Below are 56,713 nucleotides of genomic sequence, written 5' to 3' on the forward strand. Positions count from 1 at the left end.
CCCTGTCCTCGATCAGAGAGTCTCGTCGCGTGCACTCCGCCTCCACCCTCGCTCAGCCCACGCAGCGGCTGGACTCGCTCACCGGGCTGCGCTGGTGGGCAGCGTTCGCGGTCTTCCTGTACCACATGAATGTGTTCGCACCCCTGCCGGGTTCGGTGCAGTCGGTGCTGCTGAACGGCTATCTCGGCGTGACGTTCTTCTTCGTGCTCTCCGGTTTCGTGCTCACGTGGTCGGCGCGGCCGAACGTGCCCACCTCGACGTTCTACTGGCGTCGCTTCGCACGCATCTGGCCATCGCACATGGTGGCGCTCCTGATCGCGATCCCCGTGTTCTACACGTTGGCGCCGGTTCCGGAGGGGAGCTTTCTGAAGCCGTTCGACCTCGGCATCCTCCTGCTGTCGGTCGTCGTGATCCAGGCCTGGTGGTCCAACCCCGCCATCCTCTTCTCCGGCAACCCGGCCGCGTGGACGCTCACCTGCGAGGCCTTCTTCTATGCGCTGCACCCGTGGATCTCCCGGGTACTGGTGCCGATGGCCAAGCGCGGGGCCCTGCTGCTGGCGGTCGGTGTCGTCGCCTACGCGTTCGTGTACCGCGCGGTGGTCCTGTTCGCCCCGGACCTCGGACTCGCCGCGCTCCCGGTGCCCGTGCAGCGGCTTCCGGAGTTCGTGCTGGGCATGGCGCTCGCATGGGCCATACGCTCCGGCTGGCGACCGCGCATCCACCCGCTCATCGGCGTCGCCGCTCCCGTGGCGGTGATTCTGGCGCACTACGCCTCCGGGCGGTTCATCCCGACCTGGAGCGTGACCCCGGCGATCAGTGGCATGCTCAACGAGCTGTTCACGGTCGCGTGCGGCATCGCGATCGTCTCGCTCGCCGTGCATGCACTGCGCGGCGGACGGCTGTGGTTCGCGTCGAAGTGGCAGGTGCGGCTGGGTGAGTGGTCCTTCGCCTTCTACCTCGTGCACGCGACGTTCATCTACGTGGCGCTGCGCGTCTTCGGCTACCAGCCCGCGTCGTGGAGCAACCTGCTCTGGTTCGCCGCCCTGTTCGTGGTCGACCTGGTGGCCGCATGGGCCCTCCACACGTTCGTCGAGCGCACGCTGGAGAAGCGCATGCGCCGCTGGAAGGACGACCGGGACGCGCGCCGCCGCACGCGAGAGGCGGTCGCGTCAGCCTGAGGCGCGGATCCAGCCGTCGAGCAGGACCGCGGCGCTCCGGCGCCCGGAGTGCACGGCCTCGACGAACACCGGCCCCGCCGCGGCTGCGGCGGCCGCTGCCTCACGGTCGGAGATCAGTCCGGCGACCACCTCGCCGAGGGTGTCCGGCGTGGCCTCGACGATCGGCAGCGGCAGTCCCACCTCCGCCTCGATGGCGCGGCGCACCTCGGGCAGCACGTGTCCGACCACCACGCGACCCGTCGCCATGGCCTCGCAGGCCGCGACTCCGTAGGAGCCGGCGCGGAACTGGTCGAGCACGATGTCGGCGTCGCTCAGCACCTCGGGCATCCGGTCGGCGGCGACGCCGGTCACGAGCTCGTAGTCGATGTCACCGCTCGCGATGAGGGAGGCGAGGGCGGGCTCGATCAGGTGACTGCCCTTCTGCACGACGGAGGTGGAGGAGTGGATCACCCGCACCCGGTCGCGGTCCATGGCGGGGCGCCGCGCCCGGAACCGCGCGGTGTCGACGACCACGGGACACCACGTCGCCCACGGAACATCGTGCAGCAGGTCGGGTGTGGACACGAACGTCGGGCGACGCAGTTCCGTCAGCAGTGCGAGGTTGGCGTCCGCATCGGCCTGCAGCACGGCGGTGCGCGGATCGTCGGGGTACGGCGACCACGGGGTGCGCAGCGCATGGTCGCGGGGGCTGCGGATGTCGGTGCCGTGGCACAGGTACGCGACGGACACCCCCGCCTCCTCCAGCGCCGCGACCTCCGCGCGGACTTGCCGGTCGAACAGGCGGCCGAACAGCGGGCGCTCCGCCTCGATCAGCACGTGCGAGAACCGGCTGACGGCCTCCCACTCGGACTGCTGCCATTCGGTGGACGAGGTGGAGGAGATCGGGACCGGGACGTCCGCGGGGAAGGAGAGCCCGCCGGGCAGGACCTCCTCCATGTTGCGGGCAGCGATCTCCGGGTGCGCCTGCTCCAGCGCGCGCGCCCAGCGATACCCCTGGCCCGAGTAGTTCGTCGGGCCGATGAAGACCCGCACCGCGGCATCCGGCACGTCGGCCACCGGGGCGTCGCCGCCGCCGAGCGCGCGATGCGCCAGCCGACCGATCAGGCCGTCCGGGTCGCGCGCCGCCGAGTCGAGGGCGCGGTTGACCCAGCGGGGCAGTCGGGAGCGGTGCCGGATGATCCAGCCGGCGATCGCGTTCAGCCGCGCGCGCATCTCAGCGTCCGTCCCTCGTCTGGCCGACCGACTCGATCACGTCGACGACGCGGCCGGCGACCGCGGCCATCGAGTGCCGTTCCGCTGTCCAGTCGGCGACGCTCCGCCGCTCCGCCGCGCTCAGCGGGCGGGCCGCGAGGGCCGCCATGGCCACCGCGACCGACTCGGCGGCGTAGCCGCTGACGATGCCGCCGCGCACCTCCAGGTTCGCCTGGTCGAGGTAGGCGCCGGTGGGTCCGTTCGGCGGGCCGGCGAAGATGACGGGGCATCCGGCGGCCATCGACGAGTACGCCTTCGTGGCGAACGCGTACTCGTAGCCGGTGCCGGGGCGCTGGGTGGCGATGGTCGCGACGGCGCGGTGCAGATGCGGGACCAGCTCGCTGCTGGGCATCGTCTCGACGAACTCCACGGAGTCGGCGACCCCGAGCTCGCGGGCCCGCTGCTCCAGGAAGGCGCGCTCGCTGCCGTTGCCGATGAAGCGCAGGGTGTACCCGGGGGTGCTGCGGCTGAACGCGGCGAACCCGTCGACGGCGATATCGGCGCCGTGCCAGTGTGAGTAGGTGCCGGCGTACAGGAACACGGGTTCGGTCGTCGCCTCCGCCTCGGCGTCGGCCGGAGGGAGGAAGGCACCGGTGTCCGCCCCGAACCCGGTCACGACGGCCGGTCGGCCCACGCCGAGCGCGGCGATCCGGTCGAGCACGCCCTGGGAGATCGTGACGATGCGCCGCGCTCCCCGCATCGCGAAACGCTCGGTCGCGCGCAGCACGCGGATCACCAGGCGCGACGAGGTCACCTGCTCCGCGGCATCGGACCAGACGTCGGCGGCGTCGTACACGTAGGGGATGCGCCGCAGCGCGCACACGAGCCGCACCACGAACCCCGTGGTGGGCGGCGGCTCCATGAAGACCACGTCGGGGCGCCGCAGGAACAGCAGCCGGAAGAACAGGGGGACGTCGAAGCTGGCGTACGGGAGGTAGCCGCGCACGTAGCCGCTGCGGTCGCGCAGCACGGGGGCCATGCGCACGTCTTCGACGGGTGCTCCCTCGTCGAGGCCGCGCGGCGGTCGCACGGTGAGCACGGTGACGCGGTGCCCGCGGGCCACCGCCTCGTCGGCGACGGCGCCGAGGAACGACGACGCCGCGGAGGGCTCGGGGCGGTAGATGCGCGAGACGATCGCGAGGCGCATGCTCATGCGGAGAGGAAGTGCGTCATCAGCTGCGCGCGGGAGAAGTCGCCGTTGTGCACGCGTCGGACGAACTCCCTCCCGGTCGCGGCGATCCCGCGGTAGTGGTCCCGTCGCACGGCGATGTCGCGCAGCATGTGTTCGAGCGTGTCCGGTGTGGTCTCCGGGATCGGCAGGGTCATGCCCGCGTGCCCCTCCACCTCACGCCGGGCCTGCTCCGTGACGTGGGCGAGCACCACCCGCCCGGCGGTCATGCTCTCGCACGCCGCGACACCGTAGTCGCCGACCCGGAACTGGTCGAGCACGACGTCGGCGGACGCGACCACGGCCGGCATCTCGTGGTTGGGGACGCGGTCCAGCTGGATGAACTCGATGAGCCCCTCGTCGTGCAGCTTCTGCGCCACGGGGACGATGAGCGGCGTGCCCTTGACGTGCGCGTTGGTGGGCGCGTGGATGACGCGGATGCGCTCGCGCTCCAGGAGCGGCTCGTCGTTGATCCACTGCTCCTGGTCGATCACCACGCCGAGGAAGTGCGCGCGGGGAAGGTCGACGAGCAGGCCGGCGGTCGACACGAACGTGGGCACGTCGAGGTCGGCGATCGCCGCGAGGTTGTCGGCCACGGCCTTCTCCGCGAGGTCGAAGGGCACCCAGTCCTCGCTGTCGACGAACAGCGACCACGGCGTCGACTCCAGGTGGGTCGACGGCAGTCGCACGTCGGTGCCGTGGCCGACGATGCCCACGCGCACACCACGCTCCTGCAGCAGTGCGGTCTGACGGCGCAGGTCGCCGGAGAACATCCCGCCGAGGATGGGGAAGCACGCCTCGATGAGCACGTGCGTGTAGTTCGTCGCGATCGCGTCGAGCATCGAGCGCTGCCATGCGCGGGAGTGTTCGGCGGTGCGCCAGGTCACGGTGTAGTCGGCGGGGTACTGCAGGAGGTTGTTGCCCGCGTGCACGTAGTTGACCGCGGACACCTCGCCCGTCGACTCGGCCGCGCGCGACCACCGGTACCCCTGGCCGGCGTAGTTCACCGGTCCCACCAGCATCCGGATCGGACGGGAGAGGTCGGGCAGCGGCGGCGGGGGCGGGGTCACGCCCTTCGCCCGGTCGACGGTCGACGCGATCGCGTCCTGCACCGGCTTCGGGACGAGCTTCCAGGCGGCTTCAACGCGGGGATGCATCGGTGTCCTCCTCGTGCGGATTAGGGGCGGTGGCATGCAGCCAGGCTTCGTCGAGCACGGCGGCGGAGCGACGGCCGTCGTGGACGGCGCGGACGAACGTGTCGCCGGTGGCGCGGAGGGCGTCGAGGCCGTCGTGTGCGGCGAGCTCGCGCAGGACGCCCTCGATCGTGTCGGGCGTGGCCTCGACGATGGGCGGCTCCAGCCCGGTCTCCTCACGGACGGTCGCGCGCACCCGCTCGCTCAGGTGCCCGACGACGATGCAGCCGGACGCGAGGGCCTCGCACGCCGCCACGCCGTAGGAGCCGATGCGCAGCTGATCGATCACCACGTCGGCCGCGGCGAAGCGGTCGGGCATCTGCGCGGTCGGCACGCCCTGGATCAGATCGAGCTCGATGACCCCCTCCGCCTGCAGCCGCTCGAGCGTGTCGCGGATGAGGTGCGTGCCCTTGATCACGGACACCGACGGGGCGTGGGCGACCCGGAGACGCGCGCCGGGCGTGCGCGCCGTCCGCGGTCGCTCCCAGCGGGCGACGTCGACGGCCACCGGGAGCCACCGTGCGGTGGGGAGGTCTTCGCGCAGGTCGGGGGTGGAGACGAACACGGGGCGTCCGCTGCGCTCCAGGAATGCGATGTTGCGCGCCGCGACCACCTCGTCTCGCGCGGCGTAGATCTCGGGGTCGGCGTAGTGCGACCACGGGTGGTCGCGCATGTGCCGCGACGGCAGCCGCACGTCGGTGCCGTGGGCGAGGTAGGCCACGTCCACGCCGCGCGTGCCGAGCGCTGCCGCCTGCGCGGCCACCGAGCGACCGAGGAGGCGACCGAAGGGTGGCTCCTCCGCCTCGATCAGCACGTGCGTGGCCGTGGTCGCCGCGGCGAACTGGTCACGCTGCCACGCGGTGTCGTTGTGGTAGGTCGGGATCGGCACGAGCAGGTCGGACGGGTAGTCGAAGCCGCCGGGGACCTCGATGGCCATGGTGCGCGCCGAGATGCGCGGCGAGCGGCGCTCCAGGGCCCTGCTCCACGCGAACGCCTGGCCGGAGTAGTTGACCGGCGCGATGAGGACGCGGACGGGTCGGTCGTCGAACGCGGTCGTGCCGACGGCTGCGGGGACGGGCTTCCCGTAGCGGCGGGCGGCGATCCGCCCGAGGGGGCTGGTGGGGGAGTCGGCGATGCGGTCGATCGTGGCGTTGACCCACCGGGGGAGTCTGTTCCGGTTCACGTCGTGCGTGCATTCTCCGGGGGACAGGAACTCATCCCGTCAGTATACCGAGGGGGCGCAACGGCGGTCCGACGGCGGGCGACTATCATGGGCGGGGTTGCCGCGGTCCCGTTCCGGTGGACCGGGACCGAATGGAACGGTGGGATCGATGGCCTCGTCAGAGCCGGGCAAGAAGGGCTTCTCGCTCAAGGACTATGCGGAGACGCTTCACGCCTATCTCGACGACGGGTACGCCGTCACGAGCTTCGACAAGTACCTCGATGCCCCGCAGGAGAAGCACCTCATCCTCCGGCACGACATCGACAACAGCATCGAGCAGGCCATGCGCGTCGCGCGGGTCGACGCGGAGGCCGGGTGCTCGTCGAGCATCTTCCTGCGCGTGCACGCCCGCGGCTACAGCCTGATGAGTCTGCCGTCGCTCATGATGATCCGCGAGATGGAGGAGCTGGGGCACGAGGTCCAGCTGCACCTCGAGGGCGGCATCGGCGAGGTGCTCGGCGGTGACAACTTCGAGTGGGCCGAGCGTCAGCGCACGGTCTTCGAGACGGCGGTCGGCCGACCGGTCGGCGGGTTCAGCCTGCACGAGCCGGCGCGACTGGGCGGATTCGAGTTCGCGGCGGAGCTCCTCGACCGCTGGTCCGACACGGTGCGCTACCACGCCTACGAGCCGCGGTTCATGATGCCGAACATGAAGTATCTGAGCGACAGCAGCGGCAACTGGCGTGAGGGTCACTTCGCCGAGTGGGTCGGCAAGGTGCCCGTGGTGCAGGTGCTCACCCACCCGTTCTGGTGGTTCGAGAAGGTTCCGGCCGAGAACTACTGATCCGGCCGGAACGACGGAGTCCGCAGCCGGCCGCCCCGGCTCAGCGCTTGTTGTCGCCGAGCCGCCGGGCGGGGTTGCCGATGCGGATCTCGTCGTCGGGCACCGACTTCACCGCGACCGCACCGATGCCGAGCAGGGAGTTGCGGCCGAGCGTGACGCCCTGGATGACGGAGGCGTTGGGGCCGATCCAGGCGTCGTCCTCGATCACGACGCTGCCGGAGATCTCCGCGCAGGCCGTGATGATCACGTTGCGGCCGATACGGCAGTTGTGGGCCACGTGCACGTGGTCGTCGATCTTGGTGTGATCGCCGACGCGGGTCGGGGCGATGGTGCCGGAGCAGACCGTGGTGAAGTTGCCGACCTCGACGTGGTCCTCGATGACGACCGAGCCGAGGTGCGGGATGCGGATGTTGTCGCCGTCGGCGTCGCGCTCCATGCCGAAGCCCTCCTCGCCGATCACGGCGTGGCTCTTGATGAGAGCGTGCGCCCCGATGCGGACGTCGTGCCCGATCACCACGTGATCGCGGATCTCGGCGCCGTCGGCGATCACGGCGCCGGCGCGGACGACGGTGTACTCCCCGATATGGGCGCCGGGGTGCACCTCGGCGGTCGGGTCGACGCGGGCGGTCGGTGCGATCCCGGGAACGGGCTTGCGGGCGAAGTGCTCGGCGACGGCCAGGGCGAAGGCGGCACGCGGGTTCTCCACCAGCACCGCCGTCCCCGAGCGGGCGTCGTCGGGGAGGGTCGCGGGGGCGAGGAGCACGGCTCCGGCCTCCAGCGCCTTCGCGGCAGCGGCCGCCGCCGCCACCGGATCGACCACGAACGTCAGGTCTCCCTCGCCGGCCTCGCCGAGCGGGGCGAGACCCGTGACGGAGCGATCCGTGCCGACGAGTTCGCCCGACAGCTGCTGGGCGAGGGCGGAGGCGGTGACGTGGGGCGCGTTCATGCTCCGACCCTACTGCGAACGGCGGGGCGCCCCGGCGGTGCGAGGGGCGGCGGATATGATCGACGCATGGATGAGAAGGCGCTTCTGGAGCTGGTGGCGGAGATCCTCGAGGTCGAGGTGGACGAGGTCGCACTGACCGATGAGCTGGACGCGGTGGGCTGGGACTCGCTCGCGAACATCAGCTTCATCGCGGAGGTCGACGAGGCGATCGGCGTGACGATCGATGCGGACGAGCTCGCGAACGCGAAGACCGTCTCCGACCTGCACGCACTCACCCGTGCCGGTGCCTGAGACCTCCGACTACCTGCACCTCGACGGCCGCGCGGTCGTCGTCACCGGCGCAACCTCGGGCATCGGTCGGCAGACCGCGATCGACCTCTCGCGTCAGGGCGCCCGGGTCGCGCTGATCGGACGCCGCGAGGCCGAGCTGGAGGAGACCCGCGGCCTGCTCGCGGGCGAGGGGCACCTGCTGGCGCCGTTCGACCTGACCGACCACGCGGGCGTCGCGGCGCTGCTGCGCGGGATCGCCGCCGAGTTCGGACCGCTCGACGGCCTGGTGCACGCGGCGGGCGTCCACGTGACCGCTCCGCTGCGGATCGCGACGGCCGATCAGACCTCGGCCGTGTTCGACATCAACGTCACGAGCGCGCTGATGCTCGCCAAGGCGTTCCGTCACCCCAAGGTGCGCGCCGAGTCGTCGAGCATCGTCCTGCTGTCGTCGGCGGTCGGCCTGGTCGGGGAAGCAGGAGTGAGCGCGTACGCGGCGAGCAAGGCCGCCGTCGCATCCCTCGGCAAGTCGCTCGCGCTCGAGCTGGCGCGGGAGGGTGTGCGCGTCAACAGCATCGCCGCCGGGATCGTCGAGACCGCGCTGACCGAACGGCTGCGCGCCTCGGTGGGTGCCGCGGCCTGGGACGAGATCGAGGCGGCGCACCCGCTCGGCCTCGGCACCGTGGAAGACGTGGCGGGGGCGGCGCTGTATCTGCTCTCCCCGGTCTCGCGCTGGGTCACCGGTTCGGTGATGGTGGTGGACGGCGGGTACACCGCGAGGTGACCGCTCCCGGCCCGTAGACTGGGGGCATGGGTGCCCGCATCGCTGCCGTCGACTACTACCTGCCCGAGGCCGTCCTCAGCAATGAGGATCTCTCCCGAGAGTTCCCGGAGTGGAGCGTCGAGAAGATCTCCGGCAAGACCGGGATCGACCGCCGCCACATCTCCGGTCCCGACCAGTTCTCGTCCGACCTGGCCATCGCGGCAGCACGACGTCTGTTCGAGCGCGACGGCATCGACCCCCAGTCGATCGACTACGTGATCCTCTGCACGCAGAGCCCCGACTACTACCTCCCCTCGACCGCCTGCATCGTGCAGGACGCCCTGGGCATCCCGACCTCGGCGGGCGCGACCGACATCACGCTCGGCTGCTCCGGCTACATCTACGCCCTGGGCCTCGCCAAGGGCCTGATCGAGTCGGGCCAGGCGGCGAACGTCCTGGTCGTCACGGCCGACACGTACACGAAGTTCATCAACCCGGCCGACAAGTCCGTGCGCACGATCTTCGGCGACGGCGCGGCAGCGACCCTCGTGACCGCGGACGGCTCCGACACCTCGCTCACCGCCATGACCTACGGCACGGACGGCTCGGGCGGCAAGAGCCTCATCGTCCCGAACGGCGGGCTGCGCGCGGGCGCCGCACTCCAGCCGAAGGCCGACACGGCCGTGCGGGAGCTCGTCGCCTCGGGCTACGACCTGTACATGGACGGCCCCGACATCTTCAACTTCACCCTCCGCGTGGTGCCGGAGACGGTCGAGGAGATCCTCGCCAAGGCGCAGCTGGAGCAGAACGACATCGACCTGTTCGTGTTCCACCAGGCGAACGCCTTCATGCTCGAGCACCTGCGCAAGAAGCTCAAGGTGCCCGCCGAGAAGTTCTTCGTGTCGCTCGCCGAGTCCGGCAACACGGTGTCGTCCACCATCCCGATCGCGCTCGCCGACGCCGAACGCCAGGGCGCCCTGGTGCCCGGCATGCGCGTGATGCTCCTCGGCTTCGGTGTCGGTCTCTCCTGGGGTGGGCTGGTCGCGACGTGGTGAGCGCCTCCGCCCCGCGCCCGACGCTCCTCATCCTGTCCTTCGTGCCGATCGACGGTGACCCGCGCGTCATCAAGCAGGTCCGCCGCTTCGTCGACGAGTACGACGTGACGACGTGCTCGCCCGGCCCGTCGCCGCACCCCGGCGTCACGCACGTCGAGATCCGTGGCGACCTCCCGCCCAAGCAGGACATCGTGACCAGGGTGCGCGACGAGTTCGCGCGGCGGACCGAGTGGTTCCGCCGGATGTACTTCCAGTCGCCCGGTGTGCTCGAGACCATCCACCTGTTGCGCGGGCGGCGTTTCGACGCGGTGATCGCCAACGACGCCGAGACCGTGGGCGTCGCGTGCCGGCTCTTCGGCGCCGACCGCGTGCACGCCGACCTGCACGAGTTCTTCCCGGACATGGGCTTCGAGGACACGCCGCTCGGCCGTCGGCACCAGCGCTACTGGTCGTGGATGACGAAGCACCTGGTGTCGCAGGCGCACTCGTCCACGACGGTCGGCGGCGAGATCGCCAAGCGGTACCACGAGTACGGCCTCCAGCCCGGGGTGGTGACGAACTCGACACACCTGCGCGACCTCCCGTACCGTCCCGTGGGTTCCGCGATCCGGCTCGTGCACAGCGGCAACCCATTCCACGAGCGCAGCCTCGGCGAGATCATGCGCGCGGTGGCGGCGTCCCCGGTCGAGGTCACCTTCGACCTCTACCTCACGTGGCAGCCCGAGAAGACGCGCTCCGAGTTCGTGGCGCTCGCCGAGGAGCTGGGGCCGCGGATCACGGTGCACGACCCCGTGCCGCAGTCCGTGCTCATCGAGACGCTCAACGAGTACGACCTCGGCATCCACATCCTGCAGCCGGTGAGCACCAACAACGTGATGGCACTGCCGAACAAGTTCTTCGACTACGTCCAGGCGCGCCTCGGCATCGTGGTCGGCCCGTCGGTCGAGATGGCGCGCATCGTGCGCGACCATGGCCTCGGCGTCGTCACGGACGGCTTCGACGAGGCATCGATCGCCGCGACCATCGACGCGCTCACCCCCGAGCGCGTCGACGGGTTCAAGCAGGCCGCGATGCGGGCGGCCGATGCGCTCTCCGCGGAGCGGCAGGTCGAGGTGTGGGCGCGGGCCGTGGAGGAGATCGTCGCCGGCTCGGCGGGCCGTGCCTGACCTCGGGGCGCGGGCGTATCGCCTCGCGCAGAAGCTGGTGCCCTCGTCGATCGCGGGGTATGTGCTCCCCGGGCACGTGCGCCAGTTCCGCGAGACCGGTGTCACCGTGGCCAGCGACGCCCCGCGGCGACTGCTCATCGCGCCGGTGAACTCGGCGGGGCAGGGGTATGCGTGGGCGCGGGCGGCCGAGACGCTGCCCGGCGTCGCCGCCGCCAGCGCCATGTTCCGCGGGGGCGACGACGTGTTCGGGTTCCGTGCCGATCACCTCATCCCCGCGACGGCACTGGTCGGCAACGCTCGCTGGCGCCGGGCGCAGCACCACGCGATCCTCCACGGCTTCACGCACGTGCTGATCGAATCCGGGCGGCACCTCTCCGAGCTCGACGGCGACCCGCTGGAGCTGGTGCGAGAGCTGCAGGCGGCGGGGGTCCGCGTGGCGCTCGTGTGGCACGGGAGCGACATCCGTCTCCCGAGTGCGCACGCCGCGCGCGAGCCGGACTCGCCCTTCCACGGTGATCGCTATGCCGGGACAGCCGTGCTCGAGGAGATCGCCGAGCGGCACGCGCGCTTCGCAGAGGCCGCCGGGGTGCCCGTGTTCGTCTCGACTCCGGATCTGCTGCCGTTCGCGCCGGGTGCCACCTGGCTCCCCGTCGTGGTGGATCCGCGATCCTGGGCCGCGGCGGGGGACCGCCCTGCGCTCTCCGGCGACGGGCCACTGCGCGTCGTGCATGCCCCGTCGAGCGCCGGCCTGAAGGGCAGCGACCGCATCGCCGCAGCCGTGCAGCGGCTCGAGGCCGAGGGGCTCATCGAGTACACCGAGGTCAGGGGCGTCCCCGCCGAGCGGATGCCGGAGCTGTACGGCGGCGCCGACGTCGTCCTCGACCAGTTCCTCGCCGGGGCCTACGGCGTCGCGGTCTGCGAGGCGCTGGCGGCCGGTCGCCTGGTGGTCAGCCATGTGTCGGACGACACCCGTGAGGCGGTGCGCGCGGCCAGCGGACACGAGCTGCCCGTGGTGCAGGCCAGGGCAACGGAACTGGAGGGCGTGCTGCGCGAGGTCGCCGCGAATCGCGCGCGCTCTGCGACGCGAGCCGCCGAGGGGCCGGCGTTCGTGCGCGCGGTGCACGACGGGACGATGTCGGCGGAGGCGCTGCGGCCGTTCCTCGACGCGTGAGCCGCCGGGCTCCGTAGAGTAGATGCTCGTGAAGATCGTCAGCGTCGTCGGCGCGCGCCCCCAGTTCGTCAAGCTCGCCCCGATCCACCATGCCGCCCGCGCGGCCGGGGTGGAGCACGTGATCGTGCACACCGGACAGCACTACGACCCGCTGCTGTCTGACGTGTTCTTCGAGGATCTGGGGATCGGCGCCCCCGACGTGCACCTCGGCGTGGGCAGCGGCTCGCACGGCGTGCAGACCGGTGCGATGCTGGGCGCCCTCGACGCGGTGTTCGACGAGCACCGCCCCGACTGGGTGCTGGTGTACGGCGACACGAACTCGACGGTGGCGGCGGCGCTGAGCGCGGTCAAACTGCACATCCCGGTGGCGCACCTGGAGGCGGGGCTGCGCAGCTTCAACCGTCGCATGCCGGAGGAGCACAACCGCGTGCTGACCGACCATGCCGCCGACCTTCTTCTCGCACCGACGCAGGTCGCCGTCGACCACCTCACGCGCGAAGGGCTGGCCGAGCGCACCGTGCTGGTGGGCGATGTGATGACCGATGTGCTGTTCGACGTGCGCGACCGTGTCGCCCGGCGTGCCGCCGACGAGGGGGAGCGCCTGGACGCCGCCGAGGGGGAGTACTACCTGGCGACGATCCACCGCGCCGAGAACACCGACGACCCGGCGCGGCTGCGGCAGGTGGTCGAGGCCCTGGCGGGGCTCGACCGTCCCGTCGTGCTGCTGGCCCACCCGCGCGTGGTGGCCAAGGCGGCCGCGCACGGCATCGACCTCGACCGCGGCTCGCTCACCTCCCGCCCGCCGCTCGCCTACCCCGACCTGATCGCGGCCGCGGCGGCGAGTGCCGGTGTGGTGACCGACTCGGGCGGCCTGCAGAAGGAGGCGTTCCTGCTGCGCGTGCCGTGCACGACCGTGCGCACCGAGACGGAGTGGGTCGAGACGGTGGAGCTGGGCTGGAACGTGCTCGCGAACACGCGCGAGGAGATCGCGGCGGCCGTGACGCGTCCTCGACCGGCGGCCACGGACGCGGCACCGTACGGCGACGGGCACGCCGCCGAGCGCGTGATCGCGGTGCTGTCCGAGCGTCGCTGAGGCTCACCCGCGAGGAGCCGGGTACCCGCGCCGGAATATACTCGAACCCATGCGTATCGCCGTCGTGGCCCTCGGAAAGATCGGCCTGCCCCTCGCCGTCCAGTTCGCCAGCAAGGGACACGACGTGGTCGGGGTCGACGTCAATGCGGCCCTCGTCGACAGCGTCAACCGGGGCGTCGAGCCGTTCCCCGGCGAGGCGCAGCTGCAGGAGAAGCTGACGGCGGCGCTCGAGGCCGGACGGCTGCGGGCGACGACCGACTACGCGGAGGCGATCCCCGGGGCTGATGCCGTGGTCGTGGTCGTGCCGCTGTTCGTGAACGAGGAGACCGCGGAGCCCGAGTTCGGGTGGATGGACGCGGCCACCCGCTCGCTCGCCGAGCACCTGACCCCCGGCACGCTGGTGTCGTACGAGACCACGCTGCCGGTCGGGGTGACGCGCGGCCGCTGGAAGCCCCTGCTCGAGGAGGTCTCCGGGCTGCGCGAGGGGGAGGACTTCCACGTGGTGTTCTCCCCGGAGCGCGTGTTCTCGGGCCGGATCTTCGCCGACCTGCGCAAGTACCCCAAGCTGATCGGCGCGCTCTCCGACGAGGGGGCCCGCCGCGCCGTCGCGTTCTACGAGTCGGTGCTCGACTTCGACGAGCGTCCCGACCTGCCGCGCACGAACGGGGTGTGGGACCTGCAGAGCGCCGAGGCGGCCGAGATGGCCAAGCTCGCCGAGACCACCTACCGCGACGTGAACATCGGCCTGGCGAACCAGTTCGCCCTCTTCGCGGGTGCCAACGGCATCGACGTGTACCAGGTCATCGAGGCGTGCAACTCGCAGGTCTTCAGTCACATCCACCGCCCCGGCATCGCGGTGGGCGGCCACTGCATCCCGGTCTACCCCAAGCTGTACCTGTCGACCGACCCCGACGCCGACATCGTGCGCACGGCGCGCGAGTTCAACGAGTCGATGCCAGAGCGCCTGGTGGCTCAGGCCGAGGGCATGCTCGGCGACCTGTCCGGACTCCGGGCGGTCGTGCTGGGCGCGGCGTACCGCGGCGGGGTGAAGGAGACCGCGTTCTCCGGTGTCTTCCCCACCGTCGAGGCACTGCGACGCCGCGGCGCCGAGGTGCGCGTGCACGACCCCCTGTACACGGACGACGAGCTGCGCGCCCTGGGACTCGAGCCCTACGCGCTCGGGGAGGGCGTCGACCTCGCGATCGTGCAGACCGATCACGCCGAGTACCGCACGCTCCGTCCCGTCCAGCTGCCCGGCGTGCGGCTCCTGGTCGACGGCCGCGCCGTGACCGACGCGGAGGCCTGGGCCGGCACGCCGCGCATGGTCGTCGGCGCCGGCCGCGCCTCCGCCACGGTCTGACGACCCGCGACCGGGCGCCGCGGCTGAAGCTCCCAGCCGCGCGCCGATACGATTGAGGCATGGATCTTCTCGTCGTTGGGTCGGGTTTCTTCGGCCTCACCATCGCTGAGCGTGCCGCGGAAGCCGGCCGCAAGGTGACCGTCATCGACCGCCGCCCCCACATCGGCGGCAACGCCTACAGTGAGGCGGAACCCGAGACGGGGATCGAGGTGCACCGCTACGGGGCGCACCTGTTCCACACGTCGAACGCGACCGTGTGGGAGTACGTCAACCGCTTCACCACGTTCACGAACTACGTGCACCGGGTCTACACGACCCACAAGGGCACGGTGTTCCCGATGCCGGTGAACCTGGGCACGATCAACCAGTTCTTCCAGGCGGCCTACACGCCGGACCAGGCGCGGGCTCTGGTGAAGGAGCAGGCGGGGGAGTTCGACGTGAAGTCCGCCGCGAACTTCGAGGAGAAGGGCATCGCGCTCGTCGGCCGTCCGCTGTTCGAGGCGTTCTTCCGCGACTACACCGCCAAGCAGTGGCAGACCGACCCGCAGAAGCTGTCCGGCGACATCATCAGCCGCCTGCCCGTGCGCTACACGTACGACAACCGCTACTTCAACGACACGTGGGAGGGCCTGCCGACCGACGGGTACACCGCGTGGCTCGAGCGCATGGCGGACCACCCCCGCATCGAGGTGAAGCTCGGCGTCGACTACTTCGACGAGGCGCAGCCGCTGAACAAGAGGGCCACCGTCGGCCAGGTGCCCGTGGTCTACACGGGGCCGGTCGACCGCTACTTCGACTACGCGGAGGGCGCCCTGAGCTGGCGCACGCTCGACTTCGAGCAGGAGGTGCTGAACGTCCGCGACTTCCAGGGCACCAGCGTCATGAACTACCCCGACATGGACGTGCCCTACACGCGCATCCACGAGTTCAAGCACTTCCACCCGGAGCGCAAAGACGTCTACGACTCCGACAAGACCGTCATCATGCGTGAGTTCTCCCGCTTCGCCGAGCGCGAGGACGAGCCCTACTACCCGGTGAACACGCCGACCGACCGCGAGGGGCTGCTGGCCTACCGCGAGCTGGCGAAGGGCGAGAAGGACGTGCACTTCGGGGGGCGTCTGGGCACGTACCAGTACCTCGACATGCACATGGCCATCGGGTCGGCGCTGTCGCTCTGGAACAACACTCTCTCCTAGACTCGGAACCGTGAGTCACGCTGCTGTCGGGGCGCCCGGGACGCCCCGGCGCTATCTGCATTCGCTGTGGCTGCTGTCCGCCCGCGACCTGAAGGTGCGGTACGCGACGAGCGCCCTCGGCTACCTGTGGTCGGTGCTCGATCCGCTGGTGATGAGCGCCATCTACTGGTTCGTGTTCACGCAGGTGTTCCATCGGAGCGTGGGCGAGGACCCGTACATCGTGTTCCTCATCGTGGCGCTGCTGCCGTGGGTGTGGTTCAACACCTCGGTGTCGGATTTCACGAGGGCGTTCAAGAAGGATTCGCGTCTCGTGCGCTCGACGGCGATCCCGCGATCGATCTGGGTCAACCGCATCGTGCTGAGCAAGGGCATCGAGTTCCTGTTCTCGATCCCCGTGCTGGTGCTGTTCGCGGTGTTCAGCGGAGCCACGGTGAACGTGATGCTGCTGTGGTTCCCGGTCGCGCTCCTCCTGCAGATCATGCTGCTGGTCGGGCTCGGTCTGCTGGTCGCGCCGCTGTGCGTGCTGTACACGGATCTGGAGCGGACGACGGCGCTGATCCTCCGCGCGCTGTTCTACGCCTCGCCCGTCATCTACAGCTTCGAAGACCTCCCGGCGCCCTTCGACGTGATCGGGGCGTTCAACCCGCTCGCCGGGATCTTCACGCTCTACCGCGTGGGCTTCTTCCCCGATCTGTGGGACCCGATGCCGGTGATCGTGAGCGTCGTGATGTGCGTGGTCATCCTGGCGCTCGGCGTGTGGACGTTCCGGAGCCTCGAGCGCCCTGTGCTGAAGGAACTGTGATGTCTGCGGCTGCACGCGTGCTCATCGCTGAGCTCGACGCGCCCGCCCAGGCGGCGCTCTTCGACGGGGCTGCCGATGCGCGGGAGGCGATCACCGAGCTGACGGGGATGCTCCGGATCGGCATGCTCGTCTCCAGCGAGATCCTGGTGACCGACGCCATGCTGCTCGACGGGGCGTACTTCCTGACGCTGGGTCCGGACGGTGTCATGCGGGAGCTCGGCGCGACGCCGGGACGGTATCCCCTCACGATCACGGGCGTGCACCCGACGCTGCGCGAAGGTCTGGATGCTCGGCTCGCGAACGACGCGTTCCACTGGTCGCTTCCCGCTCTGCGCGGTGCGGTCGGGATTCCGGCGGAGGTCCGCCGCGGGTGGGACGAATGGCTGCGGTTCGTCGAGACGGGGATCATCCGGTACGAGCAGCAGACGGGTGGCGACGCACCCTTGCGCACGGGCACCCCGCCGGCCTCGTCGCCGGAGGCGCTGCACGTGATCGCCGACGCGCGACTCGACGAGGTGCGGTTCCGCAGCGTGGCGTGGCAGCGCATCGAGGCGCTCCCGCTCGCGGAGGCCGATCGGGAGGCGGTGCGTCGCTGGTGGGGCGACGCGTACCTGCGCATGATCGCGGAGAACGCGGGAGCGGACTGGGTGACGTTCGGCGCCGAGGCCGACGGGCACCTCGCTCGCGCCGCGCACGACGTGGAGCTGCCGCTGTCGACGACGCTGGTCGCGTGGGCGCGGGAGTCCACCCCCGCCACGATCGCGGTCGCCTGGGACGCCTCTCATCGTCAGCGGCACCGCCTGCGCGAGCGGCCGACGTGGTCGCGCATGCGCGGGCTCGCTTTTGCGGCCACCCAGGTGACGGCCGTGTCGTCGCGGGGCTTCGTGCTGCTGACGTCGATCGCGAAGCTCGTCATCGCGCTCTGCGTGGTCGCCCTCGCCGTGCCCGGCCTCGGGCTCGGCTCCGTGGACAACGTCTGGACCTGGGTGGCCTTCGTCGGCGCCATCGCCACGACGGTGCCCTTCGACTCGCTCGGTGCCCTCAGGGAGCTTCTCGTCCGCGATCCGCAGGCACGGTTCGTCCTGCACAGGGGAGCGCGCTCATGACCGATGGATTCACCCCGGTGTACGCGAGCTCCGACGGGCTCCCGGTGCGGCTCGAGGCCGCCGCGCGGCGCGCCGCCGACGGGTCCGCCTACACGCACCACCGCCTCGTCGTCTCCGACGGGCGCGCAGGAGCGGTGATCGTGGCCCGCGACGCGGATCGGCTGCTGCTCGTGCTGAGCGCCCGGGAAGCCGCGGAGGCCGAGCTCTGGGAGCTCCCTCGCGGGGCGGGAGAAGCCGATGAGACGGCCGTCGAGACCGCCCTCAGAGAGCTGCGGGAGGAGACCGGCCTGCGCGGCCGCGACCCGCAGGTGCTGGGGTCGTACGTGACCGACTCGTCGATCTTCCCGCAGGAAGTCGCCGTCGTGGAGTGCCGCATCGACCAGGACGCGCCGGCGACCGTGCCGGACGGGGAAGTCTCCGACCGGCGCTGGCTGCCGCTCGCGGAACTGGCGCATGCCGTGCAGGACGGGACGATCCGTGATGCCCACACGCTCGCGGCCATCGCCGTCCTCTCATCGAGGGGGGAGCTGTGATGTCCGCGGCAATCGAGGTACAGGGGCTCGGCGTCCGTTTCCGCCGCAACCGGAGGGGGCGGCGCAGCTTCAAGGACCTGTTCAGCGGGGCATCGCGCCGTTCGCGCCCCGGCGAGTTCTGGGCGTTGCGCGACGTCTCGTTCACGGTGCAGCCGGGGGAGTCGATCGGTGTGGTCGGCCGCAATGGACAGGGGAAGTCGACGCTGCTGCGCTTGGTCGCCGGCGTGCTGCTCCCCGATGAGGGGTCGGTGCATGTCAACGGAGGCGTGGCGCCGCTCATCGAGATCACCGGCGGTTTCGTCGGCGATCTGACGGTGCGGGAGAACGTGCGTCTCACCGCGGGTCTCCACGGCATGTCGCGCGACGAGGTCTCGCGCCGCTACGACGACATCATCGCGTTCGCCGAGCTCGCCGGCTTCGAGGAGACGCCCTACAAGCACCTCTCCAACGGCATGAAGGTGCGGCTGGCGTTCTCTGTCGTGTCACAGCTCGACGAGCCGATCCTCCTCGTCGACGAGGTCCTCGCCGTCGGTGACAAGGCGTTCCGCGACAAGTGCTACAAGCGCATCGACGAGCTGCTCGCGGAGGGGCGCACGCTGTTCTTCGTGAGCCACAACGAGCGCGACCTGCGCCGGTTCTGCACGCGCGGGCTGTACCTCGACAAGGGCGCGCTCGCGCTGGACGCACCGATCGGCGAGGTGCTCGACCGCTACAACGCCGACTACGCGGTCTGAGCCTCCACGCCCGCACGGTCGGGGCGAGGTCGCCGGGGCTCAGAGGCCGACGAGGCTCCGCAGGCTCTGCGCCGCCGTGCGCGCGGCATCGACCGCGCCGGCGGTGTTCCCGCCGTCGGTGATCGCCGTCCGCAGCTCGCTGAGCCGCTGCGTGTACGAGGCGGTGCCGCCGCGCCAGCTGTCCGCGATCGACGATGGTGCCGGGAGGTCGGACAGGCGTCGCGCGTCTTCCTGCAGCGTGTCCACCACGGGCAGCGCGTCCTGACCACTCGCGCCCGCGACGATGTCGAGCCCGCGCAGCGCGTCGGCCAGCGGCCCGGAGACCTGTCCGCGGAAAGCCTCCACGGTGGGGTCGACGACCGGCGGCTGCGTCACGATCGGCGTCTGACTCGGCTGCGGGCCCGCCGTCGGCGTGGCCGTGGGCGTCGGGGTCTCGGTCGGCGTGGGGGTCGAGCTCGGCGAGGGCGAGGCGCTCGGTCCCGGCGTCGGCCCGTCTCCGCGAGGCAGGAGGAAGAACAGCAGGGCACCGATGATCGCGAGGGCGAGCACCGAGAGGCCGACGATCAGCCACACCCGCCCCTTGCGCTCGGGGGTGGGCGGAAGCGGGGCCCAGCGGAGCTCCGGCTGCGGTTCCTGCGGATCGGTCACGTCATGCCTCCAGAGGGGTCATCGGCTGCCACGACCGGTCGCGGCCCACGCGGCCGCCGTCGCGGATCCCGCGGAACAGGTTGCTCGTGCCCCGCACCGTGCGCTCGACGAAGACGAGCCGGATGAGCTCCTTCGCGAACGTCGCCGCGGTGCCGAGGCCGAACAGCACAGGGTTGTACATGCCGTGGACGCGGTAGTACTGCTTGATGAAGCCGCGGTTGCGCATGATGTAGTACCGGTAGGCGTTGCTCGACGCGTTCATGTGCCGGATGCCCATGTCCCACTGCTTGATCTCGCGCGTGCGACGCAGCACGAACTCGTCCACGATGACCGCCGTGGTCAGGCGCGAAGCCAGCCAGCCGTACATCTGGTCGTCCCAGTAGATGAAGAACCGCGGGTCGGGGAGCCCGATCTGCTGCACGATCGAGCGGTGGATGAACATGCCCTCGAAGCAGCCGCTGTTCATGTGCTTGTAGCCCGACTCGTCGAAGCCGGCCGGGGCGAACGGGATCGGGATGCCCATGCGCTCGGCGATGCGGTACTGCCAGTAGAACTCGCTGCCGTCGTAGTCGTACCGGCGGCCCTGGATGCTCTTGAAGCGCGGCGCCCAGCGGCCCATCCTGGCGAGGCCGTCCGGCAGCACCTCCACGTCGTCGTCCATCATCCAGATCCACTCGGACCCGAGCTCGTACGCGGTGCGCATGCCCTCGCTGAAGCCTCCGGACCCGCCCGTGTTCGTCTGCAGGCGCCGGTACACGATCTCGGTGCCGATGTCGTCACGGAACGACTCGACCACGTCGGTGGTGTCGTCGGCCGACGCGTTGTCGATGATGACCACGCGGCCCGGCTTCGGGTCCATCGCGGTGATGCTGGTGAGCAGCCCGGACAACAGGTGCGAACGGTTGAAGGTGACGATGACGATGGTCGCTGCGGTGGGGTCGAATGCAGCGGGGGCCGCGGTCATGCCTTCTCCTCGAAGATCTGCTGCCAGGACTGGGGGGAGACGAGATCGGGCATCGCCTCGCGGTAGCGCGCCCGCAGCTCCGGCCACCGGCGCCGGAGCTCGGCGTGCAGCCGGACGCTCTCGCGCAGCATGCGGCGGTACTGGCGGCGGTCGCGCGTGTAGATGTTCTTTCCGGAGCCGTCGGCCGTGCTCACCAGCACGCTGTCGAAGGAGGGGACGCGCCACCACTGGGCGTCCTCCTTGCCGAACTCGGCCTCCGGCTGCACGACGTTCGCCGGGTGCGGACGGTGCATCCAGTGCGACACCAGCGTGGTCAGCGTGAACCAGCGCAGCCGCAGACCGGTCGGGTTGTCGAGGTCGTTCTTCGACACCTGCTTGTACACCTGGCGCCCGCGACGCGAGTAGAGCACGCGCGACGGGTCGCGGTGCACCACGGTCTCGGGGAACTCGGCGGCGAGGGCCCGCGCGGCGGGCATCGCGGTACGGATGTTCCGGCGCATGTGCTCCGGCCCCGACAGCACGTCGCGCAGCGCCCTGGCACGGAGGGCGACCGGGTAGTACTGCATCATCATCAGGTGCTTGAGGTCGACGCGCCGGCTGTGCCGGAGCAGGCGACCTCCGCGCGGGACCTCCGAGTGCAGGAGCCCGGCGACGATGCGGTTCCTGGCATGGAAGTAGGCCTGCCAGTCGATCGTGTCGTCCTTGTTCACCCAGGAGACGTGCCACAGGGCGACGCCCGGCATCGAGACGGTGGGGAATCCGGCCTCCCCGGCGCGCAGGCAGAACTCCGCGTCGTCCCATTTGATGAACGCGGGGAGGGCGAGGCCGACCGCGCGGACCGCCTCGACCGGGATGAGGCACATCCACCAGCCGTTGTAGTCGGCGTCCATGCGCATGTGCAGCAGCGTCGACTGGCGCAGGTTCGACACCCCGAAGTCGTGCGGCATCTGCTCCTGGTACAGGTTGCGCCACATGAACGGCGCCTGGTCGACCACCTCGGCCCACCCGTGCAGCTTGGGCCGGTCGAGCAGATCGAACATGTGGCCGCCCACCAGCACGGGCGTGGTCGCGTACTGTCCGAACACGATCGACCGGCGCAGCGACTCCGGCTCCAGGCGCACGTCGTCGTCGAGCAGCTGCACGAAGTCGCTCTCCGGGCGCTGCAGCGTCTCGTGCATCGCCCTGGCGAAGCCGCCGGAGCCGCCCAGGTTCGGCTGCCGGATCACCTGCAGGGTCTCGCCGAGGCGTTCGGCGACGTCGTCGTAGCCGTCCTGCTCCTGGACCAGCTGCGTGCCCTGGTCGACGAGGAAGATGCGGTCGACGAACTCGAGGGCATCGGGCGAGGCGGCCAGGGCGCGCAGCGTCTCGACGCAGTAGTCGGGCTTGTTGAAGGTGGTGATCCCGAGCGAGGCCTTGCCGGTGCGGGCCGGCTCGTGCTCGGTGGTCCACTCAGCGCCCTCCAGCACGGCAGGCTTCTCGTCGGCGACCACGTCGAACCAGATCCATCCGCCGTCGCTGTACTGCGTCAGCGCCAGGTCGAACGACGTCGTGGCCTCTCCGGTGACCTCGCGTGTGGCGACCCGCTGGCGCACGCCGCTGCCGTTCGAGCGGTAGACGAGGATCGTGGCGGGTCCGGTCGTGCGGACCGTGAGCTGCACCTCGCGCACGCTCGTCCAGTGCTGCCAGTACGACGCGGGGAAGGCGTTGAAGTAGGTGCCGAGGGAGACGCGGCGGCCGGCGACGATGCGCGCACGGTGACGGCCGAGGATGTTGCCCAGGTGCGCCCTGTTGGACACCCGGACGGGCTCGTTCTCGATCACGGACCAGGTCTCGGGGTCGGCGTAGAGCGGGAGCAGGTCGGGGTCGCGATCGAGCGGGAAGACGACATTCTGAAGGACGTGGGCCACAGGGAGGTTCTCCGATGTTGGTGTCGCGGGACGCCGCCGGTGGGCAGCGCGCGACTCGACGAGCAGTGAGTAGCCTACCGTTCGTCACCTCGGGATCCGCGGAGAGCCTCCCCGGTCGCGCCCAGCCCGCCTGGTTAGACTGACCGCGATGAAGGTACTGATCACCGGCGGCGCCGGCTACATCGGATCGACCGTGGCGACGGCATGCATCGAGGCCGGGATCGAGGTCGTCGTGCTCGACGACCTCTCCAAGGGGCTCGAGGTGTTCGGCGACGGACGCAACCTCTACGTCGGCGACATCGCCGATCACGCGGTGCTGGACCGGCTGCTGGCCGACCACCCCGACATCGACGCGGTCGTCCACTGTGCGGCGCGCGTGGTCGTGCCGGAGTCGGTCGCCGACCCCCTGGGCTACTACGACAGCAACGTGGGCAAGACGATCGTGCTGCTGCAGCGGCTGCGCGACGCGGGTGTCCCGCGCGTCGTGTTCAGCTCCTCGGCCTCGGTGTACGCGGGGGAGTCGGGTGACGGCGTCGACGAGAGCGGTGCCCTGGCGCCCGCGAGCCCCTACGCGACCACCAAGGCCATGGTGGAGCAGATCCTCGCCGACGCAGCGGCCGCCGGCGACTTCCGGGCGATCGCGCTGCGCTACTTCAACCCGATCGGCGCCGACCCCCGCCTGCGCACGGGGCTGCAGAACCCCACGCCCTCGCACGCGCTGGGCAAGATCATGCAGGCGCACGCCTCGGGCGAGCCCTTCACCATCACCGGCACCGACTGGGCCACGCGCGACGGCTCCGGGCTGCGCGACTACGTGCACGTCTGGGACCTGGCTCTCGCGCACGTCGCCGCGGTGCAGCGGTTCGACCGCGTGGCCACGCCCGACGAGCCGTACCAGGTGATCAACCTGGGCACGGGCGACGGCGTCACGGTGCGCGAGCTCGTGCGGGCGTTCGAGCGGGTCACGGGTGAGGTGCTGCCGGTGGTCGAGACCGGCCGACGCCCGGGCGACCAGGCGGGCGCGTACGCGATCGTCGACCGTGCCGCCGCGGTGCTGGACTGGCGCGCCGAGCGCTCCGTCGACGACGGTGTGCGCGACGCACTGGCCTGGTCGGAGAAGCTCCGCTCGCTGCGCTGACCCCCGGCGCGGACCCTAGCCCTGGGGGCGGAGGGTCGGGATGGCCCCGGTGTGCGCGGCGTCGATGTTCTCGCGCCACGAGCGGGACTGCCCGGCGCGCAGGGCGCACAGCACGAGCAGGAACCAGCCGGCACCCACCAGCGTGAAGCTCTCGAACATCGAATCGACGGCGAGCGTCACGAGCGTGATCGGCGTCCACGCGTAGACCACGGATCGGCGCACGCTGGCCACCAGCCAGGAGCGGATGAGGGCGACTCCTCCCAGCAGCAGGAACAGCACGAGGCCGGCCGTGCCGAGCTGCAGCAGCACATCGAAGAACGCGTTCAGCGCGCTCTGGTGGTGCTCGCCCAGCTGGAAGTTGATGAACGTGAACGGATACTCCCCGCGAGCCCAGTCGCCGAACCAGCCCCACCCCGTGATCGGCTTGATCGACACGAAGTCGAGGATCATGTTCCACAGGGTCGCCCGCATAGAGAAATCGGAGCCGGCGTCCAGCAGCGCGATGATCTGGTGCCGCAGCGCGAACGCCACCGCCAGGGCGAGGGCGACCAGCGCCCCGAGGCCCCACTGGACCATGGTGCGACGCGCGGGGGAGGTGTGCCGCACGATCGTGAGCGCCATCGTCACGATGCCGACCGCCACCGCCAGGACGAGCACCGTCGGCGAGGAGGACAGGAACGCCAGCCCGCCCGCGAGGGCGATCGACACGACCGCGAGCGGCGGGTCCACCGACTGCGTGCGCCACTCGATCACGAAGGTGATCAGCGCGATCACGGCGATGAAGCCGAGCATGTTGCGGCTGCCGAAGACGCCCTGCACCGGTCCGCCGAGCGCGAGGTCGCCCTGCACGCCGAGGAACGAGAACGGGATGTCGAGCAGCACGCCGGACAGGATCTCCACGCCCAGCGAGAGCGTCAGGAGCACTCGCAGCGCGTCGCCCAGCGCCCGCACGGTCTGGAGGGTGTCGCGGATGTGGCCGACCGTGATGGCGAGGAACGCGAAGCCCAGCAGGGAGAGCCAGCCGAAGAACGTGTCCGAACGATCGGTCGTCCACACCAGGCTCACCAGTGCCCAGCCGAGGAACGCGATCAGCGACGAGGGCGCGAGGCGCAGCAGCGACAGCTCCTCGCGGCGCACCCAGAGGATCGCGGCTCCCAGCACGCAGAGCAGCGTGACGATCGTGGCGAGGGTGACGGGAGACGTCATCCGCTCGATCAGGAACGAGCCGAACACCGCCAGCAGCACCGCAAGCGTGAAGGCCCGCGCGAACTCCGCCGACCCGAGGAGCCGGGTGATCGTGCGACCCGGCGTCACGGCACCCGCCGCTGCGTCGTCCCGCGCTCGAACACGAGGTCGCGCTCACCCACGCCCACGAGCGGCACGGACTTCAGCTTGAACGACAACAGGACCAGCAGCAGCCAGCCCCACAGCATGATCGGCGTGGACTCGGTCAGGCCCTGCACGAGCAGCACGATGGTGTAGAGGCTCGGCAGCAGGGTGATCGGCGAGAACGGTCGGTGCGCGTCGAGGTCCCACCGCGGACGGTCGACCGCGAAGAACCAGGAGCGCCACAGCAGGCTGCCGTAGGCGACGGCCATCAGCACGACGCCGAGCACGCCCAGCTGCAGCAGCACGTCGAGCCACATGTTGTGCGCGTGGAACACGGTGATGCCGTGGTCGACGATCCAGTGGTCGAACGCGGGATCGCTCGGCACCCATGGGCTGGAGAAGCCGTTGCCGAACAGGGGGTGCTCGCCCGCGCGCTCCAGGACCTTGGTCCAGATCTTCTCCGAGCGCCCGGTCAGGTCGGCGCTGCGGCCGAGGAGCGACAGCAGGGGCCCGCGCAGCAGCCAGACGGCGGCCCCGACGATCACGGTCGAGCCGATGGCGACGACGTACACGCGCGTGCGGGCGCTCGGGGTCGACGCCCGCCGCATGACCAGTGCCACCACCAGCACCACGACAGCGGCGCCCGCGCACACCAGCGCCGTGGCGGAGGAGGTGCGCAGCAGGAAGTAGGCCGCGAGGATCATCCACAGCGCGAGGGTGGTGCGCCACCGCGCCCGTGCCGCGAACAGCACGCCGAACGTGATGAGAGCGAACAGCGACACGATCGCGAGCAGGTTCGCGTTACCCACGATGCCCTGGATGCGGCCGCCGTCGAAGAGGTTGTCGCGCACCCAGTACCACTGCGGGTCGATCTCGCCGTCCGGCAGGTCGACGAAGTTCGGCAGCAGGGGGCCGTGCAGCACGAGGGACACCCAGAGTTCCAGCGCGAGCGACAGTCCGAGGATCCACTTGAAGGCGGAGGACAGCGCGCGCACGATCTCGTGCCAGGTGAGCACGTGCGCGATGAACAGGCCGTTCACGGTGACCGCGGCGAGCAGCAGCCCGGTCGCGATCGTCGGCCCGCGCCACTGCGACCATGCCACGGACACCAGCGCGAGTGCGGTGTAGCCCAGCGCGGCCCACGGCAGGCGTCGCCAGCGGAAGGGCTGCGGACGACGACGCGCGAGCATCGGGATGCCGATCGCGAGGGTCGCGACGGTGAAGAGTCCCAGCACGGCGGCGGCGCCGACCACGCCGAGCAGGTTGTATACGGCGGAGTGCGCGAAGGCCACGAAGAGCACGAGGATGACGTACCCGCGCAGCAGCAGGTGCCCCGTCGACTCGCGCTCCGGCGCGGTGGGAAGGGGGGCCACCGGGTGCTTGGTGTACTGGGCCATCGCGTTCAGGCTACCGCGACGGACGCGCGGCGATCCTGAGCGCCGCAGCGGGGCCCTACGCTGGGGGCATGCTGCTCGCGCTCACGAACGCCCCCCGCGACTACGCCTGGGGATCCGAGACCCTGCTGGCCGATCTGGAGGGGCGCACCCCGACGGGCGCACCGGAGGCCGAGGTGTGGTTCGGCGACCACCCCGGCGACCCGGCGGAGGTCGTGGGCGACGGCACGCTCGACCGCGTCACGGGCGGCACCCTGCCGTACCTGCTGAAGCTGCTCGCAGCCGGGAGCCCGCTGTCGATCCAGGTGCACCCGACGATCGAGCAGGCGAAGGCCGGGTGGGCGAAGGAGAGCGCACGGCCCCTCGACGACCCCGAGCGCAACTACCGGGACGACAACCACAAGCCCGAGCTCATCGTCGCGCTGAGCGAGCGCTTCGAGTCGCTGAGCGGACTGCGCCCCGTCGCCGAGTCGCTCCGGCTCCTCGACACGCTCGCGCCGGGACCGGGGGTTTCCCGGCTCCGGGAGCTCCTCCAGCAGGAGTCCGACCCGCTGGGCTCCGCGATCGGCTGGCTGCTCGGCGGCGACGCCCAGGCGGAGGTCGACGAGATCACGGCCGCCGTGATCGCCGCGGCCGCGGGCGAGGCGGGGGAGTGGACCGAGACGGTGCGAGCGGTCGCCGGCATCGCGGGGCACTACCCCGGCGACCCCGGCGTGGTGGTGGCGCTGCTGATGAACCACGTCGTGCTGCGCCGCGGTGAGGGCGTGTTCCTGCGGGCCGGGCTGCTGCACGCCTATCTCTCCGGTCTCGGTGTGGAGATCATGGCGGCGAGCGACAACGTGCTGCGCGGCGGACTGACCCCGAAGCGCATCGACGTCGCCGAGCTGCTGCACATCCTCGACACGACGACGGGCGAGGTGCCGGTGCTGCGTCCGCAGGACGGCCAGGCGATCACCGAGTACCCGGTGCCCGTGCCGGACTTCGCGCTGCGGCGGGTCGCGCTGGACGGCGAGCCGGTGACGCTCGCGGTGGACGGCCCGACGATGGTGCTCGCGACCTCGGGTGCGGTGCGGGTGGCCACGGCGACGGGGGAGGAGCTCACGGCGGCGGTCGGCACGGCGGTGTTCGCGGACGCCGAGGAGCGCACGCTCACCCTCGGTGGTGCGGGCGAGGCGTTCGTGGCGACGCCCGGGCGCTGACACGACCGCGACACGCCGACGGGCGTCCATGAACCTTCAAGAATCCGTTGAGGGTTTACGATCCGCGACTTGACCCGAGCGAATCACACCGGTGTAATTAGGTGAGCACGGCCCGCCAGGGGGGCGGTTTTTGAAGGGTTGGAGGTCGACATGACGGGTTACCGTTCCGATGTGCCGGAGAACTGGTTCGTCGATCCGGTCAACCTCGGTGTTCCCGGGGTTCGCCGGTCCGACCCGGACGACGACAACGCCCTCGCCTGGCAGAGCGACGCGCTCTGCTCGCAGACCGACCCCGAGGCCTTCTTTCCCGAGAAGGGCGGCTCGACGCGCGACGCCAAGCGCATCTGCACCGCGTGCGACGTCCGTGGCGAATGCCTCGAATACGCGCTGAGCAACGACGAGCGCTTCGGCATCTGGGGCGGTCTCTCCGAGCGCGAGCGCCGCAAGCTCAAGCGCCGCGCCAGCTGAGGCGATCACGCCGCGCGGCTTCGCGGGCGCGCCGGGGTCCCTGACCCGACGCCGACGATCGCGCGCATAGGCTGACCACGTCATGCCAGCCCGAGTTCACGCCATCATCGTCGCGCGCCCCGGCCCCTCGGCCCGCGCGCAGCTGCTCCGCACACTCGACGCCGTGCGATCCCAGACGCTCGCCCCCGACGCCGTCACGCTCGTCCTGTGCGGAGATGCGGCGACCGCTCGCGAGAGCGAAGCCGTCGCGAACACGGTGGAGGGCATCATCGAGGCGCGGCCGTCGACCTCGTTCGCGGAGGCGATCGATCTCGCCAGGCCTCGGGTGCCGGAGGGGTCTGCGATCTGGCTGCTGGCCCAGGACACCGCCCCCCACCCGCGGGCGCTCGAACGACTCGTCGGCACGCTGGAGCGCTCGCCGTCCGCCGCGATCGTCGCCCCCAAGGTCGTGGCCACCGACAACGACCGGGAGATCGTGTCACTCGGTGTGAGCATGACCGCGCTCGGCCGATCGGTCGAGCTCGCCGCCGGGGAGCTCGACCAGGGCCAGCACGACCGCATGGACGATGCGCTCGGCGCCGACATCCGCGGCCTGCTGATCCGCGGGGAGGTGCGCGACGCGCTGCGGCCCGACCCGGCAGTCGCGGGCGCCGACGAAGGACTCGACCTCGGGGTGCGCGCGCGCCTGGGCGGCGGGCGCGTCGTGCTCGCGCCGAGCGCCCGGGTCTCCGCCGCGCCGGACGGCCCCGCCGCCCTGCCCTCCGGGCGCTCCCGCCGCGCGTACGTCACGCGCCTCGCGCAGCTGCACCGCCGTCTGGCCTATGCGCCCCTTCCGGCCGTGCCGCTGCACTGGCTGTCTCTGCTGCCGCTCGCGCTGTGGCGGTCGATCACGCACCTGATCGGCAAGCGACCCGAGGCCGTGCTGCCCGAGTGGGGCGCCGCGCTGGCCGCGATGCTGCGATTCGGGGCCGTCGCCCGCTCGCGCGCACGCATCCGGGCCTTCCGCACGTCCTCCTGGGCCAGCATCGCCCCGCTCCGGGTGACCTCGGCGCAACTGCGCCGACGGCTCGACGACGGGCACGGCAGCGAGCACGGCGCGGTGAGCGAGCTGCGCTTCTTCTCCGGCGGCGGCGCATGGGTCGTGCTGGCCGCCCTGGTCGTGGGCATCGCCTCCTTCACCACGCTGCTCGCCTGGCCGACCATCGGGGGCGGTGGCCTGCTGCCGCTGCGCCAGACCGTCGCGGCGCTGTGGGGCGACGCGGCCTGGGGCACCCGCGGACTGGGCGTCGACGTGGTCGGCCCCGCCGATCCCTTCGCCGCCGTGGTCGCGGTGCTCGGCTCGCTGTGGCCGGCCGGCCCCTCGTTCACCCTCGTGCTGCTGTGGATCCTGGCGCTGCCCCTGGCGGTGCTCGGCGGGTGGTTCGCCGCGACCCGTGTGACCGATCGCGCCGGACTGCGGATCTTCGCCGGGATCGCCTGGGCGCTGGCACCCACGTTCCTCACCGCGCTCGTCGACGGCCGCCCCGCCGCGGTGCTCGCCCACCTCCTGCTGCCGTGGCTGTTCCACTCCGCGGTCGTCGCGCACCGCTCGTGGGGTGCCGCGGGCAGCGCCTCGCTGCTGCTGGCCGCGGTGCTCGCCTGTGCGCCCTCGCTCGCCCCCGCGCTCGCTCTGCTGTGGCTCGTGACGCTGGGCATCGTGATCGGCACGGCCCAGTTCCGCGGCGCCGGTCGTCTGCTGTGGCTCCCGCTGCCCACGGCCGTGCTGTTCGGGCCGTTGATCTCCTGGCAGCTTCTGCACGGCACGCCCCTGGCACTGCTCGCCGACCCGGGACTCACGTGGGCGGGACCGCAGGCCGGAGCAGACGCGGTCGGCCGCCTCGCGATCGCCCTCGGCTTCCCGACGACCGACCTCGCGGGCTGGGCGACCGTCGCGCCCGGCGGTCTCGGCACGTGGGCGGCCCTCCTGTGCGCACCGCTCGCGCTGCTCGCCCTCGCCTCGGCCGTCTCGCCGCGGTGGCGCGCGGGCATCACGCTGCTGGTGGTCGCCGTCGCCGGTGTCGCGACGGCCTTCCTCGCGGTCGGCGTCAGCGTCTCGTTCGCGCAGGGCACCCCCGTGCCGATCTGGCCGGGCACCGGGCTGAGCCTCGCGTGGATCGGAGTGCTCGGCGCGGCGACCGTCACGCTCGACACGGCGCTCCCGCTGCCGCGGCTGCGCACCGTGGCGACCACCGTCACGGCGGCCGCCCTCCTGGTGTGTGCCCTGCCCGCCCTCACCGCGTTCCACACCGATCGATCCGTGCTCACCAACGGGCCGGAGTCGACGCTGCCCGCCTACGTGGCCGCGCAGGCGGCGGGCGACCGCGCGATCTCGACGCTCATCCTCACCCCGCAGAACGACGGCGGACTCGCGGTCGAGGTGGTCCGCGGAGCCAGCGAGACCCTCGGGGCCCAGACCACCATGCTCTCGACCGCCGTCGAGCCCCAGGGCACCGACACCGGCACGCTCGCGGTCGACCTGATCTCCGCCCGCGACTTCGATGCACCGGCCGAACTCGCCGCGGAGGGCATCAGCTACGTGCTGATCGCCCAGGTCGCGGGCGAGGGCGACCGGGCCCGTGCGCTGCGCACGGCCTCGATCGCCGCGATCGACCAGCGCCCGGGTCTCGTCCACGCGGGCACCACCGAGCGCGGAGTGCTGTGGCGGCTCGAGGGCGAGGCCGCGGCACCGGCGTCGCTCACCGCGGCGGAGGAGGGCACGGCGCGGCTCGTGATCACCCTGCAGCTGCTCGTGGTGCTGGCCGCGCTGCTGCTGTCGATCCCGACCAGGGCGTCGCGGCGTGCCGCCAGGGCGCAGTCGCGCATCGTCGGGCGGGCGCCGGAGGAGCCGATGGTGCTGCCGCGCCACGCCGAAGATCTCCCGGCCGCGGTCGTGGAGGACCCGCCCGTCGGCGCGGTCGAGGATCCGCAGGACGAACCGGCTCTGACGGACGAGGCCTTGGCGCCCATCGCCGAACCGGTTCCCGAGGCCGAGGTCGAGCCCGCGGACGCCGCGGAATCGGACGACGACACCCCCGCACCGCAGCCCGAGGAGGAGCGCCGATGAGCGGCAACCGCGCATTCCGGGTCGCCGCGACCAGCGCCCGCGTCGTGACGGGCGTGGCCGTGGCCGCCGCCTGCGTGATCGGGGTCGTCGCGGCCGTGCACGCGCCCTGGCCCACCGTGGCGCACGAACCGGCGCAGGAGCAGGTCACTCCGCTCCCCGGCGACAGCGTGCTGGTCTGCAACGGCGACTTCCGGGCGCTCGGACGCGACTCGTCCGCACCGCTCGACATGACGGCGGCGGCAGCCCCCACGCTCACCACCGGCGGTACGTCGGGAGATCCGGCCTCGTCGGGCGTGGCGACGCCCGACCTCGCCGATGGCGACGAGGTCTCCGTGCTCACCGGCGCCGTGGAGGGCCGCACGGCTCCGCTGATCGCGGGCGCCGAGTCGTTCACCCTCGCCGCGGACGACCTCGGGGGCTTCGCGGCCACCCCGTGCACGGTGCCGCGCCTGGAGTCCTGGCTCGTCGGCGGTGCGGTGGGCACCGGCACCGAGGACATCGTCATCCTCACCAACGCGGCCGAGGTGCCGTCCACCGTCACCCTCACCGTGTACGGCGAGACGCGCGGCGGCCGCACCGTCATCATCCCGGCGCGCACGCAGACCGCTCTTCCGCTGACCTCGATCGCCGCCGGCAACGAGGCGCCGGTCGTCAAGGTGAGCGCGGTCGGGGCTCCGGTGCGCGCCGTCCTGCAGTCGTCGCTCGTGCGCGTGCTCGACCCCGCCGGCATCGACCTGCAGGAGGCCGTGGCCGGCGCGCAGCAGAACGTGGTCATCACGGGGGTCCAGACGTTCACGTCCGACGGCGACGAGGCCGACATGACCGTGCTGCGGTTGCTGGCACCCGGCGCCGACGCCATGGCGAAGGTCACGGTGCACAGCGAGGGCTCCTCGCCGACGACGGACGAGTTCTCCGTCCCGCTCGACCCCGACGTCCCCGCGCAGGTCGCGCTCAGCGGGCTCGAGCCGGGACGCTACACCGTGGAGATCGAGGCGGAGGCCCCGGTCGTCGCCGCCGTCCGCCAGCAGGACGGCTTCGGACGCGACACCGACTTCGCGTGGGTGACTCCGGCCGCCCAGCTCGACGACCAGGCCGCGGTCGCCGTGCCCGCCGGTCCCGCCCCGCGGCTGCAGCTCGCCAACACGGGCGACGAGGACGCGACCGTCACGGTCGAGCCGATCGACGGCGGTCAGCCGCAGGAGGTGTCGGTGCCGGCGGGGCAGACCCGCGGTATCGACGTGACCGCGCGGACGACCTATCTGCTGCGCACCACCGGACCCGTGCACGCCGCGGTGACCCTGACCGCGGCCGGTGCGCTCGGCGTGCTGCCGGTGCCGCCGTCGCCTGGCGTGGAGAAGTCGATCACGGTCTACCCCTGACCCCGGGACGGGGCGCGCAGTCAGTGGTCGTGGCCGAGGTCCCAGGGCTCGCGGCCGACGTACTCGGCGGCTGCCCGGAACACCGCGCTCTCGATCGCCATGCGGCGGTGCGCGGCGTCGTCGTGTCCCGGAGGGAGCAGCCGCTCGATCGGGATGCGGAACAGCACGATCCGCCGCCCCTCGCGGTCCAGGTGCCAGCGCGGCACCTGGACGTCGCCCTCGGCCGCGGGCAGCGCCCCGATCTCGAAGCGCACCTCCTGCAGCTCGGGCCAGGTGCCGCGGAGGAACTCCACCGCAGTGCCCACCGTGAGGTCGAACCGGTCGAGCCGCCCGTCGAGCGGTGCGAGCGGCGGGCGGACGACCTCGCTGCGCCCGAGTCGTCCGTGGCGTCCGTGCCTCGCGCCGCGTCGGGCGGTGGGGGCGTGGGCGCGACGACGGGGCATGCCGAAAGTCTAGGCGCTGCGCTCGCGCTCGGCGCGGCATCCGCTCCGCTCGCGACGGGGGTCGTAGCGTGAAGGGGATGGACGGACGACTCTGCTCGAAGGTCGGCTGCGCGCGTGAGGCCGTGGCCACCCTCACCTACGACTACGGCGACCAGATGGCCGCTCTCGGACCGCTCGGAACGGCGAACGACCCGCAGGCGCACGACCTGTGCGCCCCGCACGCGGACCGGCTCTCGGTGCCGGCGGGCTGGCTCGTGATCCGCCACGAGGCCCTGCGCGCCTGATCCGACACGCGGGCGGAGGCACCGTGGCCCCTGCCGATTCCTGGGTACTCTGACGGCGGCGGTGTCACGGCGGCGCGGCCGGAAAGGCTACCGTGCTCGTCTGGCGTCGCTGGGTCCTGCCCCTGCTGCTCGTGGTCATCTTCGGCGCCTGCGCCGCCGCACTCGTGAAGATCGCCTTCTTCCCCGACCGGTCTGAGGCGATCGTGAGCCCCGAGGCGGGCATCACCGATCCGGTGGTCGCAGTCGAGCGAGGGGCCGTCGTCAACGCGCTCAGCCTGGACGGCACGGTCGCGCGCGACGAGAGCTATCCGGTGCGCAGCGAGCTCAACGGCACGGTCACGACGGTGCACGTGGCCGACGGTGCGAGCGTCGCGGCCGGGCAGAAGCTGTTCACCGTGCGCCAGGACGACCCGCGCAAGGACATCGACGTGCTGGCGCCCGAGGCCGGCGACGTGTCGGAGCTCGCGATCGTGAAGGGCCAGGCCACCACGGTGGGCACGGAGACGTACACGCTCACCCCGGCCCGTTACCACCTGCAGGCGACCGTGGAGCCCGTGCAGCTGTACCGGCTCGTCAACGCGCCGACCGAGGCCACGGTGACCATCACGGGCGGCCCCGCCCCGTTCCCGTGCACGGGCGTGCGGGTGCAGGTGAGCGAGGAGGGCACCGCGAGCGTGCGCTGCGCGATTCCCGCCGATCAGACCGTGTTCGCCGGCCTGCCCGCCACGATGGATCTCGCGCTCGGGCAGGTCGACGATGCGCTGGTGATCCCGGTCACGGCGGTGCAGGGCGGCGCGGGCACCGGAAAGGTGTGGGTCGACGCGGGCGACGGCGGCGAGCCGGAGGAGCGCGAGGTCGCCCTCGGCGTCAACGACGGCTCGATGGTGGAGGTGACCGACGGGCTCGCGGAGGGCGACAGCATCCGCCAGTTCGTGCCGGGCTTCGTCGCACCCGTCGAGGAGTTCTGCTACGAGATCTCCCCGGGCGTCGAGCAGTGCGACAGCGGGATGAGCTGGTGACGCTGGTCGCGCTGGAGGGCGTCGCCAAGAGCGTCCTCCTGCCCGACGACTCGCGCCTGGAGATCCTCCGCAGCGTCGACCTCGAGGTCGGCGCGGGCGACCACGTGTCGATCGTGGGACGGTCGGGTTCGGGCAAGTCGACGCTGCTCAACATCCTCGGCATGCTCGATGCCCCCACGTCCGGGACGGTGTCGTTCGAGGGGCGGGAGGTCCGCCGGATGCGGTCCGGTCGCCTCGACCGTCTCCGGGGTGAGAACGTGGGCTTCGTGTTCCAGCAGTTCAACCTGCTGCCCGGTCGCACCGCGCTGGACAACGTCATGATGCCGCTCGGCCACGCGCGCGGACGGCTGTTCTGGGACCGCCGCCGCATCGCCGCCGACATGCTGGAGCGCGTCGGACTCGGGCACCGCGTCGACCAGGTCGCCGACCGGCTCTCCGGAGGTGAGCAGCAGCGCGTCGCGATCGCCCGCGCGCTCGTACGCCGCCCGGTGCTGATCCTCGCCGACGAGCCGACCGGCGCCCTCGACATCGACACCGGCGCGACCGTGATGGCCCTGCTCGACGAGGTCGCGACCGAGACCGACGCCGCCCTCGTCACGATCACGCACGACCTGCACGTCGCGGCCCGCGCGCGCCGCCACTACCGCCTGGACGCCGGGCGGCTGGAGCCGGCCGACCTCACGAAGGCGTTCGAGGCGTCCACGCTCGCCGCCTCGGTGCCCGGAGCCGCGGAGGTCGCGTCGTGACCGGGTTCCTCGGAGCGCTCTCCGACGCCTGGGCCGAGATCCGGGTGCACAAGCTCCGTGTGCTGCTCAGCCTCATCGGCATCGCCGTGTCGGTGGGCGCGCTCACCGCGGTCGTGGCGATCTCGGAGTACCAGCGCCAGTTCCAGGAGGAGCAGTCGGACCGCTGGGGCGGCCGTGCGGCCACCGTGGTCGTGGCGGTGTCGGCCGACGACGGCACCCCGGTCGACGCGGACGAGGTGGACGAGCGCTTCCGCAGGGCCTCGGAGCGCTTCGGCTTCAGTCACACCGCCCGGATCGCCCAGGGCCTCTCGCTCGGCGTGGCGCTGCCCGACGGCGTGACCCCGGTGAACACACGGCTGGTCGACCCTGCGTACTCGCAGATCCACCGGGAGAAGCTGCTCGAGGGCCGGTGGCTGCACGACGGCGACCTCGAGGCGCTCGCACCGGCGGTGGTCATCAGCGAGCCGCTGTGGGAGCGCATCGGGCGGGTCCCGGTCGCCCAGCGCCCCACGATCACCGTCACCGGAGACGCCGGCGGCACCTACCAGGTGGTCGGGGTCGTTCCGCGGCAGGGCTTCGGCGACGAGGAGCTCCGTCTGGACCTGCTGTACGACGCCTACCGTGACCGCGTCGACGCGCTGCCGGAGGAGACGTTCACCCAGTACGAGGTGTGGCTCGGCCCCGACGAGGTCGACGCGATCGCGCCGGTGCTCGCGATGGACCTCCGCGCCGGGCTGCCGGAGGGGCAGACGGTGTCGGTGAGCCGCTCGGACTGGGCGGCGCAACCCGGCACCGCCGACGCTCAGGCCACGTTCGAGATGGTCACGGGCGGCATCGCGTCGCTGATCCTCGCGCTCGGTGCGCTCAGCCTGATCAACATCCAGCTCGTCGCGATGCGCCAGCGGGTGCGGGAGATCGGGGTGCGTCGGGCCTTCGGCGCGAGCTCCGGCCGGGTGTTCTTCGCGGTGTTCCTGGAGAGTCTGGTGGCGACGACCGTGGCGGGGGCGATCGGCATCGCGATCGTCGTGGCGGTGCTGCGCTCCGAGTGGCTGATCGGCTCGATGTTCCCCGGTATCCAGGACATCCCGCCGTTCCCCATGCGGGCGGCACTGGTCGGTCTCGTCGCCTCGGTCGTGGTCGGCGCAGTGTCGGGCTTCATCCCCGCGCTCGTGGCGCTGCGGGTCAAGGTGATCGACGCCATCCGGTTCTGACACACGGGCGGTGCGTCCGCGACCTGATGGAACAATGGGCCCATGCCTGAGCTCGAGTACCGCATCGCCGATCTGTCCCTCGCCGACGCCGGACGGCACCAGCTGCGGCTCGCCGAGAACGAGATGCCAGGGCTCATGGCCCTGCGCGCGGAGTTCGGCGCGGCGCAGCCGCTCAGGGGCGCGCGCATCGCGGGATCGCTGCACATGACCGTGCAGACGGCCGTGCTGATCGAGACGCTCGTGGCGCTCGGTGCCGAGGTGCGCTGGGCCAGCTGCAACATCTTCTCCACGCAGGACGAGGCGGCCGCGGCGGTCGTGGTCGGCCCGCACGGCACGGTGGACGCGCCCGCCGGTGTGCCCGTGTTCGCGTGGAAGGGCGAGACGCTCGAGGAGTACTGGGCGTGCACCGAGCGGATCTTCGACTGGTCGTCGTCGGGCGTCGACGGCCCGAACCTCATCCTCGACGACGGCGGCGACGCCACGCTGCTGGTGCACAAGGGCGTCGAGTTCGAGCGGGCGGGCGTCGTCCCCGATGCCGCCGAGGGCGACCCGCACGAGTACCGTGTGATCCTCGACCTGCTGCGTCGGTCCCTCACGGCGTCGCCCGACCGCTGGACGCGGGTGGCCGCGGGGCTGATCGGCGTCACGGAGGAGACCACCACGGGCGTGCACCGCCTGTACGAGCTCGCGGCGTCGGGAGACCTGCTGTTCCCGGCCATCAACGTCAACGACGCGGTCACGAAGAGCAAGTTCGACAACAAGTACGGCATCCGTCACTCGCTGCCCGACGGGCTGAACCGGGCGACCGACGTGCTGATCGGCGGCAAGGTCGCGTTCGTGTGCGGCTACGGCGACGTGGGCAAGGGAGCGGCCGAGGCGCTGCGCGGTCAGGGCGCCCGGGTCATCGTGAGCGAGGTCGACCCCATCTGCGCGCTGCAGGCCGCGATGGACGGCTTCGAGGTGGCGCGTCTGATCGACGTGGCCGGCGGGGTCGACATCGTCGTGACCGGGACCGGCAACCGCGACGTGGTGACGGTGGAGCACCTGCTGGCACTCAAGCACCTCGCGATCGTCGCGAACGTCGGCCACTTCGACAACGAGATCGACATGGCGGGGCTGGAGGCGCTCGACGGTGCGGAGAAGGTCGAGATCAAGCCGCAGGTGCACGAGTGGCGCCTGCCGAGCGGTCGCAGCGTGCTCGTGCTCAGCGAGGGCCGGCTGATGAACCTCGGGAACGCGACCGGGCACCCGTCGTTCGTGATGAGCGCGTCGTTCACGAACCAGGTCCTCGCCCAGCTCGAGCTGTTCACGAACGCGGCGGCGTACCCGGTCGGGGTTCACGTGCTGCCCAAGGCACTCGACGAGAAGGTCGCGCGTCTGCACCTGGACGCGCTGGGCGTGCGGCTCACCACGCTCACCGAGAGCCAGGCGGCGTACATCGGGGTGCCCGTCGAGGGGCCGTACAAGCTCGACCACTACCGCTACTGAGCGCGGCGGAGAGGCGAGGTCAGACGCCGACGCGGCGACCCGTCAGCCGCTCGGCGCGGCGGTCTGCGTTCTCCAGGGCCCGCCGCTCGCGCTCCCGCCGCAGCACCGTGATGCCCACGAGCACGAGCTCGGCGGGGGCGGCGGGCACCGGCGACACGAACGGCGCCGCCTCCGCGAGCAGTCCCTGCGCCACCCGCTCGCGCGCGGCGGGCATCATCCGCGGCGCGCTCTCCAGGAACTGCGAGATGCGGCGCGCCAGGCGATCGGGCAGCCGGGCGACGTCGGCGATCTGCGCCCATCCGGCGAGCTGCGGCGGAAGCACGGGCGCGTGCCCGGTCAGCCGTGGCGTGCGCACGCGCTGGCTGTACGTGCCGGCGACGAGGTCGCCCAGTCGCTGCGAGCGGGAGGTGAACGCGCCCACCAGCACCGCCAGGCCGCCGAACGTGAGGTAGATCTCCAGCACGCCGAGGAGCGCGCGGATGAAGGCGTGCCGGAACCCGGCGGCGCCGCCGTCCAGGCGCACGATGCGCCCGCCGACCGCGAGCTTGCCGAGGCTGCGTCCCTTCAGGGCGACCTCCATCGTGATCGGCAGGACGACGAAGCTCACCACGAGCGCGGCGACGGTGGCGATGCGGTCGGTCGCCTCGTCGAGCACGCCGGCGTCGAGCAGCCAGATGCGCAGGAAGATCCACAGCACGAAGACGCCGTAGCCCACGAGCATGTCGATGATCGCTCCCGCGGCGCGGAGCACGAACCCGACCGGCTGCACGTCGATCGCGACCGCCTCACCGGAGAGCACCTCGTCGGAGACGTCGATCTGCGCGGACATGAGTACAGTAAATCAGGTGGATGCCGATGCCCTGACCGACGTCCGCCGGTCCGAGTGGGAGCGGCTGGATCAGCTCAGCCGCGCTCGCCTCGACGGCGCGGGGGTCGACGAGCTCATCGTGCGCTACCGCGCCGCATCCGCCGACCTCGCCGAGCTCAAGACCTCCGTCGGCGACTCGCCGCAGGGCGCTTACCTCTCGACGATCCTGGTGCGCGCGCGACTGCGGCTCACCGGCGCCTCCGACAGCATCCTCACCCAGGTCGGGCGCTTCTTCGGGCTCCAGCTCCCCGCCGCCCTGTACCGGCTGCGCTGGACCACCCTGATCATCGCGGTCGCGTTCATCGCGGTCGCCGTGGGCGTCGCGGGCTGGATCGCGAGCGATCCGGCGCTGGTGGCGACGCTCGGCCCGCCCGACGCCCTGGAGCAGTACGCCGACGAGAGCTTCACCGGGTACTACACCGAGAACCCCGCTGCCGTGTTCATGGGCATGGTGTGGACGAACAACGCCTGGATCGCGATGCAGTGCGTGCTGTTCGGCGTCACGGGCATCTGGCCGATCTACATGCTGCTGCAGAACGCCATCGGGCTCGGCACGTCAGGCGCGGTCATGGCGGCCCACGACAAGGCCGACCTCATGGTGCTCTACATCCTGCCGCACGGCATGCTCGAGATGACCTGCATCTTCGTCGCAGCCGCCGCCGGGCTGCACGTGTTCTGGGCGTGGGTGGCGCCGGGTCGCCGGTCGCGCGGTGAAGCGCTGGCGGAGGAGGGGCGGGCCCTCGCCACGGTCGCGATCGGGCTTGTCTTCGCCCTGTTCCTGTCGGGCCTGGTGGAGGGTTTCGTCACGGGCTGGGCGCTGCCGTGGCCGGTCAAGATCGGCATCGGGGCCGCGGCGCTCGCCGTGTTCCTCGTCTACATGCTCGCCATCGGCGGACGGGCGTATCGCCGCGGGGAGAGCGGCGACCTGGTCGAGTACGAGGCCGGCACGCCGCGGCTCGTCGCCGGCTGACGACGGCCCCGGTCACAGCCGTCCGGCGGCCTTGAGCTCCAGGTAGCGGTCGGCGATCCGGGGTGGGAGCGCCTCGGGGTCGGCGGCGATGGCCTCGCCGCCCGCCCGCCGGATCGCGTCGGCCACGTTCTCCGCGTCGCGGAGCGTCCGCTCGGCCGCTGCGGCGACGTACACCTCCTCGCGCGAGCCCCTGGCGCGCGCCAGCGCGGCGATCCCGTCGTCGGTGACCGAGCCGACCAGCACGGTCGTCGCCCGCGACGCGGTCGGGAATGCGCCGAGGAAGCCGCGTGCGGACTCCGCCGCGTCCTGCGCCGTGAGCGCGACGATCAGCGAGGGGCGCGTGGTCAGGGTGCGCACCGCCGCGAACGCGCTCTGCCAGTCGGTGTCCACGAGTCGTGCGTGCACGGGGGCCATGGCGTCGGTGAGCGCGGGAAGGAGCGCGGTGCCGTCGACGCCGGTGACCCTGGCCCGGACGACCCGGTCGAACATCAGCAGGTGCACGTGGTCGCCCGCGCGGGAGGCGAGGGCCGCGAGCAGGAGCGCGGCCTCGAGGCTCGCATCCAGGCGGGTGCCGTCGCCCACGCGGGCCGCTGCCGTGCGACCCGTGTCGACGAGGATGACGACGTGGCGGTCGCGTTCCGGGCGCCAGGTCCGCAGCATCGTGGTCCCGGCCCTGGCGGTCGCGCGCCAGTCGATCGAGCGCACGTCGTCGCCCCGCACATACTCGCGCAACGAGTCGAACTCGGTGCCCTGACCGCGCACCTGGATGCTCGTGTTGCCGTCGAGCTCCCGCAGCCGGGCGAGCCGGGAGGGGAGGTGCTTGCGGGAGCTGAACGCGGGCAGCACGCGGATGGCGCCGCGGACGAGGTGGCGCGCCTGCCGTCCCGCGATGCCGAGGGGCCCGCGCGAGCGGATCACGACGAACTCGCTCACCAGCTCGCCGCGACGGCGAGGATGCAGCGGCAGCTCGACCCGTCCGCGCTCACCCGACGCGATGCGCAGGCGCTGGCGCTCCAGGGGCGCACCGGCGGTGGGCTGCCAGGCGTCGCGGATCACGGCGTCGAGCGTCCGCGTTCCGTGGTTGTGCAGGGCCACGCTGACCGGCACGGGTTCGCCGAGGCGCGCCCGCGCGGGCGGCCGGCGGGTGACGGTCACCGCGCGGGGACTCGCCGCCCGCACCACGTCGAACACCACGAGCAGGGCGCACAGCGCGAGCCAGCCTCCGAGCACGGCGTACGGCGGCACCCCCGCGAGACCGGTCAGGACCAGCGGGACGATGCCGACGGCGAGGGCGACGGCGAGGCGTCCGGTGACGAACACCTAGATCGGCACCCTGGTCTGCTGCACCACGGAGGTGAGCACCGCGTCGGCGGACACGCCCTCCATCTGCGCGTCGGGCCGCAGCTGCAGCCGGTGGCGCCAGACGGGGACGAGCATGGTCTGCACGTGGTCGGGCGTCACGGCCGTCGACGCGTTGAGCCAGGCCCAGGCCTTGGCGGCAGCGAGGAGTCCGGTCGAGGCGCGCGGGCTCGCGCCGAGCTCCACGGAGGGGGACTGGCGGGTGGCCCGTGCCAGGTCGACGACGTAGCCGAGCACGTCGTCCGTGACCTCGACGGCGGCGGCCGCGTGCTGGGCGGCGCGGATCTCCTCGGCGGACACCACGGCCTCGACGCCCGTGAGCTCGCGCGGCGAGAAGCCCTGCGCGTGGCGCCGCAGCACCGACACCTCGGCGTCGCGCTCCGGCATGCCGACGACGAGCTTCATCAGGAACCGGTCGAGCTGCGCCTCGGGGAGCGAGTACGTGCCCTCGTGCTCGATCGGGTTCTGGGTCGCGGCGACCAGGAACGGATCGGGCAGCGTGCGGCTCACGCCGTCGGCCGACACCTGACGCTCCTCCATGGCCTCCAGGAGCGCGGCCTGCGTCTTCGGCGGCGTGCGGTTGATCTCGTCCGCCAGCAGGATGTGCGTGAACACGGGTCCGGCGCGGAAGTCGAACTCGCCCGTCCTGGCGTCGTACACGAGTGAGCCGGTCACGTCGCCGGGCATGAGGTCGGGCGTGAACTGCACGCGCTTGGTGTCGAGCCCCAGGGCCCTGGCGAACGACCGCACGACCAGCGTCTTCGCGACGCCGGGCACGCCCTCCAGGAGCACGTGACCGCGGGCGAGCAGCGACACCAGCAGACCGGTGACGGTGCCCGCCTGGCCGACCACGGCCTTGTCGACCTCGGTGCGGACGCGGTGCATGGCCTGGCGCAGCGCGGCGTCGTCGATGGGACGGTTGTCGTCGGTCACGGGGTCTCCTCGGATTCCGGGGTGAGCGGGGGTCGGTCGGGGCGGCGGGGCGTCATCCGTCGTCGCTCCGCGCGGTGCGGGCGGTGTCCTCGACGGCGGTCTCGAGCTCGTCGAGCTGGCGCGCGAGGGCGATCAGGGCGGCGTCGTCGGCGGGTGGCGCTCCGGCGAGCAGCGCCTGCAGGGTGCCGCGGGGGATCCGCAGCCGGTCGGCGGCGGCGTCGGCGACCTCGTCGGCTCCGGCCTGGACGGCGAGCCCGAGCCGCACGGCGAGCCGTCGGCGGGTCCCTTCGCGCAGCGCTTCGGCCGCGTGCGGGGCGTCGGCGGCCTTGGCGGTGAGCCGGGCGCGTCCGAGCATCGTCTCCGAGGCCCGGACGGTGACCGGCAGCGTCTCGGCGACGAGCGGGCCGAAGCGCCGCCCTCTCGCCACCGCCACCGCGAGTCCGGCGGCGAGGAGCAGGAGGATGGCCGGGGTGACCCAGTCCGGCGTGAGGCTGCCGAGCGTGTCCGGCGCGGCGGTGCCCTCGACGTCGGAGTCCTGGAAGGAGGGGACGTACCAGACGAGGCGGTCGGACTGGCCGAGCAGCGCGAGGCCGAGGGCGGCGTTGCCGTTCTCGGCGAGGAAGGCGTTGCTGAACAGCTTGGTGCCGTCGACGATCGTGCGACGGTTGCCGTCGCGGTCGTCCACGAGCACGGCCGCGCCGCTGTCGTCGCCGAAGCAGGCGTCGACGCCGCTCGCGGGCGAGAACAGGCGGTCGGGCCGGATCGTGCCCACTTCGGCGAACTCGGGCACGGCGCAGTCGGCCGCGGCGGTGGAGACGCTGCCCGGCGCGGGCTCGCCGATCCGCAGTTCCCCGAGCAGGTGCGTGCCGGTGGAGAGGAAGACCACGCGTGCGGCCGGCGCGATGAGGTCGGCGATCGCGTCGTCGCTCAGGGTGTACGGGTTGGTCATGGCCAGCGTGGCATCGTCGTCCAGTGCCGCGCGGACCTCGGCGCGGCTGCGGGCGACCTCGACCTCGACGCCCCGGTCGCGGAGGATCTCGGCGAGGGCGAGCGCTCCCGTGTCGCTGCGGCTCTCGGGGTCGAGGGCACCGCGAGCGCCGGGGCTGCTGGCGGCGAACTGCGAGGCGGCATAGGCCACGACGAGTACGAGGATGCCGATGAGCGCCCAGCCCACGATCGCGCCCGTGCGGCGAGGGCGCCGCTCGGCCGTCGTGGCGTCCTGCGGGGTGACGAGGGTCATGCGGGTACCGCCTCCGGTCGCCGCGCGCGCAGGCGGTCGTCGGTCGCGGCGAGCTCGCGGTAGGTCTCCTCGGAGGCGGGGTGGCGCAGGTAGCGCACATCGTCGAAGGCGGCGGCGGCGCGGCGCATCGCGTCGGACTCCTCGGTGAACACGAGGCTCGCCGATCGTGCGATGGCCTGCGCGGTCGCGCCGGGCGCGGGGTCGATGAGGTCGCGTTCGAGGAGGCTGCGCGCGATGGCCCGGTAGCGCAGCACCACGGCCGTGTCCCAGTCGCCGTCGCGCGCGCTGCGCTCGGCATCGGTGCGCAGCTGCGCGGCGGTGCGGTCGTCGTCGGCGCCCAGCAGGTGCGCGTGGCCGCGACGTACCGCGCGGGACCGCCGGGGGCGCCCCCACACGAGCAGGGCCGTGATCAGGGCGGCGGCGATCAGCAGGACCACGGCGATGAGTGCGACGGGGCCGACGCTCTGACCGTTGCCGGAGCTGAACAGATCGGCGAGGAACCGTCCGACGTCGCGGGCGAGCAGATCGAACCAGGTCGGCTTGGCGTCGGCGTAGCGCGGGTTGGCGAGCTCCTCCTCGGCCCACCGGCGCGCTTCATCGCCGTCGGGGATGAAGACCTCGTCGAACCGGAGCATCATGCGGAGCGGTCACCGCCACCGGGAGCCTTTCCGTCGCCCTCGGGCGCGGAAGCGGGCGTCGCCGGAGCCGCGGGATGCGGGGCCGGGGCGGGCGGGGGCGCGGGTGCGAAGGCCGGCGCGGGTGCCGGCGGGTACGCGGGTGCCGGCGGGAACCCGGGCACGGGCTGAGACGCGGGCGCGGGTGCCGGCGGGTATGCGGGGGAGGGCGCGCCGCCGAACCCCGGGGCCGTCCCGGCCGGCGGTGGACCGTAGGGATACGGCTGCGGCGCGGCCTGGGGGTACCCGTACCCCTGTGTCATCATCACGTGCTCCGGAACCTGACGCGGCGGCGGGGCGGAGGTGACGGCGCGGGCGGTGTCCACCACGAACGGGTCGCCGAGCTGGTCCTCACTCGCACCGAGGTCGAGGCGCTCCACATAGGAGAGGAGCGTCTGGTCCAGGCCCTCGTAGCGCATGCGGCAGTCGAGGTAGACCAGCACACCGCCCGTGCTCTGCACCACGATCGTGATCGCCTGCAGGATCAGCAGGAGCACCTGCGGGGCGAGGAGGGCGAAGACGTAGCCGATCACCGCACTCGGCTCGCTGGCGCCGGTCGGCGCGATCACGGTTCCGAGGAACGACGACACCAGCGCCGTGGGGATGCTCACCACCTGCATCGCCAGCCCCATGATGAGGCTGATCAGGAACGTCACTCCGAACGCGACCCAGAACCGGCCGCGCGTCAGACGCCACGACCGCACGAACGCGTCGCGGAAGCGCGCGCGCTCCAGTACCAGGATCGACGGGACGAGAAGCAGCTTGGTGGTCAGCCAGATGGTCAGGGGGATCGCGGCGATCGCCAGCAGGACCACCACGATGATCACGATGCCGATCAGCTCCGGCGTGCCGCCCAGACCGCCGGCGGTGAGTGCGCCGATGATGGCGACGACGATCGCGATGCCGCCGAACATCGCGAGCACCGAGAGCGATGCGAAGCCGGCGAGCCGCCAGAACGCGGGGAGCATGCGGCGCCAGAGCATACGCAGCGAGGCCTTCCGCCCGACGGCGGCGTACCCGATGTCGGCGGCCACCACGCCCTGCATCATCGCGGTGAAGGCGATCGACGCGAGCCCGACGATCAGCCCGGCGATCACGTTGATGGCGATCGTGCCGGCGAGCACGGCCTCGAAGTCGGGCGACGAGGGAGACACCGTCTCGAGGCGGGTGAAGGTGGTGAAAAGCACGACACCCATGACACCGGCGGTCGCGATGACGACGACGAACTGGATCACGACGGCGAACCCGAACAGCACCTTCGGGTTGTGGCGGAGCGCCGCGAAGGCCTTGCCGAGCAGCATGCCGAACGTCAGCGGATGAAGGGGGATGATCCCCTTCTTGGGGGCTGGGGTCCACGTCTGGCCGCTCACGGGCCTCCCTCCGTCGTGCGCTCCCATCGTGTCATATCCTCGCGGTGAGGCGCAGACCTGCGGAGGGCGGTACTCGGTGCCATAAGGTAACAGTTATGACCTCACGCATCCTCGTGGTCGACGACGACACGGCGCTCGCCGAGATGATCGGCATCGTGCTGCGCACGGAGGGCTTCGAGCCGGTCTTCTGCGCGGACGGCGCGCGCGCGGTCGACGAGTGGCGCGCACAGCGTCCCGACCTGGTGCTGCTGGACCTCATGCTCCCCGGCATGGACGGCATCGAGATCTGCACGCGGATCCGGGCGGAGTCCGGGGTGCCGATCATCATGCTCACGGCGCGCAGCGACACCGCGGACGTGGTGCGTGGCCTCGAAGTGGGCGCCGACGACTACATGGTCAAGCCGTTCAACCCGAAGGAACTGGTCGCCCGCATCCGCACCCGGCTGCGCCCGACCCCGCAGACCACCAGCGAACAGCTGCGCATCGGAGACCTCACGGTCGACGTCGACGCGCACGAGGTCCGCCGGGGAACCACGCCCATCGCCCTGACGCCGCTGGAGTTCCAGCTGCTCGTGGCCCTCGCCTCCAAGCCGCAGCAGGTGTTCTCGCGCGAGATGCTGCTCGAGCAGGTGTGGGGCTACCACTACAAGGCCGACACCAGACTGGTGAACGTGCACGTGCAGCGGCTGCGCGCGAAGGTCGAGCTCGACCCGGACAACCCGAAGATCGTGATGACCGTGCGCGGTGTGGGCTACCGCGCCGGCAGCGTCGCCTAGGCGCACGATGGCCGCGACGACAGCGACCACGGCCGTCGCTGTGCTGCGCGACTGGCGTGGCTGGCCGGCCGTGATCTCGGCGCTGTGGCGGCGGTCGCTGCGGTTCCGCACCCTGGCGATCACCCTGGTCGCGACCTCGCTGGCGATCTTCATCACGTGCGTCACCATGGCGCTCGTGATCCAGAACGACCTGTTCGTCTCCCGCAAGAACGTCGCCCTGGAGGACGCGCGCCGCGCGGTCGACCAGGCGCAGAGCATCCTCGACGTGGCCGAGGTGGGCGACGACCCCGCGGCGCTCACCGACCTGTGGAACAGCATCCCCGACACGCTGGCGCGCACGTCCAGCGCCGACCAGCTGGCCGGGTTCAAGATCGAGGACGAGCCGGGAGGGGTGCGACTGAACGGCTTCACGGCCGGCCTCACCGCCAACCTCCTCAGCCCCGAGCTGAAGACGAGGGTGGAGGAGCTCGACTACGTCCAGGCGTGGCAGTCGGTCGCGCTGCCGGTCGAGGACGGGGGAGAGGTTCCCGGCATCATCGTGGGGCAGCAGCTCCAGGTGCCGGAGGCCGGCCCGTTCGCGATCTACTTCGCGTACGACCTGGCCGATGCCGATCAGACGCTGGTGTTCGTGCAGCGCACGCTGTGGATCGCCGGGATCGGCCTGGTGGCGATCGTCGCCGCGATCTCGTGGATCGTGCTGCGGACGGTGTCGACGCCGATCGTGCAGGCCGCGGAGACCAGCGCGCGCCTCGCCGCGGGCGACCTCGGCGTGCGGCTGGAGGTGCACGGCGAGGATGAGCTCGCGACCCTCGGCCGGTCGTTCAACGCCATGGCCGACAGCATCGAGGCGCAGATCAAGGAGCTCGGGGAGCTGTCGATGGTGCAGCAGCGCTTCGTGTCGGACGTCTCCCACGAGCTCCGCACGCCGCTGACGACGATCCGTCTCGCCGCCGACATGCTCAACGACCACCGTGACGAGTTCGACGCGACCACCGCCAGGGCGACCGAACTGCTGCACGCGCAGGTGCAGCGCTTCGAGACCCTGCTGTCCGACCTGCTGGAGATCAGCCGGTACGACGCGGGATCCGTGCAGCTGGAGCTCGAGGCGACGAGCCTCGCGCACCTCGCGGAAGACGTCATCGAGCAGATGCGGCCGCTCGCCGACGGCCGCGGCTCGGAGCTGCGGCTCGTCGCACCGGGCGGCTACTCGCCGGTGGACATGGATCCGCGCCGGGTGCGTCGAGTGCTGCGGAACCTGGTCGGCAACGCGATCGAGCACGGCGAGGGCCGGCCGATCGTGGTCACCGTCGACAGCAATCAGCACGCGGTGGCGGCGGGTGTACGCGATTTCGGCCTCGGCATGGACCCGGCCGACGCCGAGCGCGTGTTCGACCGGTTCTGGCGCGCCGATCCCTCCCGGCAGCGCACGATCGGTGGCACGGGGCTCGGACTGTCGATCGCTTTGGGCGACGCCACCCTGCACGGCGGTACGCTCGCGGTGTGGTCCGAGTTGGGCGTCGGGTCGAACTTCGTGCTGACCATCCCTCGCCACGACGGTGTTCTCGACGGGCCGAGCCCGGTCCCGGTGGAGCCCCAGGAACCGTTGGCGGAACTGGGCGATGCGACGCAGCCGATCTCGATCGCGGAGATGTACTCGGAGCTGCTCGAGGGGAGGGAGGAACCGTGAGTGCACGCAGGTCGCGACGTCTCGCGCTCGCCGCCGCCCTGGGCATCGTGGCGCTGCTCCTCCCCGCCTGCGCCGGTCTGCCCACGAGCGGCGATGTCGCGGTGGGCCTCAAGCTCGGCGAGTCGCCGCAGGATGTGGACGTCCTCCCCGTCGCCTCCGGTCCCATCGCCGGAGCCGGTCCGGAGGAGATCGTCGAGGGCTTCCTGGAGGCCGGGATCACGACGTCGGACAACTGGGACACGGCGCGCGAGTTCCTCGCCCCGGCGCTGCAGCGCAGCTGGGCACCGTCGGCGGGCGTGTCGATCGACGTCGGCCCCGAGGCGCGGACGCTGTCGTCCACGGTGCCGGAGGACGAGGTGGAACAGGCGGACACCGCCGAGGTGCAGGTGCAGCTCGACCTGGTGGCGAGCGTCGACGGGGCGGGTGCCTACAGCGGCGCGCCCGGCGACTCCAGCGTCCCCTTCGCGCTGGAGCGCATGGACGACGGCGAGTGGCGCATCACCCAGGCGCCCGACGGCATCGTGATCGACGAGGCGCGGTTCCCGAAGGTGTTCGAGGGGTACCCGCTGCAGTGGTTCGACTCCTCGTGGTCGCGCCTCGTGCCGGACATGCGGTGGTTCCCCCGACGCCAGAGCCCGGCGACGACCGTCACGCAGGCGCTCGTGAGCGGAACGCCGTCGGAGTGGCTGGACCCGGCCGTGCAGACCGCGTTCCCCGCCGACGTGCAGTTGGCGCAGGACGCGGTGCCGATCACGGGACAGGTGGCTCAGGTCGCTCTGACGCGTCCGGCGTCCGGACTGGACCAGACCACGCTCGCCCGCATGCGCACGCAGTTGCAGTCCACGCTGAAGGCCGCCGGGGTCAACGTCACGCAGGTGCGCTTCAGCGTCGACGGCAGGTCCCTCGACGCGGGGGTGGTCGAGCTCGCAGGCACCCCGGCGGACGTCGGGACGCTGGTCCTGCGGAACGGCGAGTTCGGGCGGATCGTCGGCGACGAGATCTCCCCGATCCCGGACATCAGCGAGCAGATCGTCGCGATCCCGCAGCCGATCCTGGCGATCGACGTCGGCATCGACGACTCCTACGCGGTCGTGCAGCTCGACGACGGTCACGTGTACCGGGTGGCGAAGTCCGGACGCGATGAGTTGGACGCGCGCGCCGGTCTGGTCGAGCCGTCTCTCGACCCCTTCGGCTACGCGTGGTCCGTCCCGGAGGGTGATCCCCAGGCGGTGCAGGCCTCGGGGAGTGATGCGGCCCCGCACGCCGTGGCGAACGCGTGGCCGAGCGCCTCCTCCATCTCCGACCTGCGCGTGTCGGCGGACGGTGCCCGGGTCGCCGCGGTGATCGTGGTCGGCGGGCAGCGGTGGGTCGTGGTGGCGGCGATCGTGCGCGACTCGGCGGGCGTGCCGACCGAGCTCGGCGACCTCGTGCAGCTGTTCCAGCTCCCGGAGCCGTCCACCGGGCTCGTGTGGCTCGGGCCCGACCGGCTTGCCGTGCTGGCCTCTCCCAGCAGTCCGCGGCTCGTGCTGCAGACCGTGGGCGGGCCGGGGTCGTCCGAGACGGCGCCGGTCGATGCGATCTCGATCTCCGGCGCGCGCACGCCCGCGGGTGTGCGGATCCTCGGTGCCGCCGGTCAGCTGTACGCGCACGCGGGATCGGCGTGGCGCGAGGTCACGGAGGGCATCACGGTCCTGGCGACCCGGGCGGGGGAGTGACCTCTCCTCCACGGTGACGGATCTCGCGGTGCGGCCCGCGGGTCGTGCTCGCGACGACCGCCGCGGCGCGGGCACCGGAGACACCATGAAGGCATGCCCGTGCCCTCCGCCCTCCGTTCCGTCGTGCTCGAGGCGGCCGCGCTGCTGCTGTCGGCGGTCTGCGGCGGGTGCGGCCTGCCCGGCACGCTGCTGTGCGACGTCTGTCGAGCCGAGCTGATCCCCGACCCGCGGGCGGTGCGCACGCCCGAGGGTCGGAACGTCCACGTGGCGCTGACCTATCAGGGCGTGGCGGCGCGATGCCTGCGCCGCCTCAAAGACGAGGGCGAGACCCTCCTCGCGCGCCCGCTGGGGTCCGCGCTGGCTGCCGTGCTCGGGCCCGCGGTGAGCCACGGAGCCCTCGTCGTGCCGGTGCCGACGTCGCGCCGTGCGTTCCGGCGCCGCGGCTTCCGGGTGCCCGATCTGCTGGTGCGGCGGGCCGGGGCGAGCACCACGCGGGTGTTGCGCTGGACCAGGGCGGCGCACGACCAGCGCATCCTCGGCGCGATGGAGCGGCGCGACAACGTCCGCGCCGCGATGCGTGCCGTCGCGGACGGGCGCGGCGCGGCGGTCGTCGTGGTGGACGACGTGGTCACCACCGGGGCGACCCTGGACGAGGCCGCGCGGGCGCTCGAGGAGGCCGGGTATGCGGTGATCGCGCTGGTCGCGCTCGCCGCCACGCCGACGAACGCGGTATCCGGATGAGGTTCATCGGAGACTCACCGGGGACACAGGGCCGACACCCGTGACTTCCGTCGCCGGTCGGACTACGGTGGGGTGTCACAAGGCGACCACGGTCCGCCCTTGGCCGGGAGGACCGGGACAAGGAGGCAGCAATGGAAACGAGTATCGTCGGCGTCGGGGTGGGTATCACCGATCGCTTCCGCACCGTCGTCGAAGAGAAGATCGCCAAGATCGAGACTCTCGCAGCCAAGGCGCAACGTCTGGACGTCAAGGTCACCCACCGCGTGTATCGAAACGGGCGCGTTCCCGATGAGACGGTCGAGCTGACGCTCATCGGGAAGGGTCCCGTGGTCCGGGCCGAGGCGGTCGACGGCGACAAGTTCGTCGCGCTGGATCTCGCGGTCGACAAGATGACGGAGCAGTTGCGCCGCGCGAAGGAGAAGCGCGTCGACGGACGCCAGCACCCGCGCGGCCCACACTTCGAGAAGGGCAGCGGATCGCTCGAGGGCATCGACGTGCAGCCGGCCTCGGTCGAGGTCCTGCACGCCGTCGCGACCGGCAGCATCCCTGTGCAGAACGACGAGGAAGAGGAGTACTCGCCCGTCGTCATCCGCACCAAGAGCTTCGATGCGGAGTGGATGACCGTGGAGGAGGCGGTCGACCGGATGGAGCTCGTCGGGCACGACTTCTTCCTCTTCGTCGATGCCCGCACCGACCATCCCAGTGTGGTGTATCGCCGCAAGGGCTGGGACTACGGCGTGATCGCGCTGAGCACGCAGGCACCGCCGGCGGAGGCACTCGCCTCCTGAGCTCGGCAGACGCACGAACGGCCCGATCCATCGCGGATCGGGCCGTTTCGCGTGGTCAGGGGTGCGTCAGTCGAAGATGCCGTCGAGGATGCTGCCGATGACGAGTCCGCCGAGGATGCCGGAGGCGAGGTCGCCGCCGCCCATGCCACCACCCCGGCGCGGACCGCCGCCCCAGCCGCCGCCGCCCCAGTCCTGGTCCTGCGGGCGCGAGGAGTCGATGTCGCGCTGCGCGAGCTGCAGCGCCTCGGCGGCGAGGTGCGCGACCCGTCGCGCCTGCACGAGCGCGGCCTCTCTGGTGTCCTCCGCCGGCAGGAGGTCGCTCAGGTCGACGCGCAGGCGCTCGGCCTCGGCGAGTCGTGTGCGCGCATCCGCCCCGATCCAGCCGCGGTGTCCGGCGATCAGGCCGCGTGCCACGCCCAGCTGACGGTCCGCGTCGTCGATCGCGTGCTGTACCTGGGCGAGCGACGGCAGCGGATTCTCGGCGCGGTGCCTGGCCTTGGCGATGGCGTCGTCGAGCGCCGAGTTGGCCTCGCGCAGTCGCGACAGCTCGGCGAACGGATCATTCGGCTGGCCGGCCGGGGTCAGCGAGGCGAGCGCGGCCTGCAGCGCCGCCACCGCCTCGGCGACCGCGGGCACCGCGGGGGCGTTGCGGGCGGCGATCAGGTCGCCGCGGGAGTCGGCGATGACCTCGGCGAGGGTGGACTCGGCGCGGAGCGCTTCGATCTCGAAGTCCTCGACCGCGTCCAGCAGTGCGGCGGCTCGCCGCGTCGCCTCGGTCGCGGTCTCGAGGGCGAGGTTGGCTTCCTCGTTCTGCTTGGCCTCGCGGCGTCGCTCGGAGATGTCGGCGCTGTGGGTGGCGAAGCGGATCAGCTGCTGCGCCTCGGCGGCGCTCGCCGTGATCTGGTGCATCGCCGAGTCGGCGTAGCGCGCGGAGAGACGGGAGACCGTCTCGTCCGTCTGGGGGATCCGCGCGGCGAGGGCCTCGGCGTCGGCGCGCACCTGGGCGATGATCTGGGGTGCGCGGCGCACCTTCGCGACCGACTCCGCGAGGACGGTCGTCTTCTCGTCCAGGAGGTCTTCGGCCCAGTCGCACAGCTGCAAGATGCGCGCGTTGCGGGTGCGCAGCTCCTCGGCGGTGTCGGGGATCTCGTCGTGGTTGAGCTGATGAAGCTGGAACGCCTCGCGCAGGTGCGTGCGCACGGAGGTCAGGGCGGCCTTGAGGTCGGCGGTCAGAGACTCGCCCAGCTCGGCCTCGGCGAACACGAGCTCATCGGCGGTGGTGCGGATGCGCTCGTCGGCTCCGACGAGGGCCTGCTCGGCACGCCGTGCGAGGTCGGCGTCCTGAGCGGCGAGTTCTTCCTGTTCGCGTTTGCGTCTACCCCAAAATCCAGCCATGAGGCGATCCTAGTTTCCCCGGTGACCGCGCGGGCTGAGCATCCGCTCCAGGCGAACGTGCCGTACGACCGCGGCGGTCTCAGGCGACGGGTTCGGGCCGACGCTGCTGCGCGGCTCCGGCGGGGCGGCCGCGCTTGGGTCGCTCGGTCGCGAGACCGAGCGCGAGCTGAGGATGCGGGTGTGCGGCGAGACGGCGCTCGGTGTGCTCCAGCCACCGCACCTCGGCCTCGGCCGCGAAGATCATGGAGTCGGTCACGAGCGACCAGGCCAGAGCCTCCGCGCTGTCGGCGTCGTGACCGGTGAAGGCGGCGTCGCGCAGAGCCGCGAGCCGGCGCTCAGAGGACGCGCGCTGCGCGCGGATGACGTCGGCGGCGTCGACCCCGGGGAGCGTCGCCGCCATCGCGACCTTGACGGCCAGCTCTTCGCGCGCCGGTTGGATCCGCTCGACGGGGTCGGACAGCCAGCGGGCCACCTCGGCCGATCCGTCCGGCGTGATCCGCCAGTACACGTGGCCGTGCTCGTCGGCGTCGCCCCGCTGCACCATGCCGTCGCGCTCGAGTCGTTCGAGCGTGTTGTAGATCTGTCCCACGTTCAGGGTCCAGGTCGACCCCGTTCGACGGGCGAACTCGTGACGGAGCTGGTACCCGTAGCAGGCGCCCTGATCGAGGATGGCGAGCAGGCTGTGGCGGACGGACATGGCCGGACTCCTCTGCGTGACGGACGGAAGCATGCCGAGTATATGCATACTCGGCAACACCGCCGCGGCGCGGCACGATATGCCGTGCAGGCGACGCGCAGGTCACAGACCGGTAACATGGCAAAGTATGCCTGGCGATCGCCTCTCGGCGGCCGGCAAGGACCCAATGACAGGGAGAGACATCCGTGGCCAATCCTCTTGAGAAGCTGCTGCGCGCCGGTGAAGGACGCATCATCCGTCGCCTCAATCAGGTGGTCAAGGCCGTGAACGCCCTGGAAGACGACATCTCGGAGCTCACGGACGACGAGCTCCGCAACGAGACGGCGGAGCTCCGCGCGCGGTACGAGAAGGGGGAGACCCTCGACCAGCTCATGCCAGAGGCCTTCGCGGCAGTGCGCGAGGCGGCCAAGCGGACCCTGGGCATGCGCGCCTACGACGTGCAGATCATGGGTGGCGCGGCGCTCCACCTCGGCAACATCGCCGAGATGAAGACCGGTGAGGGCAAGACCCTGGTCGCGACCTTCCCGGCCTACCTCAACGCCATCGCCGGCAAGGGCGTGCACGTGATCACCGTGAACGACTTCCTCGCGAACTACCAGGCCGAGCTGATGGGACGCGTGTACCGCGCCCTCGGCATGACCACCGGCATCATCGTCTCCGGGCAGACTCCGGCGGTGCGTCGCGAGCAGTACGCCGCCGACATCACCTACGGCACGAACAACGAGTTCGGCTTCGACTATCTGCGCGACAACATGGCCTGGCGCAAGGAAGACCTCGTCCAGCGCGAGCACTTCTTCGCGATCGTCGACGAGGTCGACTCGATCCTCATCGACGAGGCCCGGACGCCGCTCATCATCTCCGGACCCTCCTCGGGCGAGGCGAACCGCTGGTTCGCGGAGTTCGCCAAGATCGCCCGCACGCTCGAGGCCGGTGTGGACTACGAGGTCGACGAGAAGAAGCGCACGGTCGGTGTGCTCGAGCCGGGCATCGAGAAGGTCGAGGACTACCTCGGCATCGACAACCTCTACGAGTCGGCGAACACTCCGTTGATCTCGTTCCTCAACAACTCGATCAAGGCGCTCGCCCTGTTCAAGCGCGACACCGACTACGTCGTGATGAACGACGAGGTCATGATCGTCGACGAGCACACCGGACGCATCCTCGTGGGCCGCCGTTACAACGAGGGCATCCACCAGGCGATCGAGGCCAAGGAGGGCGTGCCCGTCAAGGCCGAGAACCAGACGCTCGCGACGGTCACCCTGCAGAACTACTTCCGCCTCTACGAGAAGCTGGCCGGCATGACCGGTACGGCCGAGACCGAGGCCGCGGAGTTCATGTCCACCTACAAGCTCGGCGTCATCCCGATCCCGACCAACCGGCCGATGATCCGTAAGGACCAGTCCGACCTCGTCTACAAGAACGAGACGGCGAAGTTCGCCCAGGTCGTCGAGGACATCGCGGAGCGGCACGCCGCCGGCCAGCCCGTGCTCGTCGGCACGGTCAGCGTCGAGAAGAGCGAGTACCTCTCGCGGCTGCTGGCCAAGAAGGGCATCAAGCACGAGGTCCTGAACGCGAAGAACCACGCGCGTGAGGCCGAGATCGTCGCGCGCGCCGGCCGCCTGGGGGCCGTCACCGTCGCCACGAACATGGCCGGTCGCGGTACCGACATCATGCTCGGCGGCAACGCCGAGTTCCTCGCGGTGCAGGAACTGAAGTCGAAGGGCCTCGACCCGGTCGAGACCCCCGACGAGTACGAGGTCGCGTGGGACGAGACCTACGAGGCCATGAAGGCCGTGGTCGCGGAGGAGGCCACCAAGGTCATCGAGGCCGGGGGACTGTACGTCCTCGGCACGGAGCGGCATGAGTCCCGTCGTATCGACAACCAGCTCCGCGGTCGTTCCGGTCGTCAGGGCGACCCGGGCGAGAGCCGGTTCTACCTCAGCCTGACCGACGACCTCATGCGCCTGTTCCAGTCCGGCGCTGCCGAGGCGATCCTGGCCCGCACCAACTTCCCCGACGACGTGCCGATCGAGTCCGGCCTGGTCTCCCGCGCGATCCGCAGCGCCCAGTCGCAGGTCGAGGCGCGCAACGCCGAGATGCGCAAGAACGTCCTCAAGTACGACGACGTGCTGAACCGGCAGCGCGAGGCGATCTACGCCGACCGTCGCCACATCCTGCAGGGCGACGACATCGCCGACCGGGTGCAGCACTTCATCGAGGACGCGATCAGCGGCGTCGTGCGCGACCACACCGGCGAGGGTCACAACGAGAGCTGGGACTTCGACGCGCTGTGGACCGAGCTCAAGACGCTCTATCCGGTCGGAGTGACCATCGACGAGGTCGTGTCGGAGGCTGCGGGCCGCAAGGGCGGGATCACCGCGGAGGGTCTCACGCGCGAACTGCTGTCCGACGCGAAGATCGCGTACGAGAAGCGCGAGGAGTCGCTGGGCGAGGCCGCCACGCGTGAGCTGGAGCGCCGTGTGGTGCTGCAGGTGCTCGACCGCCGCTGGCGCGACCACCTCTACGAGATGGACTACCTGAAGGACGGCATCGGCCTGCGCGCCATGGCCCAGCGCGACCCGCTCATCGAGTACCAGCGCGAGGGGTACGCGATGTTCCAGTCGATGATGGGGCAGATCAAGGAGGAGTCCGTCGGCTACCTCTACAACCTCGAGGTCGAGGTGCGCCGCGTCGGCGATGCGCAGACCGCGGAGGTCGAGGCGAAGGGCCTCGCCACCGACGGGGGCGAGCAGCGACTGGAGTACTCCGCCGCGAACGACGCCGGCGAGGTCGAGGTGCGCAACGACCGCGGGCAGGTGCAGCAGGCGGCGACCGACCGTCTGCGTCAGGCGGCCGCACGGGCGCAGACACCCCCGTCCGCCCCCGAGGAGGAGGCGCCGCGCGGCGCGTTCGGTCAGCGCACCGAGGCCCCCGCACCGGCCGCCGGCAACCGCGAGCAGCGTCGGGCGCAGGGCAAGAAGAAGAAGTGACCCGAGCAGGGTGAGAGGAGGGCCAGTCCGTGCGGATTGGCCCTCCTTTCGTCCCTGTAGGCTTGATCGATGACACCATCGCGCACCTTCGACCAGTCGTCGAAGCTCAAGAACGTCCTGTACGAGATTCGCGGAAACGCCCTCGTCGAGGCGGCGCGACTGGAGGCAGAGGGCCACCGGATCCTCAAGCTGAACACGGGCAACCCCGCGATCTTCGGCTTCGACGCCCCGCATCAGATCGTGCACGACATGCTGGCAGCCCTCCCCACGGCGCACGGCTACAGCGACAGCAAGGGCATCATCTCCGCGCGACGCGCCGTGGTGAGCCGGTACGAGCAGGTCGAGGGCTTCCCGCGGTTCGACCCCGACGACGTGTACCTCGGCAACGGCGTGTCCGAGCTCATCACCATGACCATGCAGGCGCTGCTCGACGAGGGCGACGAGGTGCTGATCCCGACGCCCGACTATCCGCTGTGGACCGCCATGACCAGCCTTGCCGGTGGCACGCCGGTGCACTACGTGTGCGATGAGAACGACGGCTGGCAGCCCGATCTGGAAGATCTCCGGTCCAAGATCACGCCGCGGACCAAAGCCATGGTCATCATCAACCCGAACAACCCGACCGGTGTCGTGTACTCGCGCGCGGTGCTGGAGGGCCTGGTGCAGATCGCCAGGGAGCATCAGCTGCTCATCCTGTCGGACGAGATCTACGACCGCATCCTGTTCGACGATGCGGTGCACATCCCCACGGCGACCCTCGCGCCCGACCTGCTGTGCCTCACGTTCAACGGCCTCTCGAAGA

The 56,713-nt window shown here is 71.5% G+C and carries 51 protein-coding genes (1 of these 51 running past the window's edge); 32 read left to right on the forward strand and 19 right to left on the reverse strand.

The genetic code is table 11. The features are described 5' to 3' along the window. The first annotated feature begins 29 nt into the window (after window positions 1-29). On the forward strand, window positions 30-1,178 hold the full coding sequence (locus tag ACWGQ1_RS14260; protein ID WP_136029907.1) for an acyltransferase family protein: 1,149 nt from the start codon (window positions 30-32) through the stop codon (window positions 1,176-1,178). Here the strand turns inward: ACWGQ1_RS14260 and ACWGQ1_RS14265 are convergent. The 4 genes from ACWGQ1_RS14265 to ACWGQ1_RS14280 are packed head-to-tail and all read right to left on the reverse strand — an operon-like array spanning window position 1,170 to window position 5,973. Beyond that, window positions 1,170-2,390, reverse strand: a complete 1,221-nt coding sequence (locus tag ACWGQ1_RS14265; protein WP_452313171.1) for a hypothetical protein — start codon at window positions 2,388-2,390, stop codon at window positions 1,170-1,172. The two genes, ACWGQ1_RS14260 and ACWGQ1_RS14265, sit on opposite strands and share 9 nt — an antisense overlap. 1 nt (window position 2,391) lies before the next feature. Beyond that, window positions 2,392-3,582, reverse strand: a complete 1,191-nt coding sequence (locus ACWGQ1_RS14270; protein WP_136046077.1) for a glycosyltransferase — start codon at window positions 3,580-3,582, stop codon at window positions 2,392-2,394. Next, window positions 3,579-4,754: a glycosyltransferase gene (locus tag ACWGQ1_RS14275; protein WP_136037049.1), complete on the reverse strand. Its 1,176-nt coding sequence runs from the start codon at window positions 4,752-4,754 to the stop codon at window positions 3,579-3,581. Before ACWGQ1_RS14275 ends, ACWGQ1_RS14270 begins: the two co-directional genes overlap by 4 nt. After that, entirely contained in the window at window positions 4,738-5,973 is a 1,236-nt protein-coding gene (locus ACWGQ1_RS14280) for a hypothetical protein (protein ID WP_452313172.1), read from the reverse strand. Before ACWGQ1_RS14280 ends, ACWGQ1_RS14275 begins: the two co-directional genes overlap by 17 nt. Before the next feature lie 148 nt (window positions 5,974-6,121). Here ACWGQ1_RS14280 and ACWGQ1_RS14285 point away from each other — a divergent pair, with 148 nt between their 5' ends. After that, window positions 6,122-6,796, forward strand: a complete 675-nt coding sequence (locus ACWGQ1_RS14285) for a GCN5 family acetyltransferase (RefSeq protein ID WP_136029897.1) — start codon at window positions 6,122-6,124, stop codon at window positions 6,794-6,796. A gap of 40 nt (window positions 6,797-6,836) precedes the next feature. Here the strand turns inward: ACWGQ1_RS14285 and ACWGQ1_RS14290 are convergent, their stop codons facing one another. Next, window positions 6,837-7,742: an LpxD N-terminal domain-containing protein gene (locus tag ACWGQ1_RS14290; protein WP_136046075.1), complete on the reverse strand. Its 906-nt coding sequence runs from the start codon at window positions 7,740-7,742 to the stop codon at window positions 6,837-6,839. A gap of 66 nt (window positions 7,743-7,808) precedes the next feature. Here ACWGQ1_RS14290 and ACWGQ1_RS14295 point away from each other — a divergent pair, with 66 nt between their 5' ends. The 12 genes from ACWGQ1_RS14295 to ACWGQ1_RS14350 are packed head-to-tail and all read left to right on the forward strand — an operon-like array spanning window position 7,809 to window position 18,988. After that, entirely contained in the window at window positions 7,809-8,033 is a 225-nt protein-coding gene (locus ACWGQ1_RS14295; RefSeq protein WP_136029893.1) for an acyl carrier protein, read from the forward strand. Beyond that, entirely contained in the window at window positions 8,026-8,793 is a 768-nt protein-coding gene (locus ACWGQ1_RS14300) for an SDR family NAD(P)-dependent oxidoreductase (protein ID WP_240753276.1), read from the forward strand. Before ACWGQ1_RS14295 ends, ACWGQ1_RS14300 begins: the two co-directional genes overlap by 8 nt. Before the next feature lie 26 nt (window positions 8,794-8,819). Continuing rightward, window positions 8,820-9,827 (forward strand): 3-oxoacyl-ACP synthase III family protein, encoded by a 1,008-nt coding sequence (locus ACWGQ1_RS14305; RefSeq protein WP_136046073.1) that lies wholly within the window; start codon window positions 8,820-8,822, stop codon window positions 9,825-9,827. After that, a complete protein-coding gene (locus tag ACWGQ1_RS14310; RefSeq protein WP_452313173.1) occupies window positions 9,824-10,993 on the forward strand; it encodes a glycosyltransferase family 1 protein in 1,170 nt (389 codons plus the stop codon). Before ACWGQ1_RS14305 ends, ACWGQ1_RS14310 begins: the two co-directional genes overlap by 4 nt. After that, entirely contained in the window at window positions 10,986-12,164 is a 1,179-nt protein-coding gene (locus ACWGQ1_RS14315; RefSeq protein ID WP_452313174.1) for a hypothetical protein, read from the forward strand. The genes ACWGQ1_RS14310 and ACWGQ1_RS14315 overlap by 8 nt, the downstream gene beginning before the upstream one ends. Before the next feature lie 28 nt (window positions 12,165-12,192). Further along, window positions 12,193-13,257 (forward strand): non-hydrolyzing UDP-N-acetylglucosamine 2-epimerase, encoded by a 1,065-nt coding sequence (wecB, locus tag ACWGQ1_RS14320; protein WP_136037056.1) that lies wholly within the window; start codon window positions 12,193-12,195, stop codon window positions 13,255-13,257. A gap of 49 nt (window positions 13,258-13,306) precedes the next feature. After that, complete coding sequence (locus ACWGQ1_RS14325) at window positions 13,307-14,617, forward strand: nucleotide sugar dehydrogenase (protein WP_136037057.1); 1,311 nt, start codon at window positions 13,307-13,309, stop codon at window positions 14,615-14,617. Between the two features lie 59 nt (window positions 14,618-14,676). After that, window positions 14,677-15,813, forward strand: coding sequence for a UDP-galactopyranose mutase (gene glf, locus ACWGQ1_RS14330; RefSeq protein WP_136029879.1), 1,137 nt, complete (start codon window positions 14,677-14,679; stop codon window positions 15,811-15,813). A gap of 10 nt (window positions 15,814-15,823) precedes the next feature. Continuing rightward, window positions 15,824-16,615, forward strand: a complete 792-nt coding sequence (locus tag ACWGQ1_RS14335) for an ABC transporter permease (RefSeq protein ID WP_136029877.1) — start codon at window positions 15,824-15,826, stop codon at window positions 16,613-16,615. Beyond that, on the forward strand, window positions 16,615-17,721 hold the full coding sequence (locus ACWGQ1_RS14340) for a hypothetical protein (RefSeq protein WP_452313175.1): 1,107 nt from the start codon (window positions 16,615-16,617) through the stop codon (window positions 17,719-17,721). Before ACWGQ1_RS14335 ends, ACWGQ1_RS14340 begins: the two co-directional genes overlap by 1 nt. Further along, window positions 17,718-18,254: an NUDIX domain-containing protein gene (locus tag ACWGQ1_RS14345; RefSeq protein ID WP_452313176.1), complete on the forward strand. Its 537-nt coding sequence runs from the start codon at window positions 17,718-17,720 to the stop codon at window positions 18,252-18,254. Before ACWGQ1_RS14340 ends, ACWGQ1_RS14345 begins: the two co-directional genes overlap by 4 nt. After that, window positions 18,254-18,988 (forward strand): ABC transporter ATP-binding protein, encoded by a 735-nt coding sequence (locus ACWGQ1_RS14350; RefSeq protein WP_136029875.1) that lies wholly within the window; start codon window positions 18,254-18,256, stop codon window positions 18,986-18,988. Before ACWGQ1_RS14345 ends, ACWGQ1_RS14350 begins: the two co-directional genes overlap by 1 nt. 39 nt (window positions 18,989-19,027) lie before the next feature. Here the strand turns inward: ACWGQ1_RS14350 and ACWGQ1_RS14355 are convergent, their stop codons facing one another. From ACWGQ1_RS14355 to ACWGQ1_RS14365, 3 genes are read right to left on the reverse strand one after another with little or no spacing between them, the layout of a single operon-like run. Then, complete coding sequence (locus tag ACWGQ1_RS14355; protein WP_452313177.1) at window positions 19,028-19,636, reverse strand: hypothetical protein; 609 nt, start codon at window positions 19,634-19,636, stop codon at window positions 19,028-19,030. Between the two features lies 1 nt (window position 19,637). Continuing rightward, on the reverse strand, window positions 19,638-20,600 hold the full coding sequence (locus ACWGQ1_RS14360; RefSeq protein ID WP_452313178.1) for a glycosyltransferase: 963 nt from the start codon (window positions 20,598-20,600) through the stop codon (window positions 19,638-19,640). After that, window positions 20,597-22,507: a glycosyltransferase gene (locus ACWGQ1_RS14365; protein ID WP_136037059.1), complete on the reverse strand. Its 1,911-nt coding sequence runs from the start codon at window positions 22,505-22,507 to the stop codon at window positions 20,597-20,599. Before ACWGQ1_RS14365 ends, ACWGQ1_RS14360 begins: the two co-directional genes overlap by 4 nt. Before the next feature lie 148 nt (window positions 22,508-22,655). Between ACWGQ1_RS14365 and galE the strand changes: the two genes are divergently transcribed. Continuing rightward, entirely contained in the window at window positions 22,656-23,645 is a 990-nt protein-coding gene (galE, locus tag ACWGQ1_RS14370; protein ID WP_452313179.1) for a UDP-glucose 4-epimerase GalE, read from the forward strand. A gap of 15 nt (window positions 23,646-23,660) precedes the next feature. On the opposite strand, the gene ACWGQ1_RS14375 is transcribed toward galE, so the two are convergent. Together ACWGQ1_RS14375 and ACWGQ1_RS14380 are read right to left on the reverse strand one after the other, a co-directional pair. Next, window positions 23,661-24,959: an O-antigen ligase family protein gene (locus ACWGQ1_RS14375; RefSeq protein WP_452313180.1), complete on the reverse strand. Its 1,299-nt coding sequence runs from the start codon at window positions 24,957-24,959 to the stop codon at window positions 23,661-23,663. Beyond that, window positions 24,956-26,371, reverse strand: coding sequence for an O-antigen ligase family protein (locus ACWGQ1_RS14380; protein ID WP_136029863.1), 1,416 nt, complete (start codon window positions 26,369-26,371; stop codon window positions 24,956-24,958). Before ACWGQ1_RS14380 ends, ACWGQ1_RS14375 begins: the two co-directional genes overlap by 4 nt. Before the next feature lie 68 nt (window positions 26,372-26,439). Between ACWGQ1_RS14380 and manA the strand changes: the two genes are divergently transcribed. From manA to ACWGQ1_RS14400, 4 genes are all read left to right on the forward strand, one after another. Beyond that, window positions 26,440-27,567 (forward strand): mannose-6-phosphate isomerase, class I, encoded by a 1,128-nt coding sequence (gene manA / locus ACWGQ1_RS14385; protein ID WP_247638605.1) that lies wholly within the window; start codon window positions 26,440-26,442, stop codon window positions 27,565-27,567. A gap of 150 nt (window positions 27,568-27,717) precedes the next feature. Further along, complete coding sequence (locus ACWGQ1_RS14390) at window positions 27,718-28,035, forward strand: WhiB family transcriptional regulator (protein WP_136029858.1); 318 nt, start codon at window positions 27,718-27,720, stop codon at window positions 28,033-28,035. Between the two features lie 82 nt (window positions 28,036-28,117). Then, the gene (locus ACWGQ1_RS14395) at window positions 28,118-31,138 is read left to right on the forward strand and encodes a glycosyltransferase (protein WP_452313181.1); all 3,021 of its coding nucleotides are present in this window, start codon (window positions 28,118-28,120) and stop codon (window positions 31,136-31,138) included. Continuing rightward, a complete protein-coding gene (locus ACWGQ1_RS14400; protein ID WP_452313182.1) occupies window positions 31,135-32,517 on the forward strand; it encodes a DUF5719 family protein in 1,383 nt (460 codons plus the stop codon). The genes ACWGQ1_RS14395 and ACWGQ1_RS14400 overlap by 4 nt, the downstream gene beginning before the upstream one ends. Window positions 32,518-32,537: 20 nt before the next feature. On the opposite strand, the gene ACWGQ1_RS14405 is transcribed toward ACWGQ1_RS14400, so the two are convergent. Then, window positions 32,538-32,960 (reverse strand): hypothetical protein, encoded by a 423-nt coding sequence (locus ACWGQ1_RS14405; protein WP_452313183.1) that lies wholly within the window; start codon window positions 32,958-32,960, stop codon window positions 32,538-32,540. Between the two features lie 77 nt (window positions 32,961-33,037). Here ACWGQ1_RS14405 and ACWGQ1_RS14410 point away from each other — a divergent pair, with 77 nt between their 5' ends. The 5 genes from ACWGQ1_RS14410 (at window position 33,038) to ahcY (ending at window position 37,708) form a co-directional block, all read left to right on the forward strand. Beyond that, window positions 33,038-33,244, forward strand: coding sequence for a DUF3499 family protein (locus ACWGQ1_RS14410; RefSeq protein WP_136032271.1), 207 nt, complete (start codon window positions 33,038-33,040; stop codon window positions 33,242-33,244). Between the two features lie 92 nt (window positions 33,245-33,336). Further along, window positions 33,337-34,263 carry an efflux RND transporter periplasmic adaptor subunit gene (locus tag ACWGQ1_RS14415; RefSeq protein ID WP_452313184.1) on the forward strand — a complete coding sequence of 309 codons (927 nt, stop codon included), beginning with the start codon at window positions 33,337-33,339 and terminating at the stop codon, window positions 34,261-34,263. After that, the gene (locus ACWGQ1_RS14420; RefSeq protein WP_136032267.1) at window positions 34,260-35,009 is read left to right on the forward strand and encodes an ABC transporter ATP-binding protein; all 750 of its coding nucleotides are present in this window, start codon (window positions 34,260-34,262) and stop codon (window positions 35,007-35,009) included. Before ACWGQ1_RS14415 ends, ACWGQ1_RS14420 begins: the two co-directional genes overlap by 4 nt. Then, window positions 35,006-36,220, forward strand: a complete 1,215-nt coding sequence (locus ACWGQ1_RS14425) for an ABC transporter permease (protein ID WP_452313185.1) — start codon at window positions 35,006-35,008, stop codon at window positions 36,218-36,220. Before ACWGQ1_RS14420 ends, ACWGQ1_RS14425 begins: the two co-directional genes overlap by 4 nt. A gap of 42 nt (window positions 36,221-36,262) precedes the next feature. Then, on the forward strand, window positions 36,263-37,708 hold the full coding sequence (gene ahcY / locus ACWGQ1_RS14430) for an adenosylhomocysteinase (protein WP_452313186.1): 1,446 nt from the start codon (window positions 36,263-36,265) through the stop codon (window positions 37,706-37,708). A gap of 19 nt (window positions 37,709-37,727) precedes the next feature. Here ahcY and ACWGQ1_RS14435 read toward each other — a convergent pair whose 3' ends face one another. Beyond that, on the reverse strand, window positions 37,728-38,537 hold the full coding sequence (locus tag ACWGQ1_RS14435; RefSeq protein ID WP_247638607.1) for an RDD family protein: 810 nt from the start codon (window positions 38,535-38,537) through the stop codon (window positions 37,728-37,730). Between the two features lie 16 nt (window positions 38,538-38,553). Between ACWGQ1_RS14435 and ACWGQ1_RS14440 the strand changes: the two genes are divergently transcribed. Further along, on the forward strand, window positions 38,554-39,546 hold the full coding sequence (locus tag ACWGQ1_RS14440) for a stage II sporulation protein M (protein WP_136032131.1): 993 nt from the start codon (window positions 38,554-38,556) through the stop codon (window positions 39,544-39,546). Window positions 39,547-39,558: 12 nt separating this feature from the next. Here ACWGQ1_RS14440 and ACWGQ1_RS14445 read toward each other — a convergent pair whose 3' ends face one another. The 5 genes from ACWGQ1_RS14445 to ACWGQ1_RS14465 are packed head-to-tail and all read right to left on the reverse strand — an operon-like array spanning window position 39,559 to window position 45,122. After that, window positions 39,559-40,866, reverse strand: a complete 1,308-nt coding sequence (locus ACWGQ1_RS14445) for a DUF58 domain-containing protein (protein ID WP_452313187.1) — start codon at window positions 40,864-40,866, stop codon at window positions 39,559-39,561. Continuing rightward, the gene (locus tag ACWGQ1_RS14450; protein WP_136035405.1) at window positions 40,867-41,838 is read right to left on the reverse strand and encodes an AAA family ATPase; all 972 of its coding nucleotides are present in this window, start codon (window positions 41,836-41,838) and stop codon (window positions 40,867-40,869) included. 52 nt (window positions 41,839-41,890) lie between these two features. Further along, window positions 41,891-43,078 (reverse strand): DUF4350 domain-containing protein, encoded by a 1,188-nt coding sequence (locus ACWGQ1_RS14455; protein ID WP_452313188.1) that lies wholly within the window; start codon window positions 43,076-43,078, stop codon window positions 41,891-41,893. Beyond that, a complete protein-coding gene (locus ACWGQ1_RS14460; RefSeq protein ID WP_247981505.1) occupies window positions 43,075-43,716 on the reverse strand; it encodes a DUF4129 domain-containing protein in 642 nt (213 codons plus the stop codon). The genes ACWGQ1_RS14455 and ACWGQ1_RS14460 overlap by 4 nt, the downstream gene beginning before the upstream one ends. Next, window positions 43,713-45,122 (reverse strand): glycerophosphoryl diester phosphodiesterase membrane domain-containing protein, encoded by a 1,410-nt coding sequence (locus ACWGQ1_RS14465; RefSeq protein WP_452313189.1) that lies wholly within the window; start codon window positions 45,120-45,122, stop codon window positions 43,713-43,715. Before ACWGQ1_RS14465 ends, ACWGQ1_RS14460 begins: the two co-directional genes overlap by 4 nt. A 95-nt stretch (window positions 45,123-45,217) precedes the next feature. On the opposite strand from ACWGQ1_RS14465, the gene mtrA reads away from it, so the two are divergent. The 5 genes from mtrA to hpf all read left to right on the forward strand — a co-directional run bounded on the left by mtrA (window position 45,218) and on the right by hpf (window position 50,829). Continuing rightward, window positions 45,218-45,898 carry an MtrAB system response regulator MtrA gene (gene mtrA / locus ACWGQ1_RS14470; RefSeq protein ID WP_136032889.1) on the forward strand — a complete coding sequence of 227 codons (681 nt, stop codon included), beginning with the start codon at window positions 45,218-45,220 and terminating at the stop codon, window positions 45,896-45,898. Window positions 45,899-45,905: 7 nt separating this feature from the next. After that, the gene (mtrB, locus tag ACWGQ1_RS14475) at window positions 45,906-47,585 is read left to right on the forward strand and encodes an MtrAB system histidine kinase MtrB (protein ID WP_136032890.1); all 1,680 of its coding nucleotides are present in this window, start codon (window positions 45,906-45,908) and stop codon (window positions 47,583-47,585) included. Beyond that, window positions 47,582-49,300, forward strand: coding sequence for an LpqB family beta-propeller domain-containing protein (locus ACWGQ1_RS14480; protein ID WP_136032891.1), 1,719 nt, complete (start codon window positions 47,582-47,584; stop codon window positions 49,298-49,300). Before mtrB ends, ACWGQ1_RS14480 begins: the two co-directional genes overlap by 4 nt. Window positions 49,301-49,393: 93 nt before the next feature. Next, window positions 49,394-50,041: a phosphoribosyltransferase family protein gene (locus tag ACWGQ1_RS14485; protein ID WP_366626863.1), complete on the forward strand. Its 648-nt coding sequence runs from the start codon at window positions 49,394-49,396 to the stop codon at window positions 50,039-50,041. 131 nt (window positions 50,042-50,172) lie between these two features. Further along, on the forward strand, window positions 50,173-50,829 hold the full coding sequence (gene hpf / locus ACWGQ1_RS14490; RefSeq protein WP_136032892.1) for a ribosome hibernation-promoting factor, HPF/YfiA family: 657 nt from the start codon (window positions 50,173-50,175) through the stop codon (window positions 50,827-50,829). 66 nt (window positions 50,830-50,895) lie between these two features. Here the strand turns inward: hpf and ACWGQ1_RS14495 are convergent, their stop codons facing one another. Together ACWGQ1_RS14495 and ACWGQ1_RS14500 are read right to left on the reverse strand one after the other, a co-directional pair. Beyond that, a complete protein-coding gene (locus tag ACWGQ1_RS14495; protein WP_136032893.1) occupies window positions 50,896-52,224 on the reverse strand; it encodes a coiled-coil domain-containing protein in 1,329 nt (442 codons plus the stop codon). A 79-nt stretch (window positions 52,225-52,303) separates the two neighbouring features. Beyond that, window positions 52,304-52,921, reverse strand: a complete 618-nt coding sequence (locus ACWGQ1_RS14500; protein WP_136032894.1) for a PadR family transcriptional regulator — start codon at window positions 52,919-52,921, stop codon at window positions 52,304-52,306. 185 nt (window positions 52,922-53,106) lie between these two features. On the opposite strand from ACWGQ1_RS14500, the gene secA reads away from it, so the two are divergent. Both secA and ACWGQ1_RS14510 read left to right on the forward strand, forming a co-directional pair. Continuing rightward, entirely contained in the window at window positions 53,107-55,911 is a 2,805-nt protein-coding gene (gene secA, locus ACWGQ1_RS14505) for a preprotein translocase subunit SecA (RefSeq protein WP_136032896.1), read from the forward strand. A gap of 69 nt (window positions 55,912-55,980) precedes the next feature. Then, on the forward strand, window positions 55,981-56,713 hold the 5' portion of the coding sequence (locus ACWGQ1_RS14510; protein ID WP_136035790.1) for a pyridoxal phosphate-dependent aminotransferase. The gene runs 494 nt beyond the window's last position; only the first 733 of its 1,227 coding nucleotides appear in the window; the start codon lies at window positions 55,981-55,983; the stop codon falls past the right edge of the window.

Source organism: Microbacterium sp. NPDC055599, assembly GCF_053618975.1.

What these genes read in the sequence shown, in the direction of transcription:
- galE (WP_452313179.1), top strand. Translation starts at nt 22,656, where the DNA reads ATGAAGGTACTGATCACCGGCGGCGCCGGCTACATCGGATCGACCGTG.
- ahcY (WP_452313186.1), top strand. Translation starts at nt 36,263, where the DNA reads ATGCCTGAGCTCGAGTACCGCATCGCCGATCTGTCCCTCGCCGACGCC.
- ACWGQ1_RS14390 (WP_136029858.1), top strand. Translation starts at nt 27,718, where the DNA reads ATGACGGGTTACCGTTCCGATGTGCCGGAGAACTGGTTCGTCGATCCG.
- ACWGQ1_RS14495 (WP_136032893.1), bottom strand. Translation starts at nt 52,224, where the DNA reads ATGGCTGGATTTTGGGGTAGACGCAAACGCGAACAGGAAGAACTCGCC.
- ACWGQ1_RS14265 (WP_452313171.1), bottom strand. Translation starts at nt 2,390, where the DNA reads ATGCGCGCGCGGCTGAACGCGATCGCCGGCTGGATCATCCGGCACCGC.
- ACWGQ1_RS14435 (WP_247638607.1), bottom strand. Translation starts at nt 38,537, where the DNA reads ATGTCCGCGCAGATCGACGTCTCCGACGAGGTGCTCTCCGGTGAGGCG.
- glf (WP_136029879.1), top strand. Translation starts at nt 14,677, where the DNA reads ATGGATCTTCTCGTCGTTGGGTCGGGTTTCTTCGGCCTCACCATCGCT.
- ACWGQ1_RS14405 (WP_452313183.1), bottom strand. Translation starts at nt 32,960, where the DNA reads ATGCCCCGTCGTCGCGCCCACGCCCCCACCGCCCGACGCGGCGCGAGG.
- ACWGQ1_RS14340 (WP_452313175.1), top strand. Translation starts at nt 16,615, where the DNA reads ATGTCTGCGGCTGCACGCGTGCTCATCGCTGAGCTCGACGCGCCCGCC.
- mtrA (WP_136032889.1), top strand. Translation starts at nt 45,218, where the DNA reads ATGACCTCACGCATCCTCGTGGTCGACGACGACACGGCGCTCGCCGAG.
- ACWGQ1_RS14400 (WP_452313182.1), top strand. Translation starts at nt 31,135, where the DNA reads ATGAGCGGCAACCGCGCATTCCGGGTCGCCGCGACCAGCGCCCGCGTC.
- ACWGQ1_RS14275 (WP_136037049.1), bottom strand. Translation starts at nt 4,754, where the DNA reads ATGCATCCCCGCGTTGAAGCCGCCTGGAAGCTCGTCCCGAAGCCGGTG.
- ACWGQ1_RS14380 (WP_136029863.1), bottom strand. Translation starts at nt 26,371, where the DNA reads ATGGCCCAGTACACCAAGCACCCGGTGGCCCCCCTTCCCACCGCGCCG.
- ACWGQ1_RS14285 (WP_136029897.1), top strand. Translation starts at nt 6,122, where the DNA reads ATGGCCTCGTCAGAGCCGGGCAAGAAGGGCTTCTCGCTCAAGGACTAT.
- ACWGQ1_RS14290 (WP_136046075.1), bottom strand. Translation starts at nt 7,742, where the DNA reads ATGAACGCGCCCCACGTCACCGCCTCCGCCCTCGCCCAGCAGCTGTCG.
- mtrB (WP_136032890.1), top strand. Translation starts at nt 45,906, where the DNA reads ATGGCCGCGACGACAGCGACCACGGCCGTCGCTGTGCTGCGCGACTGG.
- ACWGQ1_RS14325 (WP_136037057.1), top strand. Translation starts at nt 13,307, where the DNA reads ATGCGTATCGCCGTCGTGGCCCTCGGAAAGATCGGCCTGCCCCTCGCC.
- hpf (WP_136032892.1), top strand. Translation starts at nt 50,173, where the DNA reads ATGGAAACGAGTATCGTCGGCGTCGGGGTGGGTATCACCGATCGCTTC.
- ACWGQ1_RS14460 (WP_247981505.1), bottom strand. Translation starts at nt 43,716, where the DNA reads ATGATGCTCCGGTTCGACGAGGTCTTCATCCCCGACGGCGATGAAGCG.
- ACWGQ1_RS14455 (WP_452313188.1), bottom strand. Translation starts at nt 43,078, where the DNA reads ATGACCCTCGTCACCCCGCAGGACGCCACGACGGCCGAGCGGCGCCCT.
- ACWGQ1_RS14485 (WP_366626863.1), top strand. Translation starts at nt 49,394, where the DNA reads ATGCCCGTGCCCTCCGCCCTCCGTTCCGTCGTGCTCGAGGCGGCCGCG.
- ACWGQ1_RS14360 (WP_452313178.1), bottom strand. Translation starts at nt 20,600, where the DNA reads ATGACCGCGGCCCCCGCTGCATTCGACCCCACCGCAGCGACCATCGTC.
- ACWGQ1_RS14395 (WP_452313181.1), top strand. Translation starts at nt 28,118, where the DNA reads ATGCCAGCCCGAGTTCACGCCATCATCGTCGCGCGCCCCGGCCCCTCG.
- ACWGQ1_RS14410 (WP_136032271.1), top strand. Translation starts at nt 33,038, where the DNA reads ATGGACGGACGACTCTGCTCGAAGGTCGGCTGCGCGCGTGAGGCCGTG.
- ACWGQ1_RS14295 (WP_136029893.1), top strand. Translation starts at nt 7,809, where the DNA reads ATGGATGAGAAGGCGCTTCTGGAGCTGGTGGCGGAGATCCTCGAGGTC.
- ACWGQ1_RS14345 (WP_452313176.1), top strand. Translation starts at nt 17,718, where the DNA reads ATGACCGATGGATTCACCCCGGTGTACGCGAGCTCCGACGGGCTCCCG.
- ACWGQ1_RS14350 (WP_136029875.1), top strand. Translation starts at nt 18,254, where the DNA reads ATGTCCGCGGCAATCGAGGTACAGGGGCTCGGCGTCCGTTTCCGCCGC.
- ACWGQ1_RS14305 (WP_136046073.1), top strand. Translation starts at nt 8,820, where the DNA reads ATGGGTGCCCGCATCGCTGCCGTCGACTACTACCTGCCCGAGGCCGTC.
- manA (WP_247638605.1), top strand. Translation starts at nt 26,440, where the DNA reads ATGCTGCTCGCGCTCACGAACGCCCCCCGCGACTACGCCTGGGGATCC.
- ACWGQ1_RS14270 (WP_136046077.1), bottom strand. Translation starts at nt 3,582, where the DNA reads ATGAGCATGCGCCTCGCGATCGTCTCGCGCATCTACCGCCCCGAGCCC.
- ACWGQ1_RS14500 (WP_136032894.1), bottom strand. Translation starts at nt 52,921, where the DNA reads ATGTCCGTCCGCCACAGCCTGCTCGCCATCCTCGATCAGGGCGCCTGC.